Origin of the sequence: Stenotrophomonas lactitubi, assembly GCF_002803515.1 — a bacterium.
Taxonomy (GTDB): Bacteria; Pseudomonadota; Gammaproteobacteria; order Xanthomonadales; family Xanthomonadaceae; genus Stenotrophomonas; species Stenotrophomonas lactitubi.
The window spans coordinates 2,438,483-2,495,471 of the sequence record NZ_PHQX01000001.1; the positions used below are offsets into that span (position 1 = coordinate 2,438,483).

The window sequence follows — 56,989 nt, forward strand, 5'->3', positions numbered from 1 at the left end:
CCAACAAGCAGCAGGTCACCGAAGGCGCGCTGGTCGGCCAGGGCGATGTGACCCTGCTGACCACCGTGGACCAGCTCGACCCGCTGTACGTGAACTTCTCGCTGAGCGTGGATGAACTGACCCAGCTGCGTGCGCAGCAAGCCAAGGGCACGCTGGCCCTGTCCGGCGACGGCAAGGCCACGGTCAACGTCAAGCTGGCCGACGGCAGCACCTACAGCGAGCCGGGCACGCTGGACTTCTCCTCGACCACGGTCGACCCGGCTACCGGCGCGGTGTCGCTGCGCGCGGTGCTGCCGAACCCGCAGAAGATCCTGCTGCCGGGTGCGTTCGTCAGCTTCCAGGCCAACCTGGGCGAACGCAACAACGCCTACCTGGTGCCGCAGCAGGCGCTGCTGCGCGATACCACCGGCGGCTATGTGATGGTGGTCGGCGCCGACGGCAAGGTCGTCCGCAAGAACGTCAAGACCGACGGCGCGCAGAACGGCAACTGGCTGGTCAGCGAAGGCCTGGCCGCCGGTGACAAGGTGGTCGTCGCCGGCGTGCAGAAGGTCAAGGAAGGCACGCCGGCCACGGCCAAGTCGTGGACCCCGGGCCAGGACGCCAACGGCAAGCCTGCCGCCGGCGCCGCTGCTCCGGGCGCGGCTGCCACGGCTCCGGCCGACGCCAAGGCACCGGCCAAGGCTGACCAGGCCGACAAGGCCGAGCCGGCCGCCACCGAATCGAACAAGCAGTAACGGGACCTTCCGTCATGCCTAAATTTTTCATCGAACATCCAGTCTTCGCCTGGGTGGTGGCGATCCTGATCTCGCTCAGCGGCGTGATCGCGATCCTCAACCTCGGCGTAGAGTCCTACCCCAACATCGCCCCGCCGCAGGTGACCGTCTCGGCCACCTACCCGGGCGCGAGCGCGGACACCACGGAGAAGTCGGTCACCCAGGTGATCGAGCAGCAGCTGACCGGTATCGATCACCTGCTGTACTTCAGCTCCTCGTCCGCGTCCAATGGCCGCGCCTCGATCACCCTGACCTTCGAGACCGGTACCGATCCGGACATCGCCCAGGTGCAGGTGCAGAACAAGGTCTCGCTGGCCACGCCGCGACTGCCTTCGGAAGTCACCCAGCAGGGCGTGGTGGTGGCCAAGGCCAACGCCGGCTTCCTGATGGTGGTGGCGCTGCAGTCCGATACGCCGACCATCAACCGTGACGCGCTGAACGACATCGTCGGCTCGCGCGTGCTCGACCAGGTCTCGCGCATCCCCGGCGTCGGCAGCACCCAGCAGTTCGGTTCCGAGTACGCCATGAACATCTGGCTCAACCCGGAAAAGATGCAGGGCTATGGACTGTCGGCCAGCCAGGTGCTTGCGGCAGTGCGCGCACAGAACGTGCAGTTCGCCGCCGGTGCGCTGGGCTCTGACCCGTCGCCGGAAGGCCAGCACTTCACCGCCACGGTGTCGGCCGAAGGCCGCTTCAGCTCGCCGCAGGAGTTCGAGAACATCATCCTGCGGGCCAACGCTGATGGCTCGCGCGTACTGTTGAAGGACATCGCCCGCGTTGCCTTCGGTGCCAACAACTACGGCTTCGATACCCAGTACAACGGCAAGCCCACCGGCGCCTTCGCGATCCAGCTGCTGCCGGGCGCCAACGCCCTGAACGTGGCCGAGGCCGTGCGCGGCAAGATGGACGAGCTGCAGCCCAGCTTCCCGTCCGGCGTCACCTGGTTCTCGCCGTACGACAGCACCACCTTCGTCAAGATCTCGATCCAGGAAGTGGTCAAGACCCTGTTCGAAGCCGTGTTGCTGGTGTTCCTGGTGATGCTGATCTTCCTGCAGAACTTCCGCGCCACCCTGATCCCGACGCTGGTCATCCCGGTGGCGCTGCTGGGTACGTTCCTGGGCATGTGGATGATCGGCTTCACGATCAACCAGCTGACCCTGTTCGCGATGGTGCTGGCGATCGGCATCGTGGTCGATGACGCGATCGTGGTGATCGAGAACGTCGAACGCATCATGACCGAGGAAGGCCTGGCGCCGAAGCCGGCCACGCAGAAGGCGATGACCCAGATCACCGGCGCGGTGGTGGCGATCACCGTGGTGCTGGCGGCGGTGTTCATCCCCTCGGCCCTGCAGGGCGGTGCGGCCGGTGAGATCTACAAGCAGTTCGCCCTGACCATCGCCATCTCGATGGCGTTCTCGGCGTTCCTGGCACTGGGCTTCACCCCGGCGCTGTGCGCGACGTTCCTCAAGCCGACGCACAACGACAACCCGAACATCGTCTACCGCACCTTCAACAAGTACTACGACAAGATCAGCCACACCTACGTGGGCCACATCACCTCCGCGGTGCGCCATGCCCCACGCTGGATGATCCTGTTCGTGGTGCTGACCGCGCTGTGCGGCTTCCTGTTCACCCGCATGCCGGGCAGCTTCCTGCCTGAAGAAGACCAGGGCTATGCACTGGCGATCGTGCAGTTGCCGCCGGGCTCGACCAAGAGCCAGACCAACGAAGCGTTCGCACAGATGCGCGGCATCCTGGAAAAGCAGGATGGCTATGAAGGCATGCTGCAGGTGGCCGGCTTCAGCTTCGTCGGTTCCGGCGAGAACGTGGGCATGGGCTTCATCCGCCTGAAGCCGTGGGAAGAGCGCAAGTTCACTGCTCCGGAATTCATCCAGAACATGAACGGCGCGTTCTACGGCATCAAGGAAGCGCAGATCTTCGTGGTCAACCTGCCGACCGTGCAGGGCCTTGGCCAGTTCGGTGGCTTCGACATGTGGCTGCAGGACCGTAGTGGTGCCGGTTACGAGCAGCTGACCCAGGCCCGCAACATCCTGCTCGGCCAGGCCGCACAGAAGCCGGACCATCTGGTCGGCGTGCGCCCGAACGGCCTGGAAAACGCCCCGCAGCTGCAGCTGCACGTGGACCGCGTGCAGGCGCAGTCGATGGGCATGTCGGTGTCGGACGTGTACAGCACCATCCAGCTGATGCTGGCCCCGGTGTACGTCAACGACTTCTTCTACGAAGGCCGCATCAAGCGCGTGACCATGCAGGCCGATGGTCCGTACCGCACCGGCCAGGAATCGCTGAAGAGCTTCTACAGCCCGTCCAGCCTGACCACCAATACCGATGGCACCAACGCGATGATCCCGTTGAGCACGGTGGTCAAGTCCGAATGGGTCTCGGCACCGCCGTCGCTGAGCCGCTACAACGGCTACTCGGCGATCAACATCGTCGGTTCGCAGGCACCGGGCACCAGCTCGGGTGAAGCGATGCAGACGATGGAAGGCATCGTCAACGACGACCTGCCGGCGGGCTTCGGCTACGACTGGTCCGGCCTGTCCTACCAGGAAATCCTGGCCGGCAACGCCGCGACGCTGCTGCTGGTGCTGTCCATCGTGGTGGTGTTCCTGTGCCTGGCCGCACTGTATGAAAGCTGGTCGATTCCGGTGGCGGTGCTGCTGGTGGTACCGCTGGGCGTACTGGGTGCACTCGCCCTGTCGATGATGCGTGGCCTGCCGAACGATCTGTTCTTCAAGATCGGCCTGATCACCGTGATCGGCCTGGCCGCGAAGAACGCGATCCTGATCGTGGAGTTCGCGGTAGAGCAGCGTGCGGCGGGCAAGACCCTGCGCGATGCCACCATCGAAGCGGCGCGCCTGCGATTCCGCCCGATCCTGATGACGTCCTTCGCGTTCATCATGGGCGTCATCCCGATGGCGATCTCCAGCGGTGCCGGCGCCAACTCGCGTCACGCCATCGGTACCGGCGTGATCGGCGGCATGCTGTTCGCCACCCTGCTCGGCCTGCTGATGATCCCGGTGTTCTTCGTGGTCGTGCGCCGCATGCTGGGCGACAAACTGGATGAACCGTCGAAGGAATTCCTCGGCCGTCAGCGTGATGCGGAATCCGCCCACCGCCCGGATCGTTGATCCAACGGTGAGTTGAAACGAGAAAGGCCCCGGAGCGATCCGGGGCCTTTTTCTTTGCTGCTTTTCTGTAGGGCCGGGCCCATGTTCGGCCACTCATGCCGGAGCGGGATTCATCAACTGCAAGTGTCGCCTCTGACAGCCATGCGTGCGCATAGATCTACAGATCAGGCGATGGATATCGCGATCCCCCTCGGTTTTTGGGCCATATGCGTCACTAGTTGGCACCATCCATCAACAAATCCAATACCGCGCAATCCATCACAACCTCCACCGGAACAGCGCTTTAACCAAGGGTCTCTACCACAGGAACATCAGGGAGGATCCCATGCGTAATTCGTTTGTCCCGCGAGCTGCCCAACTCCTTGCGCTGCTGGGGCTGAGCGCATTGTTCTCACCGTTGACACATGCCGCAGGTGTGCTGGTCTGTGACAACTGCACCGACCCACGCGCGCTCGCGCTCACATCCGGCACCGGTCCCACCATCGTCGCAGATTTCAGCCAGCGCAGACTTCATGGCTACGAGGTGGAGTACGACCGCGAGCTGCGCAGGTACCGGGCAGTCACTACATCCATCCCACCGGAGATCATCGCGGCCTTCAATCGCATCATGGGCATGCTCGATGCCCCGCGCGCCGGGGGCCGCGGAGCGCACTTCGACGTTCATCCGGACAATCCCGGAGGAGCCAACGGGATCTCATTTCCGGACGCGCACAAGAATCTCAATGCCTACGATGTTGCCCAGATGGCTACAACGCGGTTCCAGCTGGAGCAGGCCATCGGCCAGGCTTTTTCTGGCGCGACGACGTCTTCCACCGCATGGAACAGCATGGCTACGTTCCTGTCATCCATCGGATTGAGCTTCGTCAGCCGACTGTTGGGAATCGACGGTGCGACCTATGTGATCACTTGGCGGGATGGCTCCAAAACCACGCTGGTGATCCATCCGGACCTCGTTGACCGCGCAAAATATGTGCAAGGTGAGAGCATTGACGCCTCAGGCAACCGCATCCCAGACGGCGCCGCCAGCAATCCGGACACTGCACAAGACTTTGCTGGTGTCTATCAGTTCGAGGACAGGGAAGCGATGCAGCGCTGGATCGATACCGCACGCCTCTACGGCGTGACGGTCATTGAAGGCAGCGGCATCGCAGGCGGGCTGGATTGTCGCTGGGATGGACGGACGCTGACCTGCGGAGGCAATTGATCGGGAAGTACACTCCGATGAAAATGCCTTGGGGTGACCCAAGGCATTTTTTCCTGCGCTTCGAGGTGGGTGCGGACCTTGGTCCGCACCATCCACACATGGCGTGCATCTACCCGATGGCTGTCAACGCAGCCCGGTCTCGTTGCGGGCGATCACCAGGCGCTGGATCTCCGAGGTGCCTTCGTAGATCTCGGTGATCTTGGCATCACGGAAGTAGCGCTCCAGCGGCATTTCCTTGGAATAGCCCATGCCGCCATGGATCTGCACGGCCTGGTGGGTGATCCACATCGCCGCTTCCGAAGCGGTCAGCTTGGCGATGGCGGCTTCGTTGCTGAAGCGCTTGCCCTCGCCCTTCACCCATGCCGCACGCAGGGTCAGCAGCAGCGCCGCGTCCAGCTTGCACTTCATGTCGGCGATCTTCGCCTGGGTCATCTGGAAGGTACCGATGGCCGCACCGAAGGCCTTGCGATCCTTCACGTACTCCAGGGTCGCTTCATAGGCGGCACGCGCAATGCCGATCGCCTGCGAGGCGATGCCGATGCGACCAGCGTCAAGCACGCCCATGGCGATCTTGAAGCCCTCGCCTTCCAGGCCCAGCACGTCTTCCGGCTGCGCCACGTAATCGTTGAACTCGATCTCGCAGGTAGCCGAGGCACGGATACCCAGCTTCGGTTCGGTCTTGCCGCGACCGAAACCGGCCTTGTCGGTGTCGATCATGAACGCGGTGATGCCACGCGCGCCCTTGTCCGGCTCGCTCATCGCGAACAGCACGATGTACTTGGCCACCGGGCCGGAGGTGATCCAGCTCTTCTTGCCATTGATGACGTAGCTGCCGTCGGCCTGTTTGATCGCACGGCAACGCATCGCCGTGGCGTCCGAGCCCGACTGCGGCTCGGTCAGTGCGAATGCACCGATGGCCTCGCCCTCGGCGATGGCACGCACGTATTTCTGCTTCTGCGCTTCGCTGCCATGGGTCAGGATGCCGTTGCAGAACAGCGAATTGTTGACCGACATGATGGTCGAATGCGCAGCATCACCGGCGGCGACCTCCACCATCGCCAGCACGTACGCGATCGGGTCCATGCCTGCGCCGCCATATTCGGCCGGCACTTCGATGCCCATCAGGCCGTTCTCGCCCAGCAGGCGGATGTTGTCCAGCGGGAACTCACCCGTACGGTCATGGTGCTCCGCACTCGGGGCGATCTTCTCCTGCGCGATGCGACGCGCCACGTCCTGCAGCATCAACTGCTCTTCGGTAAAGCTGAAATCCACAACACCCTCCCGGGTACATGATGTTATGGGCCGCGCAGCGCGCGCCCAGGTGCCCCGATTGTACCGGGGCCGGGCATCGGCGGCTGACTCGCGCGGAGCTGCGGCTTGACCGGAAGGGGTGCGGTCAGTGAATATATCTCTATATCGCGATAGGTAGATATTTATGGATCTGGAAGACTGGTCGACCCGCCTGAAGGTGTTCGCCGATGCCACCCGTGTGCGCCTGCTGGCGCTGCTGGAGCAGGAAGAGCTGACCGTGGCCGAGCTTTCGGCCATCACCCGGCTGGCGCAGCCGCGGGTATCGACTCATTTGGCGCGCCTGAAGGAAGCCGGCCTGGTGCGCGACCGCCGTGCGGGCGTGTCGGCCTATTACCGCTTCGACGAAGGCCAGCTGGACCCGGCGCAGCGTGCATTGTGGCATGCCCTGAGCAACGGAAGCGACGACCCGTTGCTGCGCCAGGATGCTGAACGGGTCGCTGCGGTGCTTGCCCACCGCGCTTCCGACCAGAACTGGGCCGACAGCGTGGCCGGCGACATGGAACGCCACTATTCCCCGGGCCGCACCTGGGAAGCGCTGGCGCGTACCGCGCTGCCGTTGCTGGAAACCGGCGACGTGCTGGATATCGCCTCCGGCGACGGTGTGCTGGCCGAACTGGTCGCCCCGCACGCCAGGCGTTACGTGTGCATCGATACCAGCGCGCGCGTGGTGGCTGCCGCCAGCGAACGCCTGCGCCGCCTGCCCAATGTGGAAGTGCGCGAGGGCGACATGCATGCCCTGCCCTTCAAGGACCGCAGCTTCGACCTGGTCGTGCTGATGCACGCACTGACCTACGCCAGCAAGCCGGCGCAGGCCGTCACCGAGGCCGCACGCGTGCTGCGCCCGGGCGGCCGCCTGCTGCTGTGCAGCCTGGCCCGCCACGAGCACAAGGCCGCGGTCGATGCCTATGGCCACGTCAACCTCGGCTTCAGCGACAAGGAACTGAAGAAGTTCGTCGACAAGGCCGGCCTGCAGGTCTCCAACCTGGAAACGGTCACCCGCGAAAAGCGCCCGCCGCATTTCGAAGTGATCTCGCTGATCGCCAACAAGCCCTGAGGTCGACATGTCCGCCCTGCCCTGGCTGCACCCGGAACGCGTGGAATTGCTGCTCGCCGCCCTGCGTGATCGCATCCTGATCATCGACGGCGCAATGGGCACGATGATCCAGCGACACGGCCTGCAGGAAGACGACTACCGGGGCGAGCGCTTCGCCGGCGGCTACGACCATGCCCATGGCCCTGGCTGCGACCATGGCGCAACACCGGAAGGCCACGACCTGAAAGGCAACAATGATCTGTTGCTGCTGACCCGACCGGAGGTCATCGCCGGCATCCACAGTGCGTATCTGGAAGCCGGCGCGGACCTGGTGGAAACCAATACCTTCAACGCCACCTCGGTCAGCCAGGCCGACTACCACCTCGAACACCTGGTGTACGAGCTGAACAAGGCAGGCGCTGCCGTCGCCCGTGCCTGCTGTGATGCGGTGGAGGCGACCACGCCGGGCAAGCCACGCTTCGTCATCGGTGTCCTCGGCCCGACCAGCCGCACCGCCTCGATCAGCCCGGACGTCAACGATCCTGGTTTCCGCAACACCAGTTTCGACGAACTGCGCGGCACTTACCGCGAAGCCATCGATGGCCTGATCGATGGCGGCGCCGACACGATCATGGTCGAGACCATCTTCGATACGCTCAACGCCAAGGCAGCGCTGTATGCCATCGAGGAAGCCTTCGATGCACGTGGCGCGCGGCTGCCGATCATGATTTCCGGCACCATCACCGATGCCTCCGGGCGCACCCTGTCCGGGCAGACCGCCGAGGCTTTCCAGGCATCACTCGCGCATGCACGGCCGTTGTCGATCGGCCTGAACTGCGCGCTCGGCGCCGACGCGATGCGTCCGCATGTGGAAACCCTGTCGCAGGTGTCGGACTGCTACGTCAGTGCCCATCCCAATGCGGGCCTGCCCAATGCGTTCGGCGAGTACGACGAAACACCCGAGGAAATGGCGGCCACCCTGCGCGGCTTTGCCGAAGATGGCCTGCTGAACCTGGTCGGTGGCTGCTGCGGCTCCACCCCGGACCATATCCGCGCGATCGCGCTTGCGGTAGCCGGGCTGCCGCCGCGCGCGCTGCCTGCCGTCCAGGTCCAGGCCGCATGAGCAGCACTGCCATCGCCATCCACCTTCCGCCCTGTTGCCGTTGAGCCGCTGCCTGCCATGACGCCTGTCCGCCCTACCCGCCTGTCCGGCCTGGAACCGCTGGTCATCACCCCGGACCTGCTGTTCGTCAATGTCGGTGAACGCACCAACGTCACCGGCAGTGCGCAGTTCCGCAAGCTGATCAAGGAAGGCCGCTACGAGGAAGCGGTGGACGTGGCCCGGCAGCAGGTGGCCAGCGGCGCGCAGATCCTCGACGTCAACATGGACGAGGGACTGATCGATTCGGAAGCGGCGATGACCCGCTACCTCAACCTGATCATGTCCGAGCCGGACATCGCGCGCATCCCGGTGATGGTCGACTCCTCCAAATGGAGCGTGATCGAGGCTGGCCTGAAGTGCCTGCAGGGCAAGAGCGTGGTCAATTCGATCTCGCTGAAGGAAGGCGAGGAGCTGTTCCGCGAGCATGCGCGCAAGGTGCTGCGCTATGGCGCCGCCGCAGTGGTGATGGCCTTCGATGAGGCCGGGCAGGCCGACACCTGCGCGCGCAAGGTCGAAATCTGCACCCGCGCCTATCGCCTGCTGGTCGATGACATCGGCTTCCCGCCGCAGGACATCATCTTCGACCCGAACATCTTCGCCGTCGCCACCGGCATTGAAGAGCATGACAACTACGCGGTCGATTTCATCGAAGCCACCCGCATCATCAAGCAGACGCTGCCGCACTGCCATGTGTCCGGCGGCGTATCGAACGTATCGTTCTCGTTCCGTGGCAACGAGACCGTGCGCCAGGCGATCCACTCGGTGTTCCTGTACCACGCGATCGCCGCAGGCATGGACATGGGCATCGTCAACGCCGGCGCCATGCCGATCTACGACGAACTGGAGCCGGACCTGCGCGAGCGGGTGGAGGACGTGATCCTCAACCGCCGCCGTGATGCCACCGAGCGCCTGCTTGAAATCGCCGAGCGCTACAAGGGCAGCAAGGGCGCGGCGAAGACCGAAGACCTGGCCTGGCGCGAGAAGCCGGTGGATGCGCGGTTGGCGCATGCGCTGGTGCATGGCCTGGACGCATGGGTGGAAGCCGATACCGAAGAAGCCCGGCAGCGTTCCAGCCGCCCGCTGGACGTGATCGAAGGCCCGCTGATGGATGGCATGAACGTGGTTGGCGATCTGTTCGGCGCGGGCAAGATGTTCCTGCCGCAGGTGGTGAAGTCGGCACGGGTGATGAAGAAGGCTGTGGCCTACCTGCTGCCTTACATCGAAGCCGAAAAGGCACGCAGCGGCGACACCGCCCGCAGCAATGGCAGGATCATCATGGCCACGGTCAAGGGCGATGTGCACGACATCGGCAAGAACATCGTCGGCGTGGTCCTGGCCTGCAACAACTTCGAGGTGATCGATCTCGGCGTGATGGTACCGGCGCAGAAGATCCTCGATGCCGCACGCGAACACCAGGCCGACATCATCGGCCTGTCCGGCCTGATCACGCCGTCGCTGGAGGAAATGAGCCATGTCGCCCGTGAGATGCAGCGACAGGGCTTTGACCTGCCGCTGATGATCGGCGGCGCGACCACCTCGCGTGCGCACACCGCGTTGAAGATCGACCCACATTACAAAGCGCCGACGGTCTGGGTGAAGGATGCCTCGCGCGCCGTGGGCGTGGCGCAGTCGCTGATCTCGCGCGAGCTGCGCGATGCGTTCGTCGCCGCCAACGAGGCCGACTACGCCGAGATCCGTACCCGCCATCGCAACCGCGGCGACGCCAAGCGTCTGGTCTCGCTGGAGCATGCACGCGGCCAGAAGTTCAAGTGCGATTGGGAGGCGTACACGCCACCCGCACCGAAGCAGCCGGGCCTGCATGTATTCGATGACTACCCGCTGGCCGAACTGGTGCCCTACATCGACTGGACACCGTTCTTCCAGGCATGGGAACTGGCCGGCAAGTACCCGGCCATCCTCACCGATGAGATCGTCGGTACCCAGGCCAGCGAGCTTTACCAGGACGCGCGCGCGATGCTGGACCGCATCGTCAACGAGAAGTGGCTGCAGGCCAAGGCCGTGTTCGGCCTGTGGCCCGCCAACAGCATCGGCGACGACGTACGTGTGCAGCATCCCGATGGCGAGGCCACCCTGTACTTCCTGCGGCAACAGGTGGACAAGCCTGCCGAACGCCCGGATTTCTGCCTTGCCGATTTCATCGCCCCGATCGACAGCGGCAAGCAGGACTGGATCGGCGCCTTCGCAGTCACCGCAGGCATCGGCATCGACGCGCACGTGGCCCGTTTCGAGGCCGACCACGACGACTACAACGCGATCCTGCTGAAGGCGCTCGCCGACCGCTTTGCCGAAGCACTGGCCGAACGCCTGCACCAGCGCGTACGCACCGGATTCTGGGGTTACGACCACGCCGAGACACTCGACAACGAAGCGCTGATCGACGAGAAATATCGCGGCATCCGCCCCGCGCCCGGCTACCCCGCCTGCCCCGAACACAGTGAAAAGCGCCGATTGTTCGACCTGCTGGGCGCGGAAACCAACGCCGACATGCAGCTGACCGAGAGCTTCGCGATGCTGCCGACCGCGGCAGTGTCGGGCTATTACTTCAGCCACCCGCAGAGCCAGTATTTCGTGGTCGGCCGTCTCGGTCGCGAGCAGGTCATCGATTACGCACGCCGCAAGGGCGTGGACCGCGCGCAGGCCGAACGCTGGCTGGCCTCGAACCTCGACTACGACCCGGAATGAAAAAGGGGACGGAGGGGATTACGTCGTTTGTGCGATAAACGACTTAATCCCCTCCGTCCCCTTTTATGCAGGCGCTTACCAGACCAGGTCGTCTGGCACCTGGTACTGCGGGTCGGCGTAGGGATCGTCCTCGGCCGGCGCATTCGGGTCGACCTTCAACGCCACCGACGCGGCAAACACGGCCTCAGACTGGGCCAGAACGTCGGCTGTCACCAGCAGGTAGCGACCGTTGAGCTGGACCACGCCCAGCTCACCGGCGTTGAGTGCCTTGAGCTGCTCGGCGGTGACGTAGATGCGCTTGATCTTGCCGCCGTACGGGAAGTGGCGCGCGATATCAGCCGCTTCGGCATTCAGGCTCTTGTCCTTCAGCAGCTCTTCCAGCTTCACCTTGGCCTCGCGGCGCTGGCGTGCTTCTTCCTGCTTCAGGCGCTCGGTCTCGATGCGCTCTTCCTTTTCGCGCTGCGCACGGATCGCGTAGGCCTTGGCCAGATCCATTTCCTCAGCGGTACGCGGCTTGCGCGGGCCCTGCCCCTGGCCCTGGCCACGCTGCTGGCCGGGCTTGCCCGGACCACCATTGCCATGCGCCCGCCGCTCGCCAGGCTTGTGTTCGCCCTTGCCTGCGTGCTGCGGCTTTCCATTGCCAGCGCCACCCTTGCCCTGCGGGCGGCCATCACGGCGGGGGCCATCATTCTTGCGCTCGGGCTTGGGCGCGGGCTTGAAGCCCAGGCCCATCAGCTGGTCGCGGAGGGTATCGCTCATAGGATATGGATCAGTAGTGCGGCGGCGGCGGTTCGCTCGCCGGATCAGAAGAATTCAATGCATTGCGGACCTTGCCCAGGTCCTCCAGCAGCACGCGCAGGATGCCGGCATTGCGGCTGCCTTCCATACGCGCGTCTGCCAGCGCATCGCTCAGTTCGGCCAGCGCGTGTTCCTGGAAGGACACGCGCATCTCCAGTTCGACCAGGCGCGCTTCCAGCGCCTGCTCGCGTTCGGTCGGCACTTCAGACATGCAGCGAACGTCCCCGGCCTATGCCGTAATACGCAAGGCCAGCGGCCTCGACTTCGGCCGGCTCGTACAGATTGCGGCCATCGAACACCACCGCATCCTTCAGCCGCTCGCGCAGCATCTGGAAATCGGGGCTGCGGAACTGCTTCCACTCGGTCACCACGACCAATGCATCGGCGCCCTGCAGCGCGTCGTCGGCGCTGTCACAGAACACCAGATCGTCGCGCTCGCCGAAGATCCGCTGCGATTCATGCATCGCCTCCGGATCGTAGGCACGCACCGTTGCACCGGCTTCCCACAACTGGGCCAGCAGGCGGCGGCTGGAGGCCTCGCGCATGTCGTCGGTGTTCGGCTTGAACGCCAGGCCCCACACGGCAAACGTCCTGCCGCGCACGCCTTCGTCTTCGCCCTTGTCATAATGCCGCTGGATCAGGGCGAACAGGTGCCCCTTCTGCGATTCATTGACCGCCTCCACCGCGTTCAGCAGCTTCGGCTCCAGGCCGGCCTGCTGCGCGGTACGGGCCAGGGCCTGCACATCCTTGGGGAAACACGAACCGCCGTAACCGGCACCCGGATAAATGAAGTGCCAGCCGATGCGCGGGTCCGAACCGATGCCCTGGCGGACCTGCTCGACGTCGGCGCCCACGCGCTCGGCAATGTTGGCGATTTCATTCATGAACGAAATCTTGGTTGCCAGCATTGCATTGGCGGCGTACTTGGTCAGCTCGGCCGAACGCACGTCCATCTCCACCACGCGATCGTGGTTGCGATTGAACGGTGCGTACAGGCGACGCATCACGGCGACCGACTCGGCGCTGGTCGCACCGATGATGATGCGGTCAGGCCGCATGCAGTCGGCAACGGCGTCGCCTTCCTTCAGGAATTCGGGATTGGACACCACATCGAAGGCGATATCCGCGCCACGCGCTGCCAGTTCCTCGGCAATGGCCGCACGGACCTTGTCGGCGGTGCCCACCGGCACCGTCGACTTGTTGACCACCACCGTCGGCACCGAGATGTACCGGCCGATGGTGCGGGCCACGGCCAGCACGTACTGCAGGTCGGCGCTGCCATCCTCGTCCGGCGGCGTGCCCACGGCGATGAACACCACCTGGCCGTGGCCGATGGCGGTCGCCGCGTCGGTGGTGAACGCCAGCCGCGACGCGGCGTGGTTGGCCTTCACCATCGGCTCCAGGCCGGGCTCGTAGATCGGGATGATGCCCCGGTTGAGGCCATCCACCTTGGCCTGGTCGATATCGACGCAGACCACCTGGTGGCCGACGTCGGCCAGGCAGGTGCCGGTCACCAGGCCTACATAGCCGGTACCAAAAATCGCAACGCGCATATCCGTACTGACTCCGTGGTGGCTTACGGCAGAACGCCCAGCAGCTCGACGTCGAAGGTCAGGGTGGCGTTCGGACCGATCGGACCACCCGGGGTGCCGTTCTCGCCGTATGCCAGTTCACCCGGAATCCAGAAGCGGTACTTCGAGCCGACCGGCATCAGGGCCACGCCCTCGGTCCAGCCCTTGATGACCTGGTCCAGACCGAACTCGGCCGGACCACGGCCTGCGGAACTGTCGAACACGGTGCCGTTGAGCAGCTTGCCTTCGTAGTTCACGCGCACCTTGCTGGACGGCAACGGACGCTCGCCGCTGCCCGGACGGATCACCTGGTACTGCAGGCCCGACGGGGTGGTCACCACGCCCGGCTGGGTCTTGTTCTTGGCCAGGAATGCGTTGCCTTCCTGACGGTTGGTCTGAGCGGCCTGTGCGGCCTTGGCCTGCATCTCGGCCTGCTTGGCGCCCATGAACGCCTGGATGGTGGCAGTGGCGTCGGCTTCGGTCATCTTCGGCTGGCCCTTGCTCAGGCCAGTGTTGATCGCGTCAAACAGCGAGGCGGTATCGATATCGTCCTTCAGCTGTGCCAGCGACGGCCCCACCGAATAGGAGCCGATCATCTGCGCGACCTTGACCCGGTCGACCTTCGCCGGCTGCGAGCCCGGCGCAACGCCCGGCACCTGCTGGCCGCTGCGGGCCATCACGACCTGGCGCAGGGCGGCATCGGTGGCCTTGGCCTGTTCCTGGGTGATCTGCGGCTGCAGGCCTTCGAAGGAACGTTCAACGGCAGTGCGCAGTGCGGCCGCATCGATTTCATCGGCGATCGGCGCGAACGACTTGGCCACATCCAGACCAATGGCGTAGCCGAGCTTCTGCTTGGGGGAATTCAAGGGTGCGGTCTCCTTGGCGGCCGAGGGAGCGGCCGGTTGTTGCGACAGGGCGACACCGGAGGTGCCCATCGCCAGAATCAGAACCGACGCCGCGGCGCCGCGCATTCCCATTTTCATTCGCTGCATTCCTGGAAGTGACTGGACGCCGACGTCGGCGCGAAAACACGTATTGTCGCACGCATGCCGTCGATGTCGAGGCATCCATGCCGGCATTCAATGTGCAGCTGGTGCTGCAAGCGCCTTGTCGATGGCCGCTTTCAGCTGCGGATCATCCGGGGTGACCTTGCTGGCGAACTGGGCAATGACCCTGCCATCGCGCCCGACCAGATACTTGTGGAAATTCCAGGCGGGCGCCACGCCGGTGGCGGCGGTCAAGCGCTGATACAGCGGCGTAGCCTGCGCGCCGGTCACGTGCACCTTTTCGAACATCGGGAACTTCACACCATAAGTAAGCGTGCAGAAATCCTGGATCTGCTTTTCGTCACCGGGCTCCTGCCCCTTGAAATCGTTGGACGGGAAGCCGAGCACTGCAAATCCCTTGCCGGCGTACTGCTTCTGCAGCGCTTCCAGACCTTCGTACTGCGGGGTATAGCCGCACTTGCTTGCGGTATTGACCACCAGCAGCACCTGGCCGTGGTAACGCTGCTGCAGGTTGACCTGCTGCTTGCCCGCCAGCGGCCGATACGACAGATCCAGCAGATCGGCGGCAAACGCGCCGGCCGACGTGGCCAGGCCTGCGGCCAGCAGGGTCAACAGGGACAGGCCGCGAAGGCGGCGCGAGGAGGCAGTCGACAAGGGCATGGGAGACGTTCCGCGGTAGCCGTTCCAGGGGTCCGGCCGTGGCCGGCCGGGAATCGGCCGAACTATAGCACCGGGGTCTGCCCCCCTCTGGAGCACAGGCGCTGTTGCGCTTTGCACGGCGTGGCGGAAGTCGCCGGCAACGCGTCTCCGTCCTCAGCTGATGACATAGCATGGACATGACTGAATGGGAGGTTGGCCGAGAACAGCCCTCCGAAATTTAGTTTTTTCAATGAAAATCAAATGGTTGAATAATTATTTCGGTGCCATGACCACCCCTGCCATCAGTTGGGTAGGGGCAGGACTTGCACACAGGCGTGCCGGTGTTATAGTTGCATACAACACCAGTCACCTGAGACAGGGGGGAACCATGAACACCCGGATGCGTCGCAGCCTCACCGCCCCCGCGGTCACCGCGGTATCAACCCTGTTCGTCCTGGTCTGGCTGGCCATGCCGGCCCCACCGGCCGCTTCCTCCCCCGCCCTCTCCGAAGACAGTACGCAGGACGCAGCAGTACCCCCGGCAGGGAATGCCGCTCCCTCCCCCTCCCCCCCGCGTCGGCTGCACAGCTCCCTGTCCATGCCGTATTTCTCGTTCGCACAGCCGCTGACCCCACGGAGCTGAATATGAGCGACATCCAGTGGAGCGACGGCGCTCCCATCTACCGCCAGCTGAAGGAACGCGTGATCGCCATGATGCTTGACGGAATCCTCAAGCCGGGCGATGCCCTTCCCTCGGTGCGCCAGGTGGCCGCCGATTACCAGCTCAACCCCATCACCGTTTCGCGCGCCTACCAGGAGCTGGCCGATGAAGGCCTGGTCGAGAAGCGCCGCGGGCTGGGCATGTTCATGACCGAACAGGCGGCCACGCAGCTGCGCAGCAGCGAGCGCGAACGCTTCCTCAATGAAGAATGGCCGGCCGTTCTGGAGCGCATCCAGCGACTGGGCCTGAGTCTCGACGAATTGTTGCCCCAGGGGAAATTCTGATGAATGCCAGTCCCACTACCGCTGTACCAAGCGAAGCTGTCATTACCGCCCGTGGCCTTCGCAATGCTTACAAGAACACGCTCGCGCTCGACAACGCCAGCTTCTCCATTCCGGCAGGCCGCATCATCGGCCTGATCGGCCCCAATGGTGCCGGCAAGACCACCGCGCTGAAGGCGGTGCTCGGCCTGACCTCGGTGGAAGGCGAGCTGAGTGTGCTTGGCCGTGACCCGCGCGCGCATCGCGACGATCTGATGAACGACATCTGCTTCATCGCCGATGTCGCCGTGCTGCCGCGCTGGCTGAAGGTGCGTGAGGCGATCGGCTTCGTCGCCGGCGTGCACCCCCGCTTCGACCGTGCCCGCTGCGAGCGTTTCCTGGCCAACACCAAGCTGCAGCCGAAGCAGCGCGTGCGCGAACTGTCCAAGGGCATGATCGTGCAGCTGCACCTGGCCCTGGTGATGGCCATCGACGCCAAGGTGCTGGTGCTGGACGAACCCACGCTCGGCCTGGACATCCTGTACCGCAAGGAGTTCTACCAGCGCCTGCTGGAAGACTACTTCGACGAGCAGAAGACCATCATCGTCACCACCCACCAGGTGGAGGAGATCGAGCACATCCTCACCGACGTGATGTTCATCCGCGACGGTCGCATCGTGCTCAATGCGGAAATGGACGAGGTCGGCGAGCGCTATACCGAACTGCTGGTCGGCGCCGACCAGCTTGAAACCGCCCGCGCACTGAAGCCCATCGACGAGCGCAGCCAGGCCTTCGGCAAGACGGTCCTGTTGTTCGACGGCGTGCCACGCAGCCAGCTGGCCAGCCTGGGTGAAACCCGCAACGCCGGCCTTGCCGATCTGTTCGTCGCTGTCATGAAGGGGACCTACGCATGAATGCCGTCAACCATCCTGTCAGCCCTGCAGGCACCCTGCGCTGGCTGCTCAAGCGCGAATACTGGGAAAACCGCGGTGGTTTCCTGTACGCCCCGGTGATCGCCGGTATCGTCTCGCTGCTGATGAGCGGCATCGGCATCGGCCTGGGCCTGTTCGCCCTGCATCGTGCCGCACGCGATGGCGGCCTGCACATCGACGGCGAGAACGTGAACATCAACGGTCTGGATCTGGCCGTGCTGACCCGCGACATCAGCACCAAGGACATGGCCGACCTGGGCAACGGCCTCGACCTGGCGATGGTACTGACCTCGTCCTGGCCGCTGATCGTGCTCGCATTCGTGGTGTTCTTCTACTGCCTGGGCGCGCTGTATGACGACCGCCGCGACCGCAGCATCCTGTTCTGGAAATCGCTGCCGCTGTCGGACACCCAGACCGTGCTGTCCAAGGTGTTCAGTGCACTGATCGTCGCACCGCTCATCGCCATCATCGCGTCCAGCCTGACCCTGCTCGTGTTCATGCTGGTTCTGTGCCTGGTAGTGGTCTCGCACGGCGGCGACGCGATGCAGCTGATCGTCGGCCCGGCCAACCCGATGAGCCTGGTGCTGGGCATGTTCGTGTCCATCCCGGTGTACGCCCTGTGGGCGCTGCCTACCGCCGGCTGGCTGCTGCTGTGCTCGGCCTGGGCCAAGAGCAAGCCGTTCCTGTGGGCGGTCATGCTGCCGTTGTTCGCCGGCATCATCGTCAGCACCACCAAGCTGATGCACCTGTTCGACCTGACCACCGGCTGGTTCTGGCAGCACATCGTCGGCCGCCTGCTGTTGGGTGCGATGCCGGGGATGGACCTGCTGTACCGCGCCGGCGGCGAATCCAGGCAGGATCTGAACTCGATCGTTGCCCTGATGTCGCCCGCCGCGCAGCTGAAGTCGCTGGCAATGCCCGGCCTGTGGATCGGCGCGGCCTTCGGCGTGGTCTTCATCTTCATCGCCATCCGCCTGCGCAAGCGCGCTGGCGAAATCTGATCTTCAACCTGGAGGCACCACCCATGCGTTCCTTGATTGCCTGTAGTGCGCTGTTGCTGTTGCCCTTGTCGGCGCTGGCCGCCGATGCACCGAACTGCAAGTTCTCCGCGCCACGCGCGCTGAAGATCGACACGGCCGGCGCCAAGGCGGTGGTGTTCGAGATCAACCAGCATGACCTGAAGGTGGTCGCCAGCGCTGGCGGCGGCCAGCTCGAGGGCCGCGCCTGCGCGTCCAACAAGGACTGGCTGGACCAACTGGTGCTGGACCAGCGGCGCGTGGGCGACAAGCTGGTGGTAAGCCTGCGCCGCGACAGCCGCGGCTCGCTGTCGATGGGCAACAGCTATGCCTGGCTGGACATCCGTGGCAGCGTGCCGGACAACCTGCCGCTGCAGTTCAAGATCGGTTCCGGCGATGGCAGCATCGAGAACGCGCAGTCGCTGAGCATGGACGTGGGCTCCGGTGATGGCATCGCCCGCGGCACCCGTGGCAGCGTGCATGCCGCCGTGGGCTCGGGCGACCTGGACGTTGATGGCGCCGCATCGTTCAACCTGCTCTCGCTGGGTTCTGGCGACGTCAACGCCCGCAACATCGGCGGCGATGCCAGCATCGGCACCGTCGGCTCCGGTGACCTGAAGGTGACCGACGTGCGTGGCAACGCGCGGCTGGACACCGTCGGCTCCGGCGACATCGGCTTCAAGCAGGTGCAGGGCAACGTCGAGATCGGCGTGGTCGGCTCCGGCAATGTCGAGATCGAGCAGGTCGGCGGCAATGTCCGTGTACGCAGCCACGGCTCGGGTGATATCGATGTCGATGGCGTGCGCGGCAATCTCACCGTCGAGCACAGCGGCAGCGGCGACGTCCAGCATCGCAGTGTGGCCGGCACCGTCACCCTGCCGCGCGGCAAGTAACGCCCAACCATCCGATTCGAGGGGAATGCCATGAACCTGCTGCGCCTGCTGCCTGCTGCCCTGCTGTGCCTGCCGCTGATCGCCTGTGGCGGCACCTCCAGCCCCGACAAGACCGCCGGCAAGGCGGTGGCCGAGACCGCCGGTGGCGTCGGCCAGACCGTCAAGGAAGCGATGGACGATGCCCGCAAGGAAATCGCCGAGGGCAACATCAAGATCTCCGCCGACAACCAGCCGCGCGCGGAAATCACCCCGCAGGGACAGCTGCTGATCGGCGGCAAGCAGGTAACGCTGGACGATGGCCAGCGCCGCCAGCTGCTCGATTACCGCGGCCACGTGGTGGCAGTGGCGATGGATGGCATGAATATCGGTCTGGCCGGCGCCAAGCTCGGCGCCAACGCTGCCGGTGAAGCACTGAAGGGCATCTTCAGCGGCGACAGCGAAGGCATCGAGAAGCGGATCAACGCCGAGGCCGCCAAGATCGAGGCGCAGGCCAAGCGCATCTGCGACCGCATGCCGGCCATGCTGGTCAGCCAGCAGGCCCTGGCGGCCTCGCTGCCGGCGTTCAAGCCCTACGCCACGATGGACCAGAGCGATGTGGACGACTGCGGCAAGGACACCGTCGTCAACCGCTGACCCTGTGACAGATCAGCGCACCCGGCCGGCAGCGCGCAGGCGTTGCCGGCCGCTGCGCCCCGGCGGGATTACAATGGCGGCCCCGGATGCACCTCATTGAACCGCCATGAAAAAGCTGTTTCTGCTGCTGGCCGCCCTGCTCTGCCTGGGCCTGGTCGGCTGTGACCAGGATTACCGCAACCACCGCGCCGAGCGCGGCAAACCGAAGATCTCGGTCAGCGAAAGCATCGTGACCGTGCGTCGCCAGCCGGCGCCGAACATCATCATCCTGCCCGACGGGCAGATGAAGATCGACGAGATCCTGATCCCGCTCAACGCCGAGCAGAAGCAGATGCTGCAGACGATGTTCGGCACGCTGCAGGTGCTGCGCCAGAACACGCTGGTGGCCGCACCGGCCGACCCCAACATGCAGCCGGTGAAGATCGTGCCACCGGAAGGCATGCAGGTGATTCCGCCGGACCTGGTGCAGACCATTCCCGAGTTCAAGGATTACACCGAGACCTTCGGCAACATCGTCGCCGACCGTCGTTGAAACGAGAACGCCGCCCTCCCGGGCGGCGTTTCCGTTTGTAGAGCCGAGCATAGGCTCGGCTCTACAGAGTGCAGATTCCAGATCAGCCGCCGGCACCACCGCCACCGGCCTGGATGCCACCGGCGGTCAACGCGGCCGGATCCAGCAGCCGGCGCAGCTCCGATTCGGCCAGGCCACTGTCTTCCAGCGCCACGTCCAGCACCGGGCGCTGTTCCTTGTAGGCACGCTTGGCGATCGCTGCGGCTTTCTCGTAGCCGATGATCGGGTTCAGCGCGGTCACCAGGATCGGATTGCGTGCCAGCGCTTCGGCCACACGGTCTTCGCGCACCTTCAGCCCGGCAATGGCGCTGTCGGCCAGCAGGGTCGACACATTGGCCAACAGGCCGATGCCATCAAGCAGGTTCACCGCGATCAAGGGCAGCGTCACATTGAGCTGGAAGTTGCCGGTCTGGCCGGCCACAGTGATCGCCGTGTGGTGGCCGATCACCTGTGCGCAGGCCATCACCGTCGCCTCCGGAATCACCGGATTGACCTTGCCCGGCATGATCGAGGACCCCGGCTGCAGCGCCGGCAGTTCGATCTCACCCAGGCCCGCCAGCGGACCGGCATTCATCCAGCGCAGGTCGTTGGCGATCTTGATCAGGGCCACCGCCAGCGCATTGAGCTGGCCCGACAGTTCCACCGCATCATCCTGCGCGGCCAGGCCTTCGAACTTGTTCTCGGCGCTGTCGAACTTGAAGCCGGTCTGCTGCTTCAGTGCCTTGGCCACCTGCACGCCAAAGTGCGGGTCGGCATTGATGCCGGTGCCGATGGCGGTACCGCCCAGCGGCAGGCGGCGCACGCGCTTGAGGCTGTCCTCGATGCGCTCCTGTGCCGAGGCCAGCTGCGCCGACCACGCACCGAATTCCTGTTCGAAGGTCAGCGGCATCGCGTCCATCAGGTGGGTGCGGCCGGTCTTGACCACCTTGCGCAGGCTGCGGCCCTTCTTGTCCAGCGTCCTGCGCAGGTGCACCAGCGCCGGCAGCAGCTGCTCATGGGTGGCCAGCACGGCCGACACGCGCAGCGCCGTCGGAATCACGTCGTTGGAGCTCTGCCCCTGGTTGACGTGATCGTTCGGGTGCACGGTGGTCTTGCCTGCCTTGCCGGCGCGGTTGGCCAGCGTGGCGATGACCTCGTTGGCATTCATGTTCGAGGAAGTGCCCGAGCCGGTCTGGTAAACATCGATCGGGAACTGCGCGTCCCACGTGCCGTCAGCCACTTCGGCGGCGGCAGACTGGATGGCTTTGGCTACGGTCTTGGGCAAGTGGCCCAGCTCGGCGTTGACGCCGGCGGCGGCTCCCTTGACCAGACCCAGTGCACGGATGAAGCCGCGCGGCATGCGCTGGCCCGACACCGGGAAATTCTGTACAGCGCGCTGGGTCTGCGCGCCCCACAGGGCGTCGGCAGGCACCTGCAGCTCGCCCATGCTGTCGTGCTCGATCCGGAAACCCTTGGGGGCGCTCTTGCTTGCAGCTTTGCTCATTGCATCAACTCCGCACTACTTCGGTTGGGGAAAGGGAAGCGGCGGCTGGCAGGGTGTCGCTTCCCGGGCTGGCGGCTGCGACAACGATACTCCCTTGTCCGCAGCGTGGGATGGCGAGGACGGGCCAGATCGTTTCATCCGAAGGGCCGATTGTGTTGTAGAGCCGAGCCCACGCTCGGCTGCATCTGCGGTCTGGCGCCTGAGGAGCAGCCGAGCGTAGGCTCGGCTCTGCAGGGCGCTCCCGCCCGGCACGTCGTAGAATATGGCCCCCGCCGCTCGTCCCAGCCCTGCCGACATGTCCGAATCCGCCCTGCTCGCCCTGTCCCCGCTCGATGGCCGCTATGCCGGCAAGGTCGACGCCCTGCGCCCGATCTTCTCCGAGTACGGCCTGATCAAGGCCCGTGTCACGGTCGAAGTGGAGTGGCTGCTGGCCCTGGCCGCCGAGCCGGGCATCGTCGAGCTGGCCGCATTCTCCGATGCTGCCATCGCCCGCCTGCGTGCACTGGCCAGCGGCTTCAGCCCGGCCCAGGCCGCGCGCGTGAAGGAAATCGAGCGCACCACCAACCATGACGTCAAGGCGGTGGAGTACTTCATCAAGGAACAGCTGAAGGACGATGCCGAGCTGGCCCCGGCGCTGGAATTCGTGCATTTCGCCTGCACCAGCGAAGACATCAACAACCTCAGCTACGGCCTGATGCTGGAACAGGCCCGTCGCGACGTGCTGCTGCCGACCCTGGACGGCATCGCCGATGCACTGCGCACGCTGGCCCACGCCCAGGCGGGCCAGCCGATGCTGTCGCGCACCCACGGCCAGACCGCCTCGCCGACCACCCTGGGCAAGGAGCTGGCCAACGTGGTCGCCCGCCTGGAGCGCCAGCGCCGGCAGATTGCCGCAGTCGAACTGACCGGCAAGATCAACGGCGCGGTCGGCAACTACAACGCACACGTCGCCAGCTACCCGGACGTGGACTGGCCGGCTTTCGCCGAGCGCTTCGTCACCGGCCTGGGCCTGGTGTTCAACCCGTACACCACGCAGATCGAGCCGCACGACAACATCGCCGAAATCGGTGATGCCGCCCGTCGCGCCAACATCATCCTGATCGACCTGGCCCGCGACATCTGGGGCTACGTCTCGCTGGGCTACTTCAAGCAGCGCCTGAAGGAAGGCGAAGTCGGTTCGTCGACGATGCCGCACAAGGTCAACCCGATCGATTTCGAGAACGCCGAAGGCAACTTCGGCATCGCCAACGCGCTGTTCGAGCATTTCAGCGCGAAGCTGCCGATCAGCCGCTGGCAGCGCGACCTGACCGATTCCACCGTGCTGCGCGCGCTGGGCACCGCATTCGGCCACAGCCAGGTGGCGCTGGATTCGCTGGCCAAGGGCCTGGGCAAGCTGGAAGTGAACCCGCAGCGCCTCGACGCCGATCTGGATGCGGCCTGGGAAGTGCTGGCCGAGGCCGTGCAGACGGTGATGCGCCGCCATGGCCTGCCGAATCCGTACGAGCAGCTGAAGGCGCTGACCCGTGGCCAGGGCATCACGGCCGAGTCGATGCGCACGTTCGTGCAGGGACTGGAGCTGCCGGCCGAGGCCAAGCAGCGTCTGCTGGAGATGACCCCGGGCAGCTATACCGGCCTGGCCGAGTCGCTGGCGAAAAAGATTTAAGGGTTTTCCTTGCGGCGGCGGCCGCGTGCGCTGCCTGCGGCAGGCTTGTACTGCCAAGGCAACGGCAACAGCAACTGCAACGTCAAAAGCGGCTCTGGGTTTTTGCCGTGTTTGGCGGGGCGGGTTGGGTTCGCGGGGGACGCCGTAAACCCGTCCCTGGGGGCTTGGCCGCGGCATCCATGCCGCGGACACCCCCGCGAACCCAACCCGCCCCACCTTTGACAGATTCCCGGTGACGGATCGAAGAGCATTGGGTTGTCGGGACGGAATTTGAAAGAGGGACGCGGCTTCGCCGCGTCCCTCTTTGGTTTTGGGGTCTTTGTAGAGCCGAGCCCATGCTCGGCTGCTTGTTCCAACAGCAGGCCGAGCGTGGGCTCGGCTCTACAGATGCACGAGCAAGCGCAGCGCGCGACCCGCTCTTGCCTTTGATTTTCTTCTTTCCATTCCGTGGCGGGCCCCGTAGGAAACTGTCAGGGGCCTGGCGGGTGGGCTGCGCGGGGGTGTCCGCCGCATGGATGCGGCGGCCAAGCTTACAAGGACGTACTTGCAGCGCCCCCCGCGCAGCCCACCCGCCCGGCCAAGCGCGGCTTTTGCTTTGAACCCGACCGCCACGAGGGGCTCAGCCGTTGGCCGGAACCCCGCGACAAACCACCACACGTGCGCAATCCCAACGAACGTCGGACAATGGAGGCCTTGGTGGCCCGCCACGCCGCCCCTCCCGCTTTCCGCTGCAAGGAACTCCCCCATGGCCGCCCGCAAGTCCACCTCCCCCCTTATCGAAGTCCACGCCCGTCGTGGCCAGCCGCTGGGCATGTCCCCGGCCGTGTTCCTGCGCGACTTCTGGCAGAAACGCCCGCTGTTGATCCGCAACGCGTTCACCGACTTCCAGACCCCCGTACAGCCGGAAGACCTGGCGGGCCTGGCCTGCGAAGAGGGCGTGCTGGCCCGCCTGATCGAGCACGACAAGGCCCAGGACAGCTGGCGCGTGCGCAGCGGCCCGTTCCAGGAAGACATCTTCCCGGCCCTGCCCGACCACGACTGGACCCTGCTGGTGCAGGACGTGGACAAGTGGGACAAGGACGTGCGCGCCCTGATCGAACACTTCAGCTTCCTGCCGCGCTGGCGCATGGACGATGTGATGATCAGCTTCGCCGCCACCGGTGGCTCGGTCGGCGCCCATGTCGACCAGTACGACGTGTTCCTGCTGCAGGCCCATGGCCACCGCCGCTGGCAGATCGATGCCAGCGAATCGATCAAGGGCAAGCGCCCGCCGCTGGGCTTCCGCCCCGACGTGGAACTGAAGCTGCTGCAGGTGTTCAAGCCGACCCACGACTGGGTGCTGGCGCCGGGCGACATGCTGTACCTGCCGCCGAACGTGCCGCATCACGGCGTCGCCGAAGACCCCTGCCTGACGTTCTCGTTCGGCATGCGCGCGCCGTCCTCGGCCGAGCTGATCAGTGATTATCTGGACACGTTGATCGCCGATGCCGACGAAAACATCCGCTACCAGGATGCCGACCTGAAGGCACCGGCCGACCCGAACGAAATCGACACCGTGGCAATGGCGCGGGTAATCACCGCGCTCAACGCCATCCGCATGAACGACCCCGACAAGCTGGGTGACTGGTTCGGCCGCTTCATCACCACCTACCGCGCCGCCGGCGAGGTAATGGCCCACCAGGCCGCACCGCCGCAGGAAGAAGTGCTCGAGGCCCTGCAGTCGGGCCTGCTGCTGCAGCGTCACCCGTGGGCGCGACTGGCCTGGCGCCGGGCCAAGCGTGGCGCCAGCCTGTATGTCAGCGGCCAGGATTTCGCCCTGCCGATCAAGGACGCACAACGCCTGGCAGGTGCCGAGCAGCTCGATGCTGCCGCCTACCGCGGCCTGTCCGACAAGGGCCGCGCAGTACTCCAGCAGCTGCTGGTCGGCGGCGTGTTCCAGCTGATCGATCCGAACGAGGTGTATGCCGACGAGGAGGAAGCGGTGCTGGGTGAGGTGATCGAGGGCCGCGAGCAGGTCGAGGTCATCGACGCTGACGCCATGTCCGATGACGTCCATCTGGTGACCGTGCACGACGACGGCATTGAAGTGATCGTCAACTTCGACGACCACAACGAAGACGACAGCGACCCCAGCCGCGGCTGAGCCATGACTGCCCTCCGGGTCCAGCAGGTACGCCATGCCGAGGCCCACGTCGCCATCCACGACGTGCGCCAGCGGGTGTTCGTGCAGGAACAGGGCATCGATGCCGCCCTGGAGCGCGATGCCCTGGACCCGGTCTGCGCCCACGTGCTGGCGCTGGATGCCCACGGGCAACCGGTCGGCACCGGGCGGCTGGCGCCGGATGGTCGTATCGGCCGCATGGCGGTGCTGGCTGCGTATCGCGGTCTCGGCGTCGGCGAGGCCCTGCTTGAGGCGTTGGTACAGGCCGGGCACCAGCTCGGCCTGGCCGAGCTGCACCTGCATGCACAGCTGCCGGCGCGCGACTTCTACGCCCGCCTGGGCTTCCTGCCGGAAGGCCCGGAATTCGAAGAAGCCGGCATCGGCCACCAGCAGATGCGCCGCCGGCTGCAAGCCGTTTCCGCCATCGACAGCCGCGCTGAAGCGGTGGCGATCACCACGGCCATCATCCACCGCGCACGCCGCCGGCTGTGGCTGCACAGCCGGCAGCTGGACCCCGGCCTGCTGGATGCGCCACCGTTGCAGGCGGCCCTGCGCCGCTTCGTCACTGCCCGCCACGACAAGCAGCTGCGGGTGATCGTGCATGACGCCGCCGCCATCGCCAGCGCCGGTGCGCCGCTGCTGGCGCTGTTCCAGCGCCTTCCCAGTGTGATCCAGTTCCGTGAGGTGGCCGATCCGATCGATCGCGCCCTGGCCTCGGCCTGTCTGCTCAACGATGCAGGCGACTTCTACTTTCGTCTCATCGGTCATCGCCTCGACGGCGAATCCGCAATCGCGCTGCCGGCACGTTCGCAGCCGTTCGAGCAGCAATTGCAGCGTGTCTGGGACCGTTCGCGCGAATGCAGCGAATTGCGCGCACTCGGCATCTGACCGCGACCGGTGCGCTCAACCTGTCTGGGACCGACACCGGGGGACGCCCGATGCCCTCGTCGCTGCCCCTTCGTGTCCGGATGGGGGTACAATTTGGCCGTTTGAACGCGCCCGTGCATGGCTATTCATCTTCGTGCCGGGTCCTTCTGAAGCCATACCCCACAAAGCGAATCAGCACCCTCCATCGTGGACAATCAACTGAAGCAGTTTGCGCAATCTTCGCAACTCGCCGGCGGCAACGCCTCCTATGTCGAGGACCTGTACGAGCAGTACCTGGTCTCCCCGGATAGTGTCGATCCCAAATGGAAAACCTACTTCGACGGCTTCAAGGGCCGCGAAGCAGGCGACATTCCGCACTCGGCCGTCATTTCCCACATCGCGGACGCGGCCAAGGATGCGCTGAAAGCAGGCACCGGCACCGGTGCAGGCGATGAGCGCGAGCGCAATGTCGGTCGCCTGATCACCGCCTACCGTTCGCGTGGTCATCTGGACGCCCGCCTGGACCCGCTGGGCCTGGCCGCTCCGGTCAACACCCCGGACCTGGGCCTGCCCTTCCACAACCTGTCCGATGCTGACCTCAACAGCGAGTTCAGCACCGGCGGCGTGGGCGGTCAGCCGCGCATGAAGCTGCGTGACCTGCTGGCGCGCCTGAAGGCGACCTACACCGGTTCGATCGGTGCGGAGTTCATGCACATCTCCGAGGTCGAGCAGCGCCAGTGGATCTACAAGAAGCTGGAACTGGCCGGTGGCAACTACCAGCTGGACGCTGACACCCAGCGCCGTACGCTGGAGCGCCTGACCGCCGCCGAAGGCCTCGAGCGCTACCTGCACACCAAGTACGTCGGCCAGAAGCGCTTCTCGCTGGAAGGCGGCGACTCGCTGATCCCGATGATGGACACCATCATCCGCAGCGCCGGCAAGGATGGCGTCAAGGACGTGGTGGTGGGCATGGCCCACCGTGGCCGCCTGAACGTGCTGGTCAACACCCTCGGCAAGAACCCGCGCAAGCTGTTCGACGAATTCGAAGGCAAGTTCGAGCACGACGAGCACGCCTCGGCCGGCGACGTGAAGTACCACATGGGCTTCTCCGCCGACGTCGCCACTGAAGGTGGCCCGGTCCACCTGGCGCTGGCGTTCAATCCGTCGCACCTGGAAATCGCCGACCCGGTAGTTGCCGGTTCCGTGCGTTCGCGCCAGGAACGCCGCAAGGACACCGCGCGCAAGCAGGTGATGCCGATCCTGATCCACGGCGACGCGGCCTTCTCCGGCCAGGGCGTGGTCATGGAGCTGTTCCAGATGTCGCAGGCCCGCGGCTTCGCCGTCGGCGGCACCGTGCACATCGTGGTCAACAACCAGGTTGGCTTCACCACCTCCAATCCACTGGATACGCGCTCCACGCGCTATGCCACCGACGTGGCGAAGATGATCGCCGCACCGGTGCTGCACGTGAACGGCGATGATCCGGAGGCGGTGGTATTCGCCGCGCAGCTGGCCTTCGAGTTCCGCCAGAAGTTCGCCAAGGACGTGGTCATCGACCTGATGTGCTACCGCCGTTGGGGCCACAACGAGGCCGACGAGCCGGCGATCACCCAGCCGCTGATGTACCAGGTGATCCGCAAGCACGCCACCACCCGCGAGATGTACGCCGAGCAGCTGGAAAAGGCGGGCGTGATCGCCGCCGGTGCCGGCAAGGCGATGGTCGATGCGTACCGTGAGAAGCTCGATGCCGGTGAAGTGACCACCGAGCTGGCCAAGGTCGAAAAGACCCCGCCGACCAGCCCGCTGTTCGTTGATTGGCCCAAGCTGCTGGAAGGCAAGCTGTCCGACCCGGTGTCGACGAAGGTCGACAAGGACAAGCTGGTCGCGCTGGCCAAGCTGATCAACACCGTGCCCGAAGAAGTGCAGCTGCACTCGCGCGTGTCCAAGGTGTACGACGACCGTCGCAGGATGGCCGCTGGCGAGATCCCGGGCGACTGGGGCTTTGCCGAGAACCTGGCCTACGCCACCCTGCTGGACGAAGGCAGTGCCCTGCGCCTGGTCGGCCAGGACGTCGGCCGCGGTACGTTCACCCACCGCCACGCGATCCTGCACGACCAGAAGACCGACAACTACTACCTGCCGCTGCGGCAGCTGGTGGATTCGCCGGAGAAGGCCACCATCATCGATTCGCTGCTCAGCGAAGAAGCCGTGATGGCCTATGAGTACGGTTTCTCGACCACCGATCCGAACACCCTGTGCATCTGGGAAGGCCAGTTCGGCGACTTCGCCAACGGCGCCCAGGTGGTGATCGATCAGTTCATCGCCGCCGGCGAAGCAAAGTGGGGCCGTATTTCCGGCCTGACCCTGCTGCTGCCGCACGGTTATGAAGGTCAGGGTCCGGAACACAGCTCGGCGCGCCTGGAGCGCTTCCTGCAGCTGTGCGCGCTGGAGAACATGCTGGTGGTGGTGCCGTCGACCCCGGCGCAGGCCTTCCACATGCTGCGTCGCCAGCAGCACCTGACCACCCGCAAGCCGCTGGTGGTGATGTCGCCCAAGTCGCTGCTGCGCCACAAGCTGGCCGTGTCGACCCTGGACGAGCTGGCCAATGGCGAGTTCCAGCACCTGATCGGCGACGCCAATGCAGATGCCAAGAAGGTCAAGCGCGTGGTGCTGTGCTCGGGCAAGGTCTACTACGACCTGCTGGAAGACCAGACCAAGCGTGGCCAGGACGACGTGGCGATCATCCGCGTGGAGCAGCTGTATCCGTTCCCGCGTGCGCTGCTGGCTGCCGAACTGAAGAAGTACGGCAAGGCCACCGACGTGGTGTGGACGCAGGAAGAACCGCAGAACCAGGGGGCGTGGTACCAGATCCGCCACCACCTGCAGTTCTGCCTGGCCGATGGCCAGAGCCTGCACTACGCCGGTCGCGCACGTTCGGCTTCGCCGGCTGCCGGTCACATGGCTGACCACGTCCGCGAACAGCAGCAGCTGGTCGCCGATGCACTGGTCAACCCGTTCAACGACTCGTTCGCTGAATAACTCTCCCCCTATTTAGAAGACAAACCAGGAAGCTCCCGCATGGCCACCGAAGTCAAAGCCCCGGTACTGCCCGAATCCGTCGCCGACGGCACCATCGCCACCTGGCACAAGAAGGTGGGCGACGCCGTCAAGCGCGACGAAAACCTGCTTGACCTGGAAACCGACAAGGTCGTCCTGGAAGTGCCGTCGCCGGTCGATGGCGTGATCAAGGAAATCAAGTTCGCCGAAGGCGCGACCGTGACCTCCAGCCAGGTCGTGGCGATCATCGAAGAAGGCGCCGTGGCCGCTGCCCCGGCTCCGGCTGCCGAAGAGAAGAAGGCCGAGGCCGCTCCGGCCGCTGCTGCTCCGGCCGCCGCCGCTGCTCCGGCCCCGGCTGCCAAGTCGGCTGCCGATGCACTGCCGCCGGGCGCCCGCTTCAGCGCCATCACCGAAGGCGTGAATCCGGCCGACGTCGATGGCACCGGCCGTCGTGGCGCCGTCACCAAGGAAGACATCGTCAACTTCGCCCGCAACGGCGGCGCCGGCAAGGCCGGTGGCGCACGTCCAGAAGAACGCGTGCCGATGACCCGCATCCGCAAGCGCATCGCCGAGCGCCTGATGGAGTCGAAGAACTCCACCGCCATGCTGACCACCTTCAACGAAGTCGACCTGTCCAAGGTCTCGGCGGCGCGCAAGGAACTGCAGGACGAATTCGTCAAGGCTCACGGCATCAAGCTCGGCTTCATGAGCTTCTTCGTGAAGGCTGCCGCCAACGCGCTGCAGCGCTTCCCGCTGGTCAATGCCTCGATCGACGGCGAAGACATCATCTACCACGGCTACTCGGACATCTCGATCGCCGTGTCGACCGAGAAGGGCCTGGTCACGCCGGTGCTGCGCAACGTCGAGCGCATGTCGTTCGCCGACATCGAAAAGACCATCGCCGACTACGCCAAGAAGGCCCGTGACGGCAAGCTGAGCCTGGAAGAACTGCAGGGCGGCACCTTCACCGTGACCAACGGCGGCACCTTCGGTTCGCTGCTGTCGACCCCGATCATCAACCCGCCGCAGAGCGCCATCCTCGGCATGCATGCCATCAAGGAGCGCCCGATCGCCCAGAACGGCCAGGTCGTGATCGCGCCGATGATGTACCTGGCGCTGTCCTACGATCACCGCATCATCGACGGCAAGGACTCGGTGCAGTTCCTGGTGGACATCAAGAACCAGCTGGAAAACCCGGGCCGCATGCTGTTCGGCCTGTAAGAGACCTCCCGCCCCTCCGCGCCTGCGCGGAGGGGTTCTGGTAATGCAACAAGGACTATTTCAATGGCTGAACAATTCGACGTCGTCGTCATCGGTGCCGGCCCGGCCGGTTACCACGCTGCCATCCGCGCGGCCCAGCTTGGCCTGAAGACCGCCTGCATCGATGCAGCGCTGGGCAAGGACGGCAAGCCGGCCCTGGGTGGCACCTGCCTGCGCGTGGGCTGCATCCCGTCCAAGGCGCTGCTGGATTCCTCGCGCCAGTTCTGGAACATGGGCCACATCTTTGGCGACCACGGCATCAGCTTCAAGGATGCCAAGATGGACGTCGAGGCGATGGTTGGCCGCAAGGACAAGATCGTCAAGCAGTTCACCGGCGGCATCGCCATGCTGTTCAAGGCCAACAAGGTCGCCGCCTATTACGGCTTCGGCGAACTGCAGCCGGGCAACGTGGTCAAGGTCACCCAGCATGACGGCTCGGTCGTCGAGCTGAAGGGCACCAACGTCATCATCGCCGCCGGTTCGGACTCGATCGAACTGCCGTTCGCCAAGTTCGACGGCGACACCATCGTCGACAACGTCGGCGGCCTGGACTTCACCGAAGTGCCGGCGCGCCTGGCCGTGATCGGCGCCGGTGTGATCGGCCTGGAACTGGGCAGCGTGTGGAAGCGCCTGGGTTCGGAAGTGACCATCCTGGAAGCGCTGCCGGACTTCCTGGCAGCGGCTGATACCGAAGTGGCCAAGACCGCCGCCAAGGAATTCAAGAAGCAGGGCCTGGACATCCGCCTGGGTGCCAAGGTCTCCAAGGCCGAAGTGACCGGCAAGGGCAAGAAGAAGGAAGTCGCCCTGACCTACACCGACGCCGAAGGCGAGAAGTCGCTGGTGGTGGACAAGCTGCTGGTAGCCGTCGGCCGTCGCGCTGCCACCAAGGGCCTGCTGGCCGAAGGTACCGGCGTCAAGATCAACGAGCGTGGCCAGATCGAAGTCGACGCGCACTGCCACACCGGCGTCAACGGCGTCTGGGCGGTCGGTGACTGCGTGCGCGGCCCGATGCTGGCGCACAAGGGCTTCGAGGAAGGCATCGCGGTTGCCGAACTGATCGCCGGCCTGCCGGGCCACGTCAACTTCGACACCATTCCGTGGGTCATCTACACCGAGCCGGAGCTGGCCTGGGTCGGCAAGACCGAGCAGCAGCTGAAGGCCGAGGGCATTCCGTACAAGGCCGGCAGCTTCCCGTTCGCCGCCAACGGCCGTGCCGTGGCGATGATCGAGCCGGCAGGCTTCGTGAAGGTTCTGGCCCACGCCGAAACCGATCGCATCCTGGGCATGCACCTGGTCGGCGCCAATGTGTCCGAGCTGGTGCACGAAGGCGTGCTGACCATGGAGTTCAGCGGTTCGGCCGACGACCTGGCGCGCATCTGCCACGCCCACCCGTCGCTGTCGGAAGTGGTGCACGACGCGGCAATGGCCGTGAGCAAGCGCGCGATCCACAAGGCGAACTGATCCATCTGATGGTGCCGGCCGCTGGCTGGCATCCCCGGATGCTGAAAACCCCGCCTCGGCGGGGTTTTTTGTTGCACGATGACTGCAGCACAAGGGCGGAGCCCATTGGCACTCGGCGCGTGGCAGGCAAGCGGTGTCACCCTCGCCCTCACACGGGCGTCGACCTCCAGTGCTGTAGGCTCAGCCCTGAGGTCGCGTTGCATCGCCAAGCCACGGATGCGCGACAGGTGGTGCTCCCGCACCTGCTCGTGGGGCTGCTCAGACAGTGGAGATCTCCATGGAAAACGAACGAATCGAGACCCGCGGCGAAGATGGCCGAAGAGTGTTGGTATTCAAGTTCTGGCCGCACTTCGACGCAACGATTCTTCCCGGCACAAGCCTGGTCGAAGGCCTGCCGACGTATGCGCTGGCAAACGGCAATTCGGTAACCTTCAACGGCGTGGATTTCGAAATCGCCGCTACCGGCGAAGAGCTGGTCCGGTCGTTGGCCATCGCGCGACCGCCATCGGGCTGATTCGTCTGATGCTGCTTGACCGAAGATCGGCCTCCTGCTTCAACGCTGCTGCGGGGTCCGTTTCCGGTCCGTGGCGTCCAGCTCTGGCGGATCGTCACAGATCCGGTGCTGGGCGATCACCTCACCCACCTTCCATTCCTTCACCACCCTGCAGCGTTCCTTCCCCACTTCCTTGTCGGTCGTTTTGACTTCCGCCTTGCCGGCAGCGTGCTGACGCTCAAGGTAGGCCGACGGCGGTTCCTTGGCCAAGGCCGGCGCCACCATCAGCAGCGCCAGCGTCGCGATGGCAAGCGGCCTCATGCCGTCACCGCGCCGCGGCCACCACCCAGCAACCGTGCCGGCAGCATGAACAGCGCGCGCAGGAAGGCGAACAGCGCCGAGAACGTGATGCCGACCAGGCGGAACGGCAGGCTCAGCAGCCACACGAACGGCCAGGCCACCAACGCCAGGATCGCCAACGGCCAGCACAGCACGAACAGCAGGCACCACACACCGAGCGCGAACAAGGTCTTCATCACAGGCTCCCTCGGCGGCACCCCGCCGCCTGTCGTCACCTTGGCGCCCTGCCCCAGCCCGGGCAAACGGTTTGCGACGAAACCCGGCTGGGGGCGATGAAACCGTTCGATCTGCGCCCTGCCTCTGCCCGGTAGCGCCGGGCCATGCCCGGCGGGTTGCATGAGTGTGCGGACCAAGGTCCGCACCCACCGAGGAGGTCCGCACCCGCCATTACACCGGCACGGCCCCCGGGCGACCGTGGCTCACCTGGAACCGGGCGGCCGTGCGAACTTCCGCATCGCGCCGCAGCACGCTGTCGGCGAAGCGCAGTTCCGCGTCCACGGTCTGCCGGTTCAACTGCAGCTTCCACCAGCCACGCCGGTCGCCATCGAAATAACGGATGTGCGGATTCTGCGGGATCGACGGGCCGTAGTACGGGCCATACGGCGTGTCATCGCCACCGCTGCTGATCGCCGGGGCGATGAACTCGGTGGCGATCACCGGCGCGTCCGCGGCATCGAAATCCAGTTTCAGGTCATTGACGAACGTGGAGTGCCAGTCGCCGCCCAGTACGATGGCGTTGCCCTCCCCCCCGGCCTGCATCGCCTGCAGCAAGCGCTTGCGGGCGGCCGGGTAACCATCCCAGGCGTCGTTCCAGAAACGTTCGCGCGGCGTGCCCTGCTCCAACCGCAACTGCGCCATCAGCAGCTGCTGCACCACCACGTTCCAGCGTGTTCCCGCCGCGGCCGCCATCGACTGCGCGAACCAGGCCTCCTGCCCCACGCCGAGCATGCTCATGCGCGGATCCAGCGCCGCTTCACAGCGTGGCGATTCGCCGACGCCGCAGGGATTGGCCGGACGGAACTGACGGCAATCCAGCAACGTCAGCTGGGCCAGGTCGCCGTAGCGCAGGCGGCGGTGCACGCGCAGGCCACCGTTGCCGGCCGGCGTGCTACGCATCGGCAGGTGTTCGTAGAACGCGCGGTACGCAGCGGCACGACGAACGATGAAGTCCTCGGTCGGCACGTCGCTCTTTTCCGGATGGATCCCGGAATAATCGTTCTGCACTTCGTGGTCGTCCCAGATCACCGCGAAGGCGTGCGCGGCGTGCGCAGCCTGCAGGTCCGGGTCGAGCTTGTACAGCGCGTACTGGTCGCGATAACGCTCCAGGCTGAGCGTTTCACCGCTGAAGCGCTGTGCATCCAGGGTGCTGCCACGGGCGTTCTGCAACGGGCTGTATTCGTACAGGTAGTCACCGGCATGCAGCACCAGATCGACATCGCTGCGGGCGATATCCGCCAGTACCGGGTAGTAGCCGCTGTTCCAGGCCTGGCAGGTACACAGCGCCAGCCGCAGCTGCTGCAACTGCGCATCCGGCAGCGGCGCGGTGCGGAAATGCCCGACCGGACTCTCCTCGCCGCCGTCGCAGGCGAATCGATAGTAGTAATCGCACCCCGGGCGCAGGCCGGTCACTTCCACGTGCACCGAATGGGCCAGCTCCGGCACGGCCGCCGCCACGCCACGCTGCACCAGCCGACGCATCGCCGGATCTTCGGCAATGAACCAGCGCACCGGGATCGCGCGCGACGGCATGCCGCCGCCGTTGAGGGGATCCGGTGCGAGACGCGTCCACAGCACCGCGCCCTGCGGATCCGGATCACCCGCGGCGATGCCGAGGGTGAACGGATCGCGCCCCAGTCGTGGCCGCGGACCGGTGGCGGCTACGCCAGGCATGGCCGCCAGTGCGATCGCCGCTCCGGTCCCCTGCCAGGCCAGGCGCAGCAGACGACGACGGGTTTCCGGATCGGCGATGCGCTTCATCAGAAGCGCACGGTTGCGGTGGCCATCACCTGCCGCGGCGCACCGACCTGCATGGTCGCCAGGCTGCGGGTCGGATCAGCGGCGTAGGTGCCGTTGGTGTTGATGGTCGCCAGATACTGCTTGTCGGCCAGGTTGGTCAGGTTCAGCGCCAGGGTCAGGTTCTGCGCCGGGCCGAGTTTGCCCACGTCATAGGCCACCGACGCATTGATCAGCCAGTAGCTCGGCACGGAGACGTCATTGGTGTAGGTCACGTAGCGCTTGCCTACGTGGTTGGCCGCCAGGCGCAGGTCCCACGGGCCCGGCGTCCACGCCAGCGTACTGGCGAACATCCATTCCGGCGTGTCGACCGTCTTCTTGCCGCGGGTCGGCACCACACCGTTGTTGACGTAGTCGTTGTCGTAGCTGCTGTCATTCCACGACAGCGCATTGGACCAGACCAGGTCCTGCATCGGCTTCAGCTGCAGGGTCGCCTCGGCACCGCGGCTGGTGACCGAGCCGACGTTGGAGTACAGCGCCGGGCAACCCAGGATGCCGACGCACTGGGCGATGGCCAGCAGGCGGTTGTCGAACTTGACGTCGTACACCGCGACCGAGGCTTCATACCCACGGCCGTAGCCGCGCCAGCCCAGTTCGATGGTGCGCGATTGTTCCGGCTTCAGGTCCTTGGCACTGGCATCGAACGCCACCTGCGGAACATTGAACGGACTGCCCACGCCCAGCGCATAGGCCGCGATGTTCTTCGCATAGGAACCGAAGATTTCATTGCGCTCGTCCAGCTTGAAGTTGAAGCCGGCCTGCGGCAGCAGCCCCTTCTTCGCGGTCAGGCTGCTGTTGCTGGCGTAGCTGCCCAGCGGCGTGCGCACGCTGGTGCGGGTATTGGGCGACTTGGCGCCGACGTCGATGGTCAGGCGGTCATCGAACAGGCGGAAGCGGTCCTGCACGTAGAACTGACGGGTGATGGTGGTGTAGCGCTGGTGCCACACGCGCTGGTCCGGGTTGCGCAGGAAGAAGTCGTCGGTGATCGGCCCATCGATGTAGTAGAAGTTGCGCTGCACGCTGTGGCCGTTGTCTTCGTACCACAGGCCCCCTTCCAGCTCATGGCCACCCACGTTCCAGGTGAACGCCGAGGTCACGCCGGTGCGGTCGATCGCATATTCGGTGGTTCGGATCGAGATCGGAATCTCGCGGCTGGTGCCCGGGTTGGACGGATTGGACGGGCTGAACCAGTGGCCCTGACCGCGGTTGCTGTGGTTGTAGACGTTGACCTTCAGGCGCATCGTCTCGTTGAGGCCGAAGTCACCGGCGATGCTGGAGACATCATCGTTGCGCAGGCCGTGACCCGAGTAGTACGCATCCCACGGGCTGTTGACGCCGCCGCTGTACTGGCCACGCGCAGCGGCCAGGGCACGGTTCCAGTCCGGCGCATAGTTGTCCCAGTTCCAGCCCAGGCGATCGATCATCTCCAGCGACAGGTCCTGGTAATCGGCCTCAACCCGGCGCGAGGCGTTGAACAGCGCGGTGATGCGGCTGTCGACGCCGAAGTTGTAGGTCGCCTTGCCGTTGAACTGCTTGAGTTCATGCGAGCCCTTGCCCTTCCACTTGTCGCTCTCCGAATACGCACCGGACAGGTAGGCGGCGAAGCCCTGGTGTTCGCCGGTTTCCAGGCGGGCATAGCTGCGGCGTGCGCTGTCACTGCCCAGGCTCTGCGCCAGCACGACACCGTACTCGGTGGAGGGATCGATGGAATAGAACTGGAACACGCCGCCCAGGTTGCTGGTCGACGGCGTACCCAGCGCGCCGATGCCGGTGGAGACCTCGGCACCGCCCAGGTTCTCGCTGATCACCGCGCGGCTGATGTGCAGGCCGTTGCTGTTGCCATAACTCATGTTGCCCAGCGGGATGCCATCGAGCGTGTAGCCCAGGCGGTTCTGGTTGAAGCCGCGCAGGCTGATGCTGGTGGACCACTCGTAGGCACCGGTGGCGTCGGCCGATTCGAAATGCACGCCCGGCTTGCTGGCCAGCAGCTTCAGTGGGTTGGCGCCGGGTGGCAGCACCTTCATGTCCTCGGCGGTCACGCGCTGGACCTGGCGTGCCTCGCCCCGGCCGATCACCGAGACCGAATCCAGGGTAGTGGCCGACTGTGCGTCGACGGCAGGAGCGGTTTCAGCGGCGGCCAGCGAAGGCAGTGAGGCACAGACCAGCAGGGCCAGCAGATTGCGGCGAAGCGGAGCATGGCAAGACATGGGGATTCCTTGGGCGCGCTGGACGCCGAAGGGCGGCGTCAAAAGAGCAGCAGCGGCGGAATCGTAGAAGCGTTGCGTTACATGTCATTTACACGCCACATACGGATTTTTGGCGATCCGGATGGATTACATGACGTCGCGCGCCCGAACGGAAAGAGCCGAGCATGGGCTTGGCTCTACAGGGCACGCCGGAATCATCGGTTATTCGAACGAACCGACCGAGTCGTGGGCCAGGTTGTCGAAACGGGTGTACTCGCCGAAGAACTTCAGTTTGCACGAGCCGGTGGGGCCACCACGGTGCTTGCCGATGATGATCTCGGCCAGGCCCTTGTCCGGCGAATTTTCCTTGTTGTAGTAATCGTCGCGGTAGATGAAGACGATCATGTCCGCATCCTGCTCGATTGCGCCCGATTCGCGAAGGTCGGCCATCACCGGGCGCTTGTCGGTACGCGTTTCCAGCGAGCGGTTGAGCTGGGACAGCGCGATGACCGGCACGTGCAGTTCCTTGGCCAGGCCCTTCAACGAACGCGAGATCTCGGAAATTTCGGTCGCGCGGTTTTCGCTGTTGCCCGGCACGCTCATCAGCTGCAGGTAGTCGATCACGATCAGGCCCAGGTCGTGCTCGCGCTTGAGGCGGCGGCACTTGGAACGCAGGATCTCCGGCGACACGCCCGGCGTATCGTCGATGAAGATCTTGGTTTCCTTCAGCATCTTGATCGCACCGGTCACCCGGCTCCAGTCCTCGTCCTCCAGCTGGCCGGTACGCAGGCGCTGCGCGTTGATGCGGCCATTGGAGGAGATCAGGCGCATCGCCAGCTGCGATGCGGACATTTCCATCGAGAACACCGCCACGCCCTTCTTCGACTTGATCGCCGCGTACTCGGCGATGTTCAGGGCGAAGGTGGTCTTGCCCATCGCAGGACGCGCGGCAAGGATGATCAGGTCGGTCGGCTGCAGGCCGGCGGTCATCGCATCGAAATCGGTGTAGCCGGTCGGCAGGCCGGTGATGTTGCCGCCATTCTCGAAGCGGTTGCGCAGCTCTTCGAACGCGTCCTTCAACGCACCGGGCATGGCCACGAAGTCGGTACGGCCGCGCGCGCCCTGTTCGGCAATGGCGAACACGCTCTTTTCCGCAGCGGACAGCAGCTCGCTGCTGTCGCGGCCCTCGGGCTGGAAACCATCGTTGACGATGTCGGTGCCGACCTGGATCAGCTGCCGCAGCACCGCCTTGTCGCGCACGATCTCCGCATAGGCCACGATGTTGGCCGCCGACGGCGTGGTGCTGGCCAGTTCGATCAGATAGGCGCCATCGCCCACCAGCTCCATCTTGCCCTGCGATTCGAACCACTCGCCCAGGGTCACCGCATCGAACGGGCGCTCGCGCTCGGACAGCTCGCGGATCGCCCGGTAGATCATCTGGTGGTCGCGGCGGTAGAAGTCACCCTCGGTCAGCTGGTCGTTGACCCGGTCGTAGGCGTCCGGTGCCAGCATCAGGCCGCCCAGCACCGCCTGTTCGGCCTCCACCGAGTGCGGCGGCACGCGCAACTGGTCGATACGCGATTCATCGCGATCGCGATCGAAGCCTTCGCCGCGCTCTCTGCGGTTGGAACGGAAGCCGGAACGGGCGGACATGCTGCGGTGTTTCCTGCGAAAGGGGCCAGACCAGTGTAGGCATGCGCCGACCCCGGCGGCCATGGACAAATCTGTGGATAAGCCGTGGAAGAACGGGGGATATCCGCCTGAGCCTGTCCAGACTGGCACGGAGGCGTCGCATTGCCTGCGACGGGCGTCGTTGCGACGCCCGCAGCGGAGCATTATCGCAGATGGCGACCGCGGCCGCTGGCGTCAATCGCCCTTGGCATGTACCGCGATCAGCGCCAGGAACCGGTCCACATAGCCCTGCAGGAATTTCTGCGTGCCCTCATTGTGGATCGTGCCGTCGGCATCGATCAGGCCATCCTTGAAGTGGATGAACGCCTCGGGCTGGCCAAGCACGTGCATGTCCAGGAAGGCCAGGCTGTTGCGCAGGTGCTGCTGGGCCACCGCCGTGCCGATCTGGCCGAGGGAGGCGCCGATCACGGCCGCTGGCTTGCCGGCGAAGGCGCTGTCGCCGTAGGGGCGCGAGCCGATGTCGATCGCATTCTTCAACACACCGGGCACGGAACGGTTGTACTCAGGGGTAACGAACAGCACGGCGTCGGCGGCACGCACCTGGTCTTTCAGGCGCGTGCCCTGCGCCGGGTAGCTGGCGTCGAAATCCTGGTCGTACAGCGGCAGGTCGCCGATCTGCACGTACTGGAAGCGCGCCTTGTCACCGGCCAGCTTCTCCAGCGCGTGCGCCAGCTTGCGGTTGCAGGACTCTTTGCGCAGGCTGCCGACGAAAACGGCAATGGTGGGGACGGACATCAGGACATACTCCTCACGGTGCGGAAGAGCCAGCCTAGCGGCCGCGCCCTTCCCCACCGGTGAAGATCAGCCGCGCTGTACGCCTGCGCGCACCTGCCGCCAATGGTCCTGCCAGGCCTGGAACATCAGCACGTTCCACAGGTGCGTGTGCCACTTGCGCTGGCCACCCAGGAACTGCTGCCACAGCGGCTGCACGGCCGCAGCCGACAGCACGCCCTCGCGTTCCAGCCGCGCCGGCTGCAGCAGCTCGTCCGCCCAGGGCTTCAGATCGCCCTTCAGCCAATCACTGACCGGCGCGCCGAATCCCCGCTTGGGCCGGTGCACCATCGACTGCGGCACGTACCGCCCCAGCACGCGCTTGAGCAGCACCTTGCTGGTCGATTCACTGCGCTTGAAGCCCAGCGGCAGCGACCACGCGAATTCGGCCACGCGCCAGTCCAGCAAGGGCGCGCGCGCCTCCAGGCTGACCGCCATCGAGGTACGGTCGACCTTGCACAGCAGGTCGTCGGGCAGATAGCTGACGAAGTCGGCCAGCATCATCGCGTCGGCCGGCGTACCGGCACCATGCAGCGGATCGGCCAGATCGTAGAAGCTGCCCGCCTCGCGTGCACCGATCACCGCCGCCGCCGGATCGCGCCAGCGCGAAATGCGGTTGCGATACACATCGCCGATGCCGCGCGCGCCGGTTTCGGCCAGCAACGCGGCCAACCCGCCGGTGCGCGACGCTTCACCCTGCTGGTGTGCACGCGCGCCCATCCAGCGCCGCAGCGGCGCTGGCACCCGTCCCAGCATCTGCCAGTTGCGCAGCGCGCGTACATAGCGGGTATAGCCGAAAAACAGTTCATCGCCACCGTCACCGGACAACGCGACGGTCACGCCCTGCCGGGCGAGGCGGGCGACCAGCGCGGTCGGCACCTGCGAGGCATCGGCAAAGGGTTCATCGAACATTGCCGGCAGCTGCGGCACCACCGCCAGCGCATCGGCGCCGCTGACGTACAGTTCGGTGTGATCGCAGCCAAGATGGGTGGCCACTTCCCTGGCCAACGGCGCCTCGTCGTGGTGGGAGCCGCTGAAGCCGATGCTGAAGCTGTGCACCGGCTGCCCGCTCTGCGCCTGCATCAGCGCCGCCACCAGCGACGAATCGGTGCCGCCGGACAGGAACACGCCCACCGGCACATCGGCCACCATGCGCAGCGCCACCGCATCCCGCAGCAGGCCATCCAGCTGCTCCTCGGCCTCCTCGATGCGGTCCTGGAACGGCGCGGCCAGTGCAGCCTGCATGCGCGCACGCGCGTCCCAGTACGGACGCTGTGCCTGCTCTGGGCGATGGGCGCTGGCCCCTGCCGCCACCGCCGCCGCATCCAGCCGCAGCACGCGGCCGGGCATCAGCTTGTAGCAGCGCTGGTGGATGCTGTGCGGTGCGGGGATGTAGTCCAGCCGCAGCAGCAGCGTCAGCGCATCGCGGTCGATATCGTTGTCGAAATCCGGGTGCTGCCACAGCGCCTTCAGCTCGGAGCCGAACACCAGCGCATCACCGGCCCAGCCGTAGTACAGCGGCTTCTTGCCGACCCGGTCGCGGGCCAGCCACAGGCACTGTTCCTGGCGATCCCACAAGGCAATGGCGAACATGCCGTTGGCGCGCTGCAGGGTGTCCTCGACGCCCCACTGCAGGATCGCGGCCAGCAGCACCTCGGTATCGGAATGGCCACGGAACGCATGGCCCAAGGGTTCCAGTTCCGCGCGCAGCTCGGCGAAGTTGTAGACCTCGCCGTTGTAGGCCATCACATAGCGGCCGTCGGCCGAGGCCATCGGCTGGTGGCCCAGCGGTGAAAGATCGAGGATGCTCAGGCGCCGGTGGGCCAGGGCGATGCCGGCGGCGGCATCGACCCAGGTACCGCCGTCATCCGGCCCGCGATGGTGCAGCGCCTGGCCCATGGCCAGCGCCTGCGCCTGCAGGACCTCGGCCGGCGTCTGAGCCGCCGGCAACAACATTCCCGCCAATCCACACATGCATCAGGGTTCCTGCGCCAGGTCGAGGGCGGCGCCAATCACCGCATTGTCGCTTGGAAGCCCGAACATTGCTGCCCCCGCCAGCGGCGTATAGGTATCGGCACCACAGACCCGGCGCACCGGCAGGTGGCCATGGCCGGCCTCGACCAGCGCGGTGATCACGCCCTCGCCGACGCCCCCGCTCTGCCGCCCCTCGTCCAGCACCAGCACCCGTTGCGCGGTGGCGGCCTGGGCGCCGATGAAGGCGGCATTCAACGGCACCAGCCAGCGCAGGTCGACCACCCGCACCTGCCAGCCCAGCTGCTGCTCGATAGCGGTCGCTGCGCGCAGCGCCATCGGCACACCGTTGCCGTAGGTGAAGATCACCAGATCGGTGGCATCCGGCGCGTACACCCTGCCCTCGCCCAGCACCAGCGCCTGCCCGGGTGCGGGGTAGTCGAACAACCACTGGCCATCGCCGGCCGTGTGCAGATCCTTGGTCATGTAAAGGGCAATCGGTTCCAGGAACACCGCTACCCGGCCATCCACGCGGGCCAATGCCGCCAATGTGCGCAGCATCATCACCGCATCATCGCCACGCGACGGACAGCCCACCACCAGCCCCGGGATGTCACGCAGCGCCGTGATCGAGTTGTCGTTGTGGAAATGGCCGCCGAACCCCTTCTGGTAGCCCAGCCCGGCCACCCGTACCAGCATCGGGTTGCGGAACTGGTCATTGGAGAAGAACTGCAGCGAGCAGGCCTCGCCACGCAGCTGGTCGATGGCGTTGTGCAGGTAGGCCAGGTACTGGATTTCCGGAATCGGCAACATGCCCATGTTGGCCAGCCCCTGGGCCATGCCCAGGATCAGGGTCTCGTCCAGCAGCGTGTTGAATACCCGGCGCGGGCCGAAACGGCGCAGCAGGTCGCGCGTCACCGTGTAGACGCCGCCTTTCTGCGCGACGTCCTCGCCAAACAGCAGCGCCTGCGGATACTTGCCCAGCAGTTCCTGCAGCCCGTGGTTGATCTGGATCGCCAGGTGCCGCGGCGGTTGCCGCTCGGGCAGCGCGTCGGCACCGCCGTACAGCGCCTGCCGGGCCTCGACGGGCGCCACGCGCTCGGCCTCGGCCTGTACCGCTGCCGGCGTATAGGGTGCCAACGGCGTGATCACTTCCTGCAATGTCTGCAGCTTCGGACGCGTATCGGCATCAATGGCAGCGGCCATGCAGCGCGCGCGCAGGGTTTCATAGGCGGCCTCGACGCCGGCCGCATCCATCCAGCCCGATTCCAGTGCGATCTGCGCCGAGCGCAGCAGCGGGTCCTGCGCCTCGGCCGTGCACAGCTCCGCCAGCGCACGCCATTCCACCTCGAAGTCGGTACCGGCATGGCCCATCAACCGCGTGGTCCGCAGGTGCAGGAAGGTAGGCCGACGCGTGCGCCGGCAATGCTCGACCGCCGCCTGCACCTGCGCGTGCCCGGCCGCCAGGTCCAGGCCATCGGCGAAGAAATAGTCCAGGCCCGGTTGCCGGCTGAAGCGCTCTGCGATCCATCCTTCAGGTGTTTTCACCGAAATGCCAAGGCCATTGTCCTCGCACACGAACAGGATCGGCACCGGCAGCTTCTGGTAGGCCGACCACATCGCGGTATTGAACGCAGTCTGCGCGGTGGCATGGTTGGCCGAGGCATCGCCGAAGGAGCACATCACGATGCTGTCGGCTGGAATCGGCAGTGGCTGGCTCAGGCGCCTGCCACTTTCGATCGCCAGCGCGGTACCGAGCGCCTTGGGCAGGTGCGATGCGATGGTCGAGGTCTGCGGCAGCACCCACAGCGGTTTGCTGCCCCACACTTTGTGGCGGCCGCCACTGGCCGGATCGTCGGCACTGGCGGCGAAGGACAGCGCGGCGTCGAGAACCGGATCCATGCCTGGCACCAGCCGTGCGCGCTCGGCCATGAAGGCGCCGGAACGGTAGTGCAGGAAGGCGGGATCGGTGTGCCGGCAGGCGCGCGCAAGCAGCGCGTTGCCTTCGTGACCGGACGAGCCGATGGTGTAGAAGACCTTGTTCTGCACGCGCAGCACGCGCGCCATCAGGTCCAGCTGGCGACTGAGCAGCTGCGATTCGAACAGTTCGCCGAAGGCGGCGGCCGTCAGGGTGCTGCCCGGCAGGATCGGCGCATCCGGCGCCGGGCGCGGTCGCGGCATACCGCGCCAGGCGCGTACGGCCTCGAGGAAATTGACGTCACAGACTTCGGCGCGGTTGAGACCGCGCATGCGTGCGGGAATGGGATCTGGAACCACAGCGAACATCGAACACCCTCCGTGCCGTTGTTGCGAACCGTGGCGCCAGGCCTGCTCGACCCTTTCCACCGGTCGAGCACGCCCGACGCTGCAGGGGAATCAATCCGGTGCGTTGAACCGCGCGCGCACCTCGGCGGTCACCGCAGGCATGGCCACGAAGCGAGGCTGCGCGCGCACCCGCTGCAACCAGGCCCGCACCTGCGGGAATGCATCCAGCGCGATGCCACCGTCGGCGGCGACATCGGAATAGGCGAACAGGGCGATATCGGCGATACCGTAGTCGGCGCCGGTGAACCACTGCGCCTGCTGCAGATGCTGTTCCATCACCGCCAGCGCGCTGGCAGCGCGCTCATGCAGGCGCGGCAGTTCAGCACGGCGTGGTGAGTCGGAAGGTGTCCAACCGCGGATGAAGCGTGCCACCGCCACGCAGGGCTCGTGCGTGTACTGTTCGAAGAACATCCAGCTCAATGCCTGCGCACGCTGCCAACCGTCGGCCGGAAGGTACGGCGTGCCCTCGGCCAGCCAGAACAGGATCGCATTGGATTCGGTCAGCACGCGGCCGTCGTCGCGCACGATCAATGGCACCTTGGCGTTGGGGTTGAGAGCGAGAAATTCCGCGCTATGGGTCTGGCCGTGGGCACTGTCCACCTCCACCCAACGGTAGCGGCTTCCCAGCTGTTCCAGCAGCAGGCGCACCTTGTGGCAATTGCCCGAGACCGACATGCCATGCACCGTCAACGGAATGCGCTCTTCCACCATTGCCTGCTCCAGTGAGGTTCCGGCCTGCAGCCGGCTGCCCGCAGTCTGGCAAGCAGCCTGGCGATTGCCAAGCGCGGGTGCAGCATGGCGGGCGATGCATCCTGTAGAGCCGAGCCCGTGCTCGGCTGCTGCTCGCCGAATGCAGCCGAGCATGGGCTCGGCCCTACAACGGCGAACGGCGCTGTTGCCACTGCTCGCGCGATTGCCCCCAGATTTCCAACGGCTTGCCTTCATACGGCGGTGGCAACTGCCCCATGCGCAGCAGCGTGCTGCCCAGCTTGCGCGCAACCACTTTCGAGTTCTCGTTGTCTTCGGCGATGGTGTGGATCACCTCGTCCCAGCCCAACGTATCGAACGCCCAGTCGATGGCGGCGATCGCCGCCTCCGGTGCATAGCCCTTGCCCCAGCTGGCACGGCGGATGCTCCAACCGACCTCGGTACCGGGCCAGTCCTGCGGCTGCCACGGTCCCATGCGACCGATCCATTCGCCGCTCGATTTCTCGATCACGCTGAACATCGAGAAGCCGAACAGCTGCCACGCGCCGGCCAGGCTGCAGAAGCCGCGCCATGCCACCGAGGGTGACTGCACGCCACCCAGCGTGCGCATCACCTCTTCGTCGGCACAGAACGCCAGATAGGGTGCGTAGTCCTGCCGCTGCGGCGGGCGCAGGATCAGGCGTTCGGTTTCGATGCGCAGGTCGAAGATGCTCATGGGGTCATGGTAGATCCACGCCACGCGTGGATGAACCCCATCCCTGCAAAAAAAAACAGGCCGGCAAAAGCCGGCCTGTTCGATGCTGCGTCGTAGCCTGGGATTACTGGCGGTTGGCCGTCGAATCCGCGGCGGCGGCGGTCTGGGTGACCAGCTGCCCATCCACCACCGGCAGGCGATCGCTGGCCGGCTTGTTGTCCAGGCGCACGGTCTTCTCTGCACCGTCGTAGCGGTAGGTCACGTTGTAGCCCTTGACCACGTCGCTGGTGCCCATGGCAATGCGGTTGCCCGGCTTGCTGCCCATGCGCATGGTGCCGGTGGTGCCGTCTTCATTGCGGTAGGTCACGTTGTAGCCGGTGACACGGCTCGACTCGGAGGTCGCCGTTTCGGTGTGGCACTGGCGCTCGGTGCGGTTGACCACGCGGCCACCCACGTGGCGCTTGTCGACCTGGTTGCCGATGAAGCCACCGGCCACGGCACCGGCGGCAGTTGCAGCCTTCTTGCCGTTGCCGCCGCCCACCTGGTTGCCCAGCAGGCCGCCGACCACGGCACCGACCACGGTGCCACCGACGTTGCCATCACGCTCGGGCAGGCGCTCCTGCACCACCACGTCCTGACAGACCTCATGCGGGGTCTGGGTAGTGGACGTCTCGCGCACCGGATCGGTGCCGATCACAGTGGCATAGGCCTTCTGCTTCTCGGTGATCGGATCGACCTTCAGCACATCGGCGTATTCCAGACCCCGCGGCGCAGTGGCGTCCACTGCGTCGCCACGCGCGCCATCGTCGGTGGCATTGCCATCGACCAGACGAGATTCACTCGGGTTTCCGGCGCTCAGCTGCTCAGGCGACTTGTCGCCACTCTTCATGAAGGCGGCGGTTGCGATACCACCGACCAGCAGCGCGCCCGCTGCGACCAGGACAGTTGTAGTTGTGCTTTTCATGACCTGCTCCTTGCGGACCGTCCGCAACGTTCTCAGGCCAGATTGCAGCATGCGGTGCCTGAACGGAATCTCCACATTTCCTGCTCACCGCCGTAACCCATTCAGCATCGGGAAATGCTGGGCCCGTGGTAGCGTTTGCACATTCCCCCAGGAGGACCCCGTCATGGCCAACCCGATGCTGCTGCCGGTCCTGCAATGGGCGCGCCGGCTGCGCTACCCCACCCTGTTCAAGCTGACCGCCGGCCTGTTCGCGCTGACCCTGTTCATCCCCGACCCGATTCCGTTCGTCGACGAACTGATGCTGGGCCTGGGCACGCTGCTGCTGGCCAACTGGAAGAGCCGCAGCGCGACCACGCCACCGCCGCTGGAGCAGCGTTGAACCTGCTGGTCGACAGCCACTGCCATCTGGACGCCAACGAATTCGACGGTGACCGCGAGGCGGTCATCGACCGCGCACGCGCTGCCGGCGTGCAGTGGCAGGTGGTGCCGGCTGTCACTGCGGTCAGCTGGCCAAAGCTGCGCGCGGTCTGCCAGCAGGCGACGGGCCTCTACCCCGCCTATGGCCTGCACCCGATGTTCCTGGACCAGCACCGGCCTGAACACCTGCCGCAGCTGCGTGAATGGATCGAGCAGGAGCGACCCTGCGCGATCGGCGAATGCGGACTGGATTTCTTCGTCGAGGGCCTGGATGCCGAGGCCCAGCAGGACTATTTCCTCGGCCAGCTGAAGCTGGCGCGCGAGTTCGATCTGCCGGTGATCGTGCATGCCCGCCGTGCAGTGGATGCGGTGATCGCCGCGATCCGCCGCATCGGTGGCCTGCGCGGGGTGGTCCACAGCTTTTCCGGCAGCCCGGAACAGGCCGCGCAGTTGCACAAACTGGGATTCCTGCTCGGCCTGGGCGGACCACTGACCTACGAGCGCGCGCAGCGCCTGCAACGGCTTGTCCGCGAGATGCCACTGCAGCAGTTGCTGCTGGAGACCGATGCGCCGGACCAGCCCGACGCGGGTATCCGTGGCCAGCGCAACGAGCCGGCGCGGCTGGCGGTCATCGCCCGCCACGTCGCCGCGCTGCGCGGAATGGACATTGAAGACGTGGCGCGGGCCACCACGGACAACGCGCGGCGGCTGTTCAGCCTGCCCGCACCGTAACGATCGTGCCGGCCGCTGGCCGGCAACCCCGGAACGCTTGAATCAGCGCAGATGCCGGCCAGCGGCCGGCACTACCCGATCACACCCCGGCCTCTGCCTCAACCGCTTCGGCTTTCACCTTCTTCGGCTCCAGCAGCATCTCCAGCGCCTTGCCCACCGCCGCGAACGCGAACGCGCCGGTGATGTGGGTGGCCGCACCCAGACCAGCGCCGCAATCCAGCTTCAGGGCGGCATCCGCGCCCAGGTTCGGCCGCAGGCCACAGACGCTGCCATCGGCCTGCGGATACTTCACGTTCTCCAGCGAATACACCGCCGGCACGCCGAAATAGCGCTTGGCATTCTTCGGGAAGTTGAATTCGCTGCGCAGCTTCTTGCGGATCAGCGCCAGCATCGCGTCATGCTCGGTGCGCGAGACATCGCGGATGCGCACCAGGGTGGGATCGGTGCGGCCGCCGGCCGCGCCGACGGTCAGCAACGGCAGCTTGCGGCGGCGGCACCAGGCGATGGTTTCCACCTTCACCCGGAAGCTGTCACAGGCGTCGATCACCAGGTCGAAACCGCGGTCCAGCAGTTCGGCCATGTTGGCCGGGGTCAGGAACGCCTGCACGGCGTCGACCTCGATCTGCGGATTGATTGCCCGGCAGCGCTCGGCCATGGCCTCGGCCTTGTTGCGCCCGTAGTTGCCCTCCAGCGCCGGCAGTTGGCGGTTGGTATTGGATACGCAGATGTCATCGGCATCGATCAGGGCCAGATGGCCGACCGCCGAGCGCGCCAGCGCCTCCACCACCCACGAGCCCACGCCGCCCATGCCGACCACGGCGACACGGCTGCCCTGCAGGCGCTCGAGCGCGCCGACGCCATACAGCCGTTCGATGCCGGCGAAGCGTTGTTTGACCTGTTCGTTCATCGGGCTATTTTAGCGTGCAGATCCCCTGACTACTGCACGCCGACACCGAACCCAACGTTGCACGCCCGGAGCGCCCGCCATGAGTGCCAGCCCACCCCGCCGCCCGTCCACCGCCTACCGCTATCTGTTCGTACTCGGTCTGGGCCTGATGATCGGCCTGATTGCCACGGTGATGGTCGGCCGTGCCCTGCAGGCGCGCCGCGATCCGTTTCCGGACAGCCTGATGCAGGTGATGCAGCGGCAGGCGGATCTGCTGCTGCAGGCGCAGCAGCAGAACCGCTGCAGCCTGGGCGACAGCGTCCCGCGCCTGCAGGTGCTGCGACTGCTGTCCAACGACCTGGACCTGGCCTTCCCCGGGTTGAAGGACAGCCGGCAGTTCCAGCAGCACGCCAGCAAGTACCGCGCCGACCTCAATGCGGCTTTGGCCAGCCCTCCCACCGACTGCACTGCGTTGGCGCAGCAGGTGCAGGCCCTGAAGGACGATTGCCGGGCCTGTCATCAGGATTTCCGCTGATTCATCTTCGAGTGGGCGAAGGCCGATGTGGTTGGCGCCTTGTTCACGTTGAAAAGAGGAGGATTCGCTCACCCTGCTGCATGACGCAGTACCACCCAACGCACCCGCCTTCACGGCCAGGAGACGCCCCATGAAGATCCAGCTCATCGCCGCCAGTGTCATCGCAACCGTCGGCCTGGCCGGCTGTGCCACCTCGCCGGGCTATGGCGGTGGTGGTTACAACAACAACGGCTACAACAACGGCGGCTACGGCAACAACTCCGGTTACAACCAGGGCCGTTGCGCCGACTGCGGCATCGTCACCCGCATCAATGCCGTGCAGTCTGGCCGTACCGCGCCTTCCGCCACCGGCGCGATCCTCGGCGGCATCGTCGGCGCGGTCGCCGGCCATGAGATCTCCGACCACACCGGCGGCAGCCGCGGCAACAAGAACATCGCCGCCGCCGCCGGCGCCGTGGGTGGTGCACTGGCGGGCAACCAGATCCAGAAGAACGTGACCAGCGATACCTATGACATCAGCGTGCGCATGGATGACGGCCGCACCATCGTGGTCAACCAGCGCGACCTCGGCGGCATCCGCGAAAACACCTATGTCCGCGTGGTCAACGGCAAGGTCATCCTGCGCTGAACCGAAGCGGGCCCCGGCCGAACAGAACCGGAGCAATAAAAAAAGGCCCGCTTGCGCGGGCCTTTTTCATGCCGGCGAGCGGCAGGTATTACGCCGGCTGGACCTTGTCGGCCTGCAGACCCTTCTGGCCCTGCACGACTTCAAAGCTCACAGCCTGGCCTTCCTTGAGGCTCTTGAAGCCCTGGGTCTCGATGGCACGGAAGTGCACGAACACGTCCTCGCCATTCTGCCGGCTGATGAAGCCGAAGCCCTTGGCATCATTGAACCACTTCACGGTACCGTTCTCACGATCAGCCATCTCACTAACTCCCTTTGACTCTCTACTTGTTGTTGGATACGCCTGTTGGGCGGCTGACAAGCAAGGGGGAAGCGAGGTGCATCGATGCAGCGGATCGGAACGATCTTGCTTCATCAGGCCACGATCCACGGTGACCTTGCCAAGCTCAGCGACTGCAACTTAACCCGACCAAAACGAAAAAGCAACTGGCAAAAACCTTTCACTGTCAACCCCAAAAACACAACCATACTGGACAGCATGGACCTCTCATTCATCTTGTATCTGCTAGCGGTCATTTTTGTCCTGATCGGCATCGCAGGCATCGTCCTGCCGGCCCTGCCGGGCATCCCGCTGGTCTTCGTCGGATTGGTACTTGCTGCGTGGGCAGATGGCTTCGTCCATGTCGGCTGGCCGACCCTGCTGATCCTCGGCGTACTGACCGCGCTGTCGCTGCTGGTCGACGTGCTGGCGACCGTGGTTGGCGCCAAGCGCGTGGGCGCCAGCCGCAAAGCACTGTGGGGCACCTTCATCGGCAGCATCGTGGGCCTGTTCTTCATGCCGATCGGCTTGTTCGCCGGGCCCTTGCTCGGCGCCCTGCTGGGCGAGTACTGGCATACCCGCGAGCTCGGCCGCTCGACCAAGGTCGGGCTGGCCACGTGGTTCGGCATCCTGCTGGGCCTGGCGCTGAAGCTGGCGCTGGTGATCGCGATGCTGGGCCTGTTCGCCTTCGCCTGGTTCCTGTGAGGCAGGCGGCCTTCACGCAGCGCGCACGCACACGCCGGGCATAAACCCGTGGGGCTGGCCGTTACCGGATGCAGCCGCCACACTGTCCCTCTTTCCGCATTCATTCCGAAGGGCCTGCTGCAATGACCCTCTCTCCGTTGTTCCCCCGCCTTGCACCGCTGGCGTTGGCCCTGGCCAGCGCGCCACTGGCAGCGCAGGAATTCGCGCCCAGTGCCGAGGCGTCGCCGGCCGCCTGCGCAGCCATCACTACCGATGCGGCACGTCTGGCCTGCTACGACCGCCAGTTCGGGCGCACGCCGCAGGCCACCGCCGAAGCTGATGCGGCCGCCGAAGCCGCAGCACAGGCACGCCGCGAGCAGCGCGACACCACGCGGGTAAGCCAGGGTGAAGAAAAACTGCGCGAACGTGTCAGCGATCTGTTCCGTTCCGAAGCTCCAGACAGCGCCCTTGCCAATGCCGGCCGTGGTTCGCTGCTGGACAGCCGCTGGGAACTGGCCGAGGACTCCAAGTTGGGCCCGTTCCAGCTGCGTGCGTACAAGCCCGTGTACCTGCTGCCGGCCTTCTGGACCAGCGATCGCAACACCATGCCGCACTCGCCGAACCCGGCCAACAGCGTGACCACCCCGCAGGTGCTGGACAGTGCCGAGCTGAAATTCCAGATCAGCTTCAAGACCAAGATCGCCGAGAACCTGTTCGGCGACAACGGCGACATCTGGGCCGGCTACACCCAGAGTTCGCGCTGGCAGGCCTACAACGGCGAGGACTCGCGCCCGTTCCGCGAGACCAACTACGAGCCGGAAGTGATGATGGTGTTCCGCAACGGCTACTCGATCGGTGGCTGGCGTGGGCGGATGACCGGCATCAGCCTCAACCACCAGTCCAACGGCCGTGCCGATCCGCTGTCGCGCAGCTGGAACCGGGTGATCCTGAATGTCGGCCTGGACCGCGAGAACTGGGCACTGGTGCTGCGTCCCTGGTACCGCATTCCCGAGACCCGCAGCGACGACAACAACCCGGACATCGAGGACTACATGGGCCGCGGCGACGCGACCCTGACCTGGAACCACAAGGGTCACGAGGTCTCGTTGATGGCGCGTCACTCGTTGCGTACCGGTGACCGCTCGCACGGCGCCCTGCAGCTGGACTACGGCTTCCCGATCAGCAACCTGCTGCGCGGCCATGTGCAGATCTTCGACGGCTATGGCGAAAGCCTGATCGACTACAACCACAAGGCGACCTATGTCGGCGTGGGCGTGTCGCTGCTGGAATGGTTCTGATGGAGGTGACCATCTGGCATAACCCCGCGTGCAGCAACTCGCGCGGGGCGCTCAAACTGATCCGCGACGCGGGTGTCGAACCGGTGGTGATCGAGTATCTGGGCAACCCACCCGACGTGGCCACGCTGCGCCAGGTGCTGGCCGAATCCGGCCTGACAGCGACCGAACTGGTGCGCAGCAAGGAACCCGAGTTCGCCGCACTGGGCCTGCAGGGAAGCGACGACGACGCCCTGCTGGCCGCGATGGCCACCCACCCACGGCTGATCAACCGCCCGGTAGTACGCACCGCCAAGGGCACCCGCCTGTGCCGGCCCCCGGAAACGGTGCTGGAGATCCTGTAACCCGCCCCGCTTTGGTAGAGCCGAGCCATGCTCGGCTGCGATCCGCGTGCTAAATGCAGTCGAGCATGGCTCGGCTCTACAGAACGATTTACCGCCAGTCGGTGATGCCTTCGCGGCGATAGACCTCGGCGAACGCCGGGCGCGCCTTCAGGCGGTCCGCATACGCCTTCAACACCGGCCAGTGGTCGCTGGGCGTGGGCATGTTGCGCGACCAGCGCATCAACATCACCAGCATGAAATCGACAACGCTCGGCGCATCGCCAAGCAGGTAGGGGCCGCCGCTCTGCAGGTGCGTGGCAACGTGCTGCCACGCCGCTTCCAGCTGCTGCCGCGCCATCGCACGCACGCCGTCGATGCACTCGCCACCCGCCGCTTCATGCGCGTAGAACCAGGCGCGGTACGCCGGCTGCACGGTGTTGGCACACCAGAACATCCAACGATAGGCCTCGCCGCGTGCCGGCGTGCCGACGGCAGGCAACAACCCCGCCTGCGGATGACGGTCTGCCAGATACAGCGCGATCGCGGCCGCCTCGGTCAGCACCTGGCCGTCGATCAGCAGGGTCGGCACCTTGCCGGCCGGATTCAGGGCCAGGTAGTCGGCCGACTTGTGCTCGCGCGTGTCGAAATCGAGCAGCACCAGTTCGTGCTCGATACCCAGCTCGATCAGCAGCCAGTGCACCACCAGCGAGGCGGTGCTGGTGGAACCATACAAGGTGGTGCGCATATGACCGGTCCTGTGCGGGGAACGGCTGATTATGCGCGCTGTCACCGGCGTGGTCAGCCGCAGCTGCTCATGCAGGTATCACGACGCTCGCCGCAGCCCATCATCGGCGCCCGCAGCGTGCAGTCGTGCGCTTTCAATTCGCAGGAACGTCGCAGTTCCGGATGCTCGATGTCCTTGCAGCGCTTGTCCGGCGTTGGTGCCACCTGCTGCTCGCAACTGGACTGGCGGCTGCCGATCCCCTGGTCCTCGGCCATGCAGCTGCGATAGCTGGCCTGGCATTGCATCTGGCACTGGGCACCGGCGCTGAAGCCGCCCCCACCGTCATACGACAAAGACGATGTACTGCATCCGGCAAGAACCAGCAGGCCGACAAAGCAAAGGCTGCGCAACAGGTTCACAGGACACTCCTTGTTCAATAGACCGGAAGACTGCCGGAAGAACGGGTTTCGCTTACCGATCCGCCGCAATCGAGTACACACTGGGCCCGGGTCGCATCACAGGCGCGCGTATCGGCTGCAACGGCGCAGTACGCGCCGGCGCCACGTGCGCCCTCGCAACGATGCCGCATCTTTTCGTCAGCGATATCGCTGCACTTGTCGATGACACGTGCTTTGTCCGCCTGACAGCTCTGCTGCGCCGTTTCGGCCATCGAGCGCGCCTGACCCGCACATTGCAGATGCCGCTGTGCGCACCCTGCCGCACACACGCGGCCTGCCTCGCTGGTGGGTTGCTCCACGTAGTACTGCGGCGCGCAGCCCGCCAGCAACAGGATGGCAACTACAACAAGAACTGCACTTGTTCCTTGACGCACAAGCAGCTTCCCTTCCATGGCAACGCGCACACCCTAGCAAAGCAGCGCCTGCGCATGCGTTAAACGAAAAACGGCGCCACCAGGGCGCCGTTCTGCAATCGGACAGGCGTGGACGACGCCGCGCCGATCACTCCACCACGACAGGAATCTTGCCGATGCGGGCCTGCCATTCGCGCGGGCCGGTCTTGTGCACCGACTCGCCGGTGGAATCGACGGCCACTGTCACCGGCATGTCTTCCACGGTGAACTCGTAGATCGCTTCCATGCCCAGGTCGGCGAAGCCGACGACCTTGGCCGCCTTGATCGCCTTGGACACCAGGTAGGCCGAACCACCGACGGCCATCAGGTAGGCCGACTTGTGCTTCTTGATCGCTTCGATCGCGGCCGGGCCGCGCTCGGCCTTGCCGACCATGCCCAGCAGGCCGGTTTCGCTCAGCACCTGTTCGGTGAACTTGTCCATGCGGGTGGCGGTGGTCGGACCGGCCGGGCCCACCACTTCGTCGCGCACCGGATCGACCGGACCGACGTAGTAGATGAAGCGACCCTTGAGATCGACCGGCAGCTGCTCGCCCTTGTTGAGCATGTCGACCATGCGCTTGTGCGCGGCGTCGCGGCCGGTCAGCAGCTTGCCGTTGAGCAGCAGGGTCTGGCCCGGCTTCCAGTTGGCCACGTCTTCCGGGGTGATCGTGTCCAGGTCCACGCGGGTGCCCTTGGAGGCGTCATAGGTCAGCTTCGGCCAGTCTTCCAGCGACGGCGGGTCCAGCATCACCGGGCCACTGCCGTCCAGCGTGAAGTGCGCGTGGCGGGTGGCGGCGCAGTTCGGAATCAACGCCACCGGCAGGTTGGCCGCGTGGGTCGGGTAGTCATTGATCTTGATGTCGAGCACCGTGGTCAAACCACCCAGGCCCTGCGCACCGATGCCCAGCGCGTTGACCTTCTCGTACAGCTCCAGGCGCAGCTCTTCGATGCGGTTGGACGCACCGCGGGCCTGCAGCTCGGTGATATCGATCGGCTCCATCAGCGCTTCCTTGGCCAGCAGCATCGCCTTCTCGGCGGTGCCACCGATGCCGATGCCGAGCATGCCCGGCGGGCACCAGCCTGCGCCCATGGTCGGCACGGTTTTCAGCACCCAGTCGACGATCGAGTCGGACGGGTTGAGCATGGCGAACTTGGTCTTGGCTTCCGAACCACCGCCCTTGGCGGCGACGATCACCTCGACGGTGTTGCCCGGCACCACCTTGACGTTGACCACGCCGGGGGTGTTGTCCTTGGTGTTGATGCGCTTGCCGGCCGGATCGGCCAGCACCGAAGCGCGCAGCTTGTTGTCCGGGTACAGGTAGGCGCGACGGATGCCCTCGTTGGCCATGTCCTCCACGCCCATGGTGGCGTCATCCCAGCGCACGTCCATGCCGATTTCCAGGAACACAGTGACGATGCCGGTGTCCTGGCAGATCGGCCGGTGGCCTTCGGCGCACATCCGCGAGTTGATCAGGATCTGCGCGATCGCCTCCTTCGCTGCCGGCGACTCCTCGCGCTCGTAGGCGGCGGCAAGGTTCTTGATGTAGTCGACCGGGTGGTAGTACGAGATGTACTGCAGCGCGTCGGCGACGGACTGGATGAGGTCTTCCTGCTTGATCGATGTCACGGATTGCTCGCTTGCTGAAGGCTGGCGGGGGTAATCCGCCCATTTTACCCCCTCCCTCGGCCGCGGGGTGGCAGTGCCGGCCGCCGGCCGGCAAGATCTGAGCCCTGCCCTCTGTCACACCCGCGCCTGCCCCGGCGTCCTTGCCCATATGAACGCCGAAACCGCCTTCCATACCCACCGCCCGCGCCTGATGGCGCTGGCCTACCGCCTGCTGGGCAGCCGCACCGACGCCGAAGACGTGGTCCAGGATGCCTGGCTGCGCTGGTCAGGCACCGATACGGCGGCCATCGTCGACCCCGAGGCCTGGCTGGTGACCACCACCACCCGCCTGGGCCTGGACCGGCTGCGCACGGCCAAGCGCGAACGCGCGCACTACGTGGGCCCGTGGCTGGCTGAACCTCTGGCGATCACCCTCGAACCTGATCCGGCGCCCGGCCCGGCGCAGCTGCACGCGCTGGCCGACGATGTCTCGGTGGCCTTCCTGACCCTGCTCGAGCAGCTCGGCCCGGAAGAGCGCGCCGCGTTCCTGCTGAAGGAAGCCTTCGACCATGACTACCGCGAAATCGCCGATCTGATCGGCCACAGCGAGGCCAACTGCCGGCAGCTGGTGCACCGTGCCCGGCAGCGCCTGCAGGCGGGGCGGCCACGCTTCAACGCCGACGCCAGCCAGCACCGGCAACTGTTGGCGCGCTTCATGGATGCCTCCCAGCGCGGTGACAGCGAAGCGATCCAGGCGCTGCTGCATGCCAATGCGCTGCTGGTCTCCGATGGCGGTGGCGTGGTTACCGCGGCGGTGCGTCCGCTGCTGGGCGCCGAGCGCATTGGCCGCCTGTACTGGGCGATCGCCCGCCGCGGCGCAGCGCATCCGGCACAGCTCGGCTACGTCAACGGCGAGCCGGCGATCCTGCGTTTCGAAGGCGACCACCTGCACTCGATCACCACCATCGAGGTGGTCGATGGCCGCATCGCCAATCTCTACAGCGTGCTGAATCCAGAAAAACTGCCTGCGGTTGTCACGCGCAGCGATGCTGCGGCGTCCTTGTACTGAAAGGCGGCCATGGTGGCCGCCGTGGAGCTGAAGATGTCCAACCATGCCTCTCCCCGCGTTCCCTACACCCGCCTCGCAGCCGAAGCCTTCAAGGGTCTGCTGGCCACCAGCAAGGCGGTGCATGACAGTTCGATCGATCCGACCCTGATGGAACTGGTGTTCCTGCGCGTCTCGCAGCTCAACGGCTGCGGCTACTGCATGGACATGCATGCCACCACGCTGCGCAAGGGCGGCATCGAACCGCGCAAGCTGGATACGCTGCCTGCCTGGCACGAAAGCCGCTTCTTCGACGACCGCGAGCGCGCGGCGCTGGGCTGGGCCGAGGCGCTGACCCGGTTGACCGACGGTGCACCGTCGCAGGCGACGTTCGATGCGTTGGCGCCGCACTTCGATGAGAAGGGCATCAGCGACCTGAGCAT

The 56,989-nt window shown here is 65.6% G+C and carries 52 protein-coding genes (2 of these 52 cut by a window edge); 28 read left to right on the top strand and 24 right to left on the bottom strand.

Going from position 1 to position 56,989, the window contains the following annotated elements; all coding sequences use genetic code 11:
- From CR156_RS11495 to CR156_RS11505, 3 genes are all read left to right on the top strand, one after another.
- Positions 1 to 734, top strand: the 3' portion of a protein-coding gene (locus CR156_RS11495) for an efflux RND transporter periplasmic adaptor subunit (RefSeq protein WP_100552957.1). 532 nt of this gene lie to the left of the window's left edge; the window shows 734 of its 1,266 coding nt (coding positions 533-1,266); its start codon lies beyond the left edge, outside the window; it ends in the stop codon at positions 732 to 734.
- A gap of 14 nt (positions 735 to 748) precedes the next feature.
- Complete coding sequence (locus CR156_RS11500; protein WP_100552958.1) at positions 749 to 3,922, top strand: multidrug efflux RND transporter permease subunit; 3,174 nt, start codon at positions 749 to 751, stop codon at positions 3,920 to 3,922.
- 325 nt (positions 3,923 to 4,247) lie between these two features.
- On the top strand, positions 4,248 to 5,126 hold the full coding sequence (locus tag CR156_RS11505) for a hypothetical protein (protein WP_223880115.1): 879 nt from the start codon (positions 4,248 to 4,250) through the stop codon (positions 5,124 to 5,126).
- Positions 5,127 to 5,249: 123 nt separating this feature from the next.
- Here the strand turns inward: CR156_RS11505 and CR156_RS11510 are convergent, their stop codons facing one another.
- Positions 5,250 to 6,398: an acyl-CoA dehydrogenase family protein gene (locus CR156_RS11510; protein WP_100552959.1), complete on the bottom strand. Its 1,149-nt coding sequence runs from the start codon at positions 6,396 to 6,398 to the stop codon at positions 5,250 to 5,252.
- Between the two features lie 163 nt (positions 6,399 to 6,561).
- Between CR156_RS11510 and CR156_RS11515 the strand changes: the two genes are divergently transcribed.
- Genes CR156_RS11515 through metH form a run of 3 tightly spaced genes read left to right on the top strand, consistent with a single transcriptional unit; the run spans position 6,562 to position 11,335 of the window.
- Positions 6,562 to 7,491, top strand: a complete 930-nt coding sequence (locus CR156_RS11515) for an ArsR/SmtB family transcription factor (RefSeq protein ID WP_100460457.1) — start codon at positions 6,562 to 6,564, stop codon at positions 7,489 to 7,491.
- Between the two features lie 7 nt (positions 7,492 to 7,498).
- Positions 7,499 to 8,593, top strand: coding sequence for a homocysteine S-methyltransferase family protein (locus CR156_RS11520; protein WP_100552960.1), 1,095 nt, complete (start codon positions 7,499 to 7,501; stop codon positions 8,591 to 8,593).
- 57 nt (positions 8,594 to 8,650) lie between these two features.
- On the top strand, positions 8,651 to 11,335 hold the full coding sequence (gene metH / locus CR156_RS11525) for a methionine synthase (protein ID WP_100552961.1): 2,685 nt from the start codon (positions 8,651 to 8,653) through the stop codon (positions 11,333 to 11,335).
- 75 nt (positions 11,336 to 11,410) lie between these two features.
- Here the strand turns inward: metH and CR156_RS11530 are convergent, their stop codons facing one another.
- The 5 genes from CR156_RS11530 to CR156_RS11550 all read right to left on the bottom strand — a co-directional run bounded on the left by CR156_RS11530 (position 11,411) and on the right by CR156_RS11550 (position 15,371).
- The gene (locus CR156_RS11530) at positions 11,411 to 12,094 is read right to left on the bottom strand and encodes a DUF2058 domain-containing protein (protein WP_100552962.1); all 684 of its coding nucleotides are present in this window, start codon (positions 12,092 to 12,094) and stop codon (positions 11,411 to 11,413) included.
- A gap of 10 nt (positions 12,095 to 12,104) precedes the next feature.
- Positions 12,105 to 12,344: a SlyX family protein gene (locus tag CR156_RS11535; RefSeq protein ID WP_025876828.1), complete on the bottom strand. Its 240-nt coding sequence runs from the start codon at positions 12,342 to 12,344 to the stop codon at positions 12,105 to 12,107.
- Entirely contained in the window at positions 12,337 to 13,686 is a 1,350-nt protein-coding gene (locus tag CR156_RS11540) for a UDP-glucose dehydrogenase family protein (RefSeq protein ID WP_100552963.1), read from the bottom strand. The genes CR156_RS11535 and CR156_RS11540 overlap by 8 nt, the downstream gene beginning before the upstream one ends.
- A 23-nt stretch (positions 13,687 to 13,709) precedes the next feature.
- A complete protein-coding gene (locus tag CR156_RS11545; RefSeq protein ID WP_100552964.1) occupies positions 13,710 to 14,687 on the bottom strand; it encodes an FKBP-type peptidyl-prolyl cis-trans isomerase N-terminal domain-containing protein in 978 nt (325 codons plus the stop codon).
- 96 nt (positions 14,688 to 14,783) lie between these two features.
- Positions 14,784 to 15,371, bottom strand: coding sequence for a glutathione peroxidase (locus tag CR156_RS11550; protein ID WP_100552965.1), 588 nt, complete (start codon positions 15,369 to 15,371; stop codon positions 14,784 to 14,786).
- Between the two features lie 624 nt (positions 15,372 to 15,995).
- Between CR156_RS11550 and CR156_RS11560 the strand changes: the two genes are divergently transcribed.
- The 6 genes from CR156_RS11560 to CR156_RS11585 all read left to right on the top strand — a co-directional run bounded on the left by CR156_RS11560 (position 15,996) and on the right by CR156_RS11585 (position 20,337).
- Complete coding sequence (locus tag CR156_RS11560; protein WP_012511573.1) at positions 15,996 to 16,355, top strand: GntR family transcriptional regulator; 360 nt, start codon at positions 15,996 to 15,998, stop codon at positions 16,353 to 16,355.
- Entirely contained in the window at positions 16,355 to 17,245 is an 891-nt protein-coding gene (locus CR156_RS11565) for an ABC transporter ATP-binding protein (RefSeq protein WP_100552967.1), read from the top strand. Before CR156_RS11560 ends, CR156_RS11565 begins: the two co-directional genes overlap by 1 nt.
- A complete protein-coding gene (locus CR156_RS11570) occupies positions 17,242 to 18,264 on the top strand; it encodes a hypothetical protein (protein ID WP_100552968.1) in 1,023 nt (340 codons plus the stop codon). The genes CR156_RS11565 and CR156_RS11570 overlap by 4 nt, the downstream gene beginning before the upstream one ends.
- Positions 18,265 to 18,287: 23 nt before the next feature.
- Complete coding sequence (locus CR156_RS11575; protein WP_100552969.1) at positions 18,288 to 19,172, top strand: GIN domain-containing protein; 885 nt, start codon at positions 18,288 to 18,290, stop codon at positions 19,170 to 19,172.
- Positions 19,173 to 19,202: 30 nt separating this feature from the next.
- A complete protein-coding gene (locus CR156_RS11580; protein ID WP_100552970.1) occupies positions 19,203 to 19,805 on the top strand; it encodes a DUF2884 family protein in 603 nt (200 codons plus the stop codon).
- A 106-nt stretch (positions 19,806 to 19,911) separates the two neighbouring features.
- A complete protein-coding gene (locus CR156_RS11585; RefSeq protein WP_100552971.1) occupies positions 19,912 to 20,337 on the top strand; it encodes a hypothetical protein in 426 nt (141 codons plus the stop codon).
- An 82-nt stretch (positions 20,338 to 20,419) separates the two neighbouring features.
- Here the strand turns inward: CR156_RS11585 and CR156_RS11590 are convergent, their stop codons facing one another.
- Positions 20,420 to 21,859, bottom strand: coding sequence for a class II fumarate hydratase (locus tag CR156_RS11590; RefSeq protein WP_100552972.1), 1,440 nt, complete (start codon positions 21,857 to 21,859; stop codon positions 20,420 to 20,422).
- 295 nt (positions 21,860 to 22,154) lie between these two features.
- Here CR156_RS11590 and purB point away from each other — a divergent pair, with 295 nt between their 5' ends.
- From purB to CR156_RS11625, 7 genes are all read left to right on the top strand, one after another.
- On the top strand, positions 22,155 to 23,522 hold the full coding sequence (gene purB / locus CR156_RS11595; RefSeq protein ID WP_100552973.1) for an adenylosuccinate lyase: 1,368 nt from the start codon (positions 22,155 to 22,157) through the stop codon (positions 23,520 to 23,522).
- A 745-nt stretch (positions 23,523 to 24,267) separates the two neighbouring features.
- Positions 24,268 to 25,665: a ribosomal protein uL16 3-hydroxylase gene (locus CR156_RS11600; RefSeq protein ID WP_100552974.1), complete on the top strand. Its 1,398-nt coding sequence runs from the start codon at positions 24,268 to 24,270 to the stop codon at positions 25,663 to 25,665.
- Positions 25,666 to 25,668: 3 nt separating this feature from the next.
- Positions 25,669 to 26,571 (top strand): GNAT family N-acetyltransferase, encoded by a 903-nt coding sequence (locus CR156_RS11605; RefSeq protein ID WP_100552975.1) that lies wholly within the window; start codon positions 25,669 to 25,671, stop codon positions 26,569 to 26,571.
- Between the two features lie 186 nt (positions 26,572 to 26,757).
- Positions 26,758 to 29,589, top strand: a complete 2,832-nt coding sequence (locus tag CR156_RS11610; protein ID WP_100552976.1) for a 2-oxoglutarate dehydrogenase E1 component — start codon at positions 26,758 to 26,760, stop codon at positions 29,587 to 29,589.
- Positions 29,590 to 29,628: 39 nt separating this feature from the next.
- Complete coding sequence (sucB, locus tag CR156_RS11615; RefSeq protein ID WP_089236140.1) at positions 29,629 to 30,828, top strand: dihydrolipoyllysine-residue succinyltransferase; 1,200 nt, start codon at positions 29,629 to 29,631, stop codon at positions 30,826 to 30,828.
- Between the two features lie 63 nt (positions 30,829 to 30,891).
- On the top strand, positions 30,892 to 32,328 hold the full coding sequence (gene lpdA / locus CR156_RS11620; protein ID WP_100552977.1) for a dihydrolipoyl dehydrogenase: 1,437 nt from the start codon (positions 30,892 to 30,894) through the stop codon (positions 32,326 to 32,328).
- Positions 32,329 to 32,605: 277 nt separating this feature from the next.
- A complete protein-coding gene (locus CR156_RS11625) occupies positions 32,606 to 32,842 on the top strand; it encodes a hypothetical protein (protein ID WP_100552978.1) in 237 nt (78 codons plus the stop codon).
- A 39-nt stretch (positions 32,843 to 32,881) separates the two neighbouring features.
- Here CR156_RS11625 and CR156_RS11630 read toward each other — a convergent pair whose 3' ends face one another.
- From CR156_RS11630 to CR156_RS11680, 11 genes are all read right to left on the bottom strand, one after another.
- On the bottom strand, positions 32,882 to 33,142 hold the full coding sequence (locus tag CR156_RS11630; protein WP_100552979.1) for a hypothetical protein: 261 nt from the start codon (positions 33,140 to 33,142) through the stop codon (positions 32,882 to 32,884).
- A complete protein-coding gene (locus CR156_RS11635) occupies positions 33,139 to 33,357 on the bottom strand; it encodes a hypothetical protein (protein WP_100552980.1) in 219 nt (72 codons plus the stop codon). Before CR156_RS11635 ends, CR156_RS11630 begins: the two co-directional genes overlap by 4 nt.
- A 211-nt stretch (positions 33,358 to 33,568) precedes the next feature.
- Positions 33,569 to 35,158: an alkaline phosphatase D family protein gene (locus CR156_RS11640; protein ID WP_100552981.1), complete on the bottom strand. Its 1,590-nt coding sequence runs from the start codon at positions 35,156 to 35,158 to the stop codon at positions 33,569 to 33,571.
- Positions 35,158 to 37,401: a TonB-dependent receptor gene (locus CR156_RS11645; protein ID WP_100552982.1), complete on the bottom strand. Its 2,244-nt coding sequence runs from the start codon at positions 37,399 to 37,401 to the stop codon at positions 35,158 to 35,160. Before CR156_RS11645 ends, CR156_RS11640 begins: the two co-directional genes overlap by 1 nt.
- 201 nt (positions 37,402 to 37,602) lie before the next feature.
- Entirely contained in the window at positions 37,603 to 39,033 is a 1,431-nt protein-coding gene (locus CR156_RS11650; protein WP_100552983.1) for a replicative DNA helicase, read from the bottom strand.
- A 213-nt stretch (positions 39,034 to 39,246) separates the two neighbouring features.
- Positions 39,247 to 39,807 carry an NADPH-dependent FMN reductase gene (locus tag CR156_RS11655; protein WP_100552984.1) on the bottom strand — a complete coding sequence of 187 codons (561 nt, stop codon included), beginning with the start codon at positions 39,805 to 39,807 and terminating at the stop codon, positions 39,247 to 39,249.
- A gap of 66 nt (positions 39,808 to 39,873) precedes the next feature.
- Positions 39,874 to 41,817: an asparagine synthase (glutamine-hydrolyzing) gene (asnB, locus tag CR156_RS11660; protein WP_100552985.1), complete on the bottom strand. Its 1,944-nt coding sequence runs from the start codon at positions 41,815 to 41,817 to the stop codon at positions 39,874 to 39,876.
- 3 nt (positions 41,818 to 41,820) lie between these two features.
- Positions 41,821 to 44,100 (bottom strand): thiamine pyrophosphate-dependent enzyme, encoded by a 2,280-nt coding sequence (locus CR156_RS11665; RefSeq protein ID WP_100552986.1) that lies wholly within the window; start codon positions 44,098 to 44,100, stop codon positions 41,821 to 41,823.
- A gap of 90 nt (positions 44,101 to 44,190) precedes the next feature.
- Entirely contained in the window at positions 44,191 to 44,850 is a 660-nt protein-coding gene (locus tag CR156_RS11670; RefSeq protein ID WP_100552987.1) for a glutathione S-transferase family protein, read from the bottom strand.
- A 163-nt stretch (positions 44,851 to 45,013) separates the two neighbouring features.
- Positions 45,014 to 45,562 (bottom strand): GNAT family N-acetyltransferase, encoded by a 549-nt coding sequence (locus tag CR156_RS11675; protein WP_099821139.1) that lies wholly within the window; start codon positions 45,560 to 45,562, stop codon positions 45,014 to 45,016.
- A 103-nt stretch (positions 45,563 to 45,665) separates the two neighbouring features.
- Positions 45,666 to 46,505, bottom strand: a complete 840-nt coding sequence (locus CR156_RS11680; RefSeq protein WP_089236153.1) for a glycine zipper 2TM domain-containing protein — start codon at positions 46,503 to 46,505, stop codon at positions 45,666 to 45,668.
- 163 nt (positions 46,506 to 46,668) lie between these two features.
- Here CR156_RS11680 and CR156_RS11685 point away from each other — a divergent pair, with 163 nt between their 5' ends.
- Together CR156_RS11685 and CR156_RS11690 are read left to right on the top strand one after the other, a co-directional pair.
- Positions 46,669 to 46,884 (top strand): DUF6116 family protein, encoded by a 216-nt coding sequence (locus CR156_RS11685; RefSeq protein WP_100460497.1) that lies wholly within the window; start codon positions 46,669 to 46,671, stop codon positions 46,882 to 46,884.
- Positions 46,881 to 47,654 carry a TatD family hydrolase gene (locus CR156_RS11690; protein ID WP_100552988.1) on the top strand — a complete coding sequence of 258 codons (774 nt, stop codon included), beginning with the start codon at positions 46,881 to 46,883 and terminating at the stop codon, positions 47,652 to 47,654. Before CR156_RS11685 ends, CR156_RS11690 begins: the two co-directional genes overlap by 4 nt.
- Positions 47,655 to 47,733: 79 nt before the next feature.
- Here CR156_RS11690 and CR156_RS11695 read toward each other — a convergent pair whose 3' ends face one another.
- Positions 47,734 to 48,561: a tRNA threonylcarbamoyladenosine dehydratase gene (locus tag CR156_RS11695; RefSeq protein ID WP_089236156.1), complete on the bottom strand. Its 828-nt coding sequence runs from the start codon at positions 48,559 to 48,561 to the stop codon at positions 47,734 to 47,736.
- A gap of 79 nt (positions 48,562 to 48,640) precedes the next feature.
- On the opposite strand from CR156_RS11695, the gene CR156_RS11700 reads away from it, so the two are divergent.
- A complete protein-coding gene (locus tag CR156_RS11700) occupies positions 48,641 to 49,075 on the top strand; it encodes a cytochrome c (RefSeq protein ID WP_100552989.1) in 435 nt (144 codons plus the stop codon).
- Between the two features lie 130 nt (positions 49,076 to 49,205).
- The gene (locus CR156_RS11705; protein ID WP_100552990.1) at positions 49,206 to 49,703 is read left to right on the top strand and encodes a glycine zipper 2TM domain-containing protein; all 498 of its coding nucleotides are present in this window, start codon (positions 49,206 to 49,208) and stop codon (positions 49,701 to 49,703) included.
- A gap of 88 nt (positions 49,704 to 49,791) precedes the next feature.
- Here CR156_RS11705 and CR156_RS11710 read toward each other — a convergent pair whose 3' ends face one another.
- Positions 49,792 to 50,001: a cold-shock protein gene (locus tag CR156_RS11710; RefSeq protein WP_025876765.1), complete on the bottom strand. Its 210-nt coding sequence runs from the start codon at positions 49,999 to 50,001 to the stop codon at positions 49,792 to 49,794.
- A gap of 237 nt (positions 50,002 to 50,238) precedes the next feature.
- On the opposite strand from CR156_RS11710, the gene CR156_RS11715 reads away from it, so the two are divergent.
- From CR156_RS11715 to arsC, 3 genes are all read left to right on the top strand, one after another.
- On the top strand, positions 50,239 to 50,724 hold the full coding sequence (locus CR156_RS11715) for a DUF456 domain-containing protein (protein WP_100552991.1): 486 nt from the start codon (positions 50,239 to 50,241) through the stop codon (positions 50,722 to 50,724).
- Positions 50,725 to 50,846: 122 nt separating this feature from the next.
- Positions 50,847 to 52,001 carry a phospholipase A gene (locus CR156_RS11720; protein ID WP_032978835.1) on the top strand — a complete coding sequence of 385 codons (1,155 nt, stop codon included), beginning with the start codon at positions 50,847 to 50,849 and terminating at the stop codon, positions 51,999 to 52,001.
- A complete protein-coding gene (gene arsC, locus CR156_RS11725) occupies positions 52,001 to 52,342 on the top strand; it encodes an arsenate reductase (glutaredoxin) (RefSeq protein WP_100552992.1) in 342 nt (113 codons plus the stop codon). The genes CR156_RS11720 and arsC overlap by 1 nt, the downstream gene beginning before the upstream one ends.
- A gap of 88 nt (positions 52,343 to 52,430) precedes the next feature.
- Here arsC and CR156_RS11730 read toward each other — a convergent pair whose 3' ends face one another.
- The 4 genes from CR156_RS11730 to CR156_RS11740 all read right to left on the bottom strand — a co-directional run bounded on the left by CR156_RS11730 (position 52,431) and on the right by CR156_RS11740 (position 55,522).
- Entirely contained in the window at positions 52,431 to 53,066 is a 636-nt protein-coding gene (locus CR156_RS11730; protein WP_100552993.1) for a glutathione S-transferase family protein, read from the bottom strand.
- A 53-nt stretch (positions 53,067 to 53,119) separates the two neighbouring features.
- Entirely contained in the window at positions 53,120 to 53,464 is a 345-nt protein-coding gene (locus CR156_RS11735) for a hypothetical protein (RefSeq protein ID WP_100552994.1), read from the bottom strand.
- A 14-nt stretch (positions 53,465 to 53,478) separates the two neighbouring features.
- Entirely contained in the window at positions 53,479 to 53,895 is a 417-nt protein-coding gene (locus tag CR156_RS22740; RefSeq protein WP_133120086.1) for a hypothetical protein, read from the bottom strand.
- 109 nt (positions 53,896 to 54,004) lie between these two features.
- A complete protein-coding gene (locus CR156_RS11740) occupies positions 54,005 to 55,522 on the bottom strand; it encodes a fumarate hydratase (protein ID WP_100552995.1) in 1,518 nt (505 codons plus the stop codon).
- A gap of 148 nt (positions 55,523 to 55,670) precedes the next feature.
- Between CR156_RS11740 and CR156_RS11745 the strand changes: the two genes are divergently transcribed.
- Positions 55,671 to 56,570, top strand: coding sequence for an RNA polymerase sigma-70 factor (locus tag CR156_RS11745; protein WP_100552996.1), 900 nt, complete (start codon positions 55,671 to 55,673; stop codon positions 56,568 to 56,570).
- 33 nt (positions 56,571 to 56,603) lie between these two features.
- On the top strand, positions 56,604 to 56,989 hold the 5' portion of the coding sequence (locus CR156_RS11750) for a carboxymuconolactone decarboxylase family protein (RefSeq protein ID WP_100554153.1). It continues 64 nt past the right edge of the window; 386 of the gene's 450 nt are visible here — the first part of the coding sequence; its start codon is at positions 56,604 to 56,606; its stop codon lies beyond the right edge, outside the window.

Bases quoted from the DNA above. Each gene is read 5' to 3' on its own strand.
- CR156_RS11580 (WP_100552970.1), top strand. From the start codon at position 19,203: ATGAACCTGCTGCGCCTGCTGCCTGCTGCCCTGCTGTGCCTGCCGCTG.
- asnB (WP_100552985.1), bottom strand. From the start codon at position 41,817: ATGTGTGGATTGGCGGGAATGTTGTTGCCGGCGGCTCAGACGCCGGCC.
- metH (WP_100552961.1), top strand. From the start codon at position 8,651: ATGACGCCTGTCCGCCCTACCCGCCTGTCCGGCCTGGAACCGCTGGTC.
- CR156_RS11540 (WP_100552963.1), bottom strand. From the start codon at position 13,686: ATGCGCGTTGCGATTTTTGGTACCGGCTATGTAGGCCTGGTGACCGGC.
- CR156_RS11650 (WP_100552983.1), bottom strand. From the start codon at position 39,033: ATGTCCGCCCGTTCCGGCTTCCGTTCCAACCGCAGAGAGCGCGGCGAA.
- sucB (WP_089236140.1), top strand. From the start codon at position 29,629: ATGGCCACCGAAGTCAAAGCCCCGGTACTGCCCGAATCCGTCGCCGAC.
- CR156_RS11640 (WP_100552981.1), bottom strand. From the start codon at position 35,158: ATGAAGCGCATCGCCGATCCGGAAACCCGTCGTCGTCTGCTGCGCCTG.
- CR156_RS11500 (WP_100552958.1), top strand. From the start codon at position 749: ATGCCTAAATTTTTCATCGAACATCCAGTCTTCGCCTGGGTGGTGGCG.
- CR156_RS11685 (WP_100460497.1), top strand. From the start codon at position 46,669: ATGGCCAACCCGATGCTGCTGCCGGTCCTGCAATGGGCGCGCCGGCTG.
- CR156_RS11600 (WP_100552974.1), top strand. From the start codon at position 24,268: ATGGCCGCCCGCAAGTCCACCTCCCCCCTTATCGAAGTCCACGCCCGT.
- lpdA (WP_100552977.1), top strand. From the start codon at position 30,892: ATGGCTGAACAATTCGACGTCGTCGTCATCGGTGCCGGCCCGGCCGGT.
- CR156_RS11665 (WP_100552986.1), bottom strand. From the start codon at position 44,100: ATGTTCGCTGTGGTTCCAGATCCCATTCCCGCACGCATGCGCGGTCTC.
- CR156_RS11730 (WP_100552993.1), bottom strand. From the start codon at position 53,066: ATGCGCACCACCTTGTATGGTTCCACCAGCACCGCCTCGCTGGTGGTG.
- CR156_RS11520 (WP_100552960.1), top strand. From the start codon at position 7,499: ATGTCCGCCCTGCCCTGGCTGCACCCGGAACGCGTGGAATTGCTGCTC.
- CR156_RS11565 (WP_100552967.1), top strand. From the start codon at position 16,355: ATGAATGCCAGTCCCACTACCGCTGTACCAAGCGAAGCTGTCATTACC.
- CR156_RS11655 (WP_100552984.1), bottom strand. From the start codon at position 39,807: ATGTCCGTCCCCACCATTGCCGTTTTCGTCGGCAGCCTGCGCAAAGAG.
- CR156_RS11560 (WP_012511573.1), top strand. From the start codon at position 15,996: ATGAGCGACATCCAGTGGAGCGACGGCGCTCCCATCTACCGCCAGCTG.
- CR156_RS11745 (WP_100552996.1), top strand. From the start codon at position 55,671: ATGAACGCCGAAACCGCCTTCCATACCCACCGCCCGCGCCTGATGGCG.
- CR156_RS11700 (WP_100552989.1), top strand. From the start codon at position 48,641: ATGAGTGCCAGCCCACCCCGCCGCCCGTCCACCGCCTACCGCTATCTG.
- CR156_RS11680 (WP_089236153.1), bottom strand. From the start codon at position 46,505: ATGAAAAGCACAACTACAACTGTCCTGGTCGCAGCGGGCGCGCTGCTG.
- CR156_RS11635 (WP_100552980.1), bottom strand. From the start codon at position 33,357: ATGAAGACCTTGTTCGCGCTCGGTGTGTGGTGCCTGCTGTTCGTGCTG.
- CR156_RS11550 (WP_100552965.1), bottom strand. From the start codon at position 15,371: ATGCCCTTGTCGACTGCCTCCTCGCGCCGCCTTCGCGGCCTGTCCCTG.
- CR156_RS11535 (WP_025876828.1), bottom strand. From the start codon at position 12,344: ATGTCTGAAGTGCCGACCGAACGCGAGCAGGCGCTGGAAGCGCGCCTG.
- arsC (WP_100552992.1), top strand. From the start codon at position 52,001: ATGGAGGTGACCATCTGGCATAACCCCGCGTGCAGCAACTCGCGCGGG.
- CR156_RS11545 (WP_100552964.1), bottom strand. From the start codon at position 14,687: ATGAAAATGGGAATGCGCGGCGCCGCGGCGTCGGTTCTGATTCTGGCG.
- purB (WP_100552973.1), top strand. From the start codon at position 22,155: ATGTCCGAATCCGCCCTGCTCGCCCTGTCCCCGCTCGATGGCCGCTAT.
- CR156_RS11705 (WP_100552990.1), top strand. From the start codon at position 49,206: ATGAAGATCCAGCTCATCGCCGCCAGTGTCATCGCAACCGTCGGCCTG.
- CR156_RS11570 (WP_100552968.1), top strand. From the start codon at position 17,242: ATGAATGCCGTCAACCATCCTGTCAGCCCTGCAGGCACCCTGCGCTGG.
- CR156_RS11645 (WP_100552982.1), bottom strand. From the start codon at position 37,401: ATGTCTTGCCATGCTCCGCTTCGCCGCAATCTGCTGGCCCTGCTGGTC.
- CR156_RS11675 (WP_099821139.1), bottom strand. From the start codon at position 45,562: ATGAGCATCTTCGACCTGCGCATCGAAACCGAACGCCTGATCCTGCGC.
- CR156_RS11720 (WP_032978835.1), top strand. From the start codon at position 50,847: ATGACCCTCTCTCCGTTGTTCCCCCGCCTTGCACCGCTGGCGTTGGCC.
- CR156_RS11670 (WP_100552987.1), bottom strand. From the start codon at position 44,850: ATGGTGGAAGAGCGCATTCCGTTGACGGTGCATGGCATGTCGGTCTCG.
- CR156_RS11715 (WP_100552991.1), top strand. From the start codon at position 50,239: ATGGACCTCTCATTCATCTTGTATCTGCTAGCGGTCATTTTTGTCCTG.
- CR156_RS11695 (WP_089236156.1), bottom strand. From the start codon at position 48,561: ATGAACGAACAGGTCAAACAACGCTTCGCCGGCATCGAACGGCTGTAT.
- CR156_RS11630 (WP_100552979.1), bottom strand. From the start codon at position 33,142: ATGAGGCCGCTTGCCATCGCGACGCTGGCGCTGCTGATGGTGGCGCCG.
- CR156_RS11625 (WP_100552978.1), top strand. From the start codon at position 32,606: ATGGAAAACGAACGAATCGAGACCCGCGGCGAAGATGGCCGAAGAGTG.
- CR156_RS22740 (WP_133120086.1), bottom strand. From the start codon at position 53,895: ATGGAAGGGAAGCTGCTTGTGCGTCAAGGAACAAGTGCAGTTCTTGTT.
- CR156_RS11505 (WP_223880115.1), top strand. From the start codon at position 4,248: ATGCGTAATTCGTTTGTCCCGCGAGCTGCCCAACTCCTTGCGCTGCTG.
- CR156_RS11575 (WP_100552969.1), top strand. From the start codon at position 18,288: ATGCGTTCCTTGATTGCCTGTAGTGCGCTGTTGCTGTTGCCCTTGTCG.
- CR156_RS11515 (WP_100460457.1), top strand. From the start codon at position 6,562: ATGGATCTGGAAGACTGGTCGACCCGCCTGAAGGTGTTCGCCGATGCC.
- CR156_RS11590 (WP_100552972.1), bottom strand. From the start codon at position 21,859: ATGAGCAAAGCTGCAAGCAAGAGCGCCCCCAAGGGTTTCCGGATCGAG.
- CR156_RS11605 (WP_100552975.1), top strand. From the start codon at position 25,669: ATGACTGCCCTCCGGGTCCAGCAGGTACGCCATGCCGAGGCCCACGTC.
- CR156_RS11585 (WP_100552971.1), top strand. From the start codon at position 19,912: ATGAAAAAGCTGTTTCTGCTGCTGGCCGCCCTGCTCTGCCTGGGCCTG.
- CR156_RS11710 (WP_025876765.1), bottom strand. From the start codon at position 50,001: ATGGCTGATCGTGAGAACGGTACCGTGAAGTGGTTCAATGATGCCAAG.
- CR156_RS11530 (WP_100552962.1), bottom strand. From the start codon at position 12,094: ATGAGCGATACCCTCCGCGACCAGCTGATGGGCCTGGGCTTCAAGCCC.